Below are 55,112 nucleotides of genomic sequence, written 5' to 3'. Positions count from 1 at the left end.
CCTCATGCAGCGCAGCGGCTTCCCCGAGTTGAAAGCCGTGAAAGACGGCAATGTGATGGCCGTCTACCACCAGTTTTATCAAAGCCCGTACCATTTCGTCGCGGTCCAAGCCCTCGCGAAATGGCTGCACCCCGAGCTTTTCGCCGATCTGAATCCGCAAGCGACCTTCGCGGAAATGCATGAGCGTTTCCTGCCGATCGATGTCAGCGGCGTGTTCTGGACCGAGCTGAACTAGGACGCCTCCGGCAGCGCGCGGGTTATTCAGCGCGCTGTTTCACCTGAAAGGAAATCGAATGACCGACGCGACCGTCCTCAGCGCAGGCATGCGCTATCGCCAGCGCATGGTAAGGCGCGCCTTGTTCGTGGCTATGGCCGTCGTCCTCGTCCTGATCGCCATTTGCATCGATCTGGGCGTCGGCCCGGGACGCTACGGCCCGGGAGAGGTCATTCGCGCCCTGCTCTTTCCAGATACGGTCGAACCCAAGCTTGCCATCATCGTGCGCGATGTACGCCTGCCTGTTGCGGTCATGGCGGTCTTGATAGGCGCGATGCTGGGCATTGCTGGCGCGCAGATGCAAACCATCCTGCATAACCCGCTCGCCGATCCGTTCACGCTCGGCCTTTCCTCGGCCGCGAGCTTCGGCGCTGCCTTGGCGATCTCGCTGGGCGTCGGGTTGATGCCGGTGGCAGGTTCGTTTTTCATTGCGGCCAATGCCTTCCTGTTTGCCCTGACAACATCGATCATCCTGTTCTTTTTCACCCGCATGCGCGGCGTGACCATCGAGACCTTCGTCCTTGTCGGCATCGCATTGTTCTTCACTTTCAACGCGGCGCTGGCCTTCATCCAGTACCAGTCCTCCGAGGCTCAGTTGCAGCAAATCGTATTCTGGATGATGGGTAGCCTCGCCCGCGCAAGCTGGACGAAGATCGCAATCTGCGCCGCCCTTCTTGCGTTGGTCGTGCCGCTGGCGCGGTTCCGCGGGCCGATGATGACCGCCCTGTCGCTCGGTGACGACCGCGCGGCAAGCATGGGTGTGCCCGTCGCGCGGCTGAGATTGGAAATGCTGGTGTCTATCTCGCTTCTAGCGGCGACGGCCACGGCCTTTGTCGGAACCATCGGCTTTGTCGGTCTGGTCGGCCCGCATATCGCGCGGCTTCTGGTCGGCGAGGATCAGAAGCATTTCCTGCCGGTTTCTGCCGCTGCCGGAGCCATTATCCTCTCGGTTGCCTCAACGCTGAGCAAGGCCATCACCCCTGGCGTGATCTATCCTATCGGCATCATCACGGCGCTGGTCGGGGTGCCCTTCTTTCTCAGCCTCGTGCTGTCGATCCGCAAGGAAAGCTGGCGATGACTATGGAAATCCGCGATCTGCAATTCGGCTATGGCCGTCGAAGCCTGTTTGATCGCCTTACGATCCCATCGCTCAGGCCCGGTGAGCTAGTCGCGCTCGTCGGCCCGAACGGTGTCGGGAAATCGAGTCTGTTTCGGCTGATTGCAGGACTGCTGCGGCCTCAGGCGGGTGATATCCTGCTTGGCGGTGAAAGCGCGCTGCAGCTGCCACATCAAAGCCGGGCCAAAAGGATATTCCTGCTGACCCAGCAAAGCGGCTTCCGGGCCGCCCTCCCCGTCTTCGAGGCCGTGCTGCTGTCCTTGCGGGGCTGGCAGGGCGGACGAGCGACGCATGCCGATGTGGCGCGGGTTGAGAACATGTTGGACGCGCTTGGCATCTCTTCGCTTTCCGATGCCCCCGCCAATGAGTTGAGCGGCGGGCAACAGCAATTGGTCGCGATGGCACAGGCGCTGGTCCGCGACCCTCAAGTGTTGCTACTGGATGAACCGACGAGCGCACTGGATCTGCGGCGACAGATCGAGGTCATGCAATTGGTCCGCGATACCGCGCGCAACCGGAACATCGTGGTCGTCGCGGCCTTGCATGACCTCGGTCTCGCTGCCCGCTTCGCCGACAGGTTTCTGCTGCTCGAGAACGGCATAGTTGCCGCAGACGGAACACCTGAGGCAGTGCTCCGCGATGCCGCGACTGGCCGTGTCTACGGCGTGGAAATCGACATCGCGCGTACCAACCGCGGAACCCTCATCGTGGACGCGCATCTCGTTTGAAAAGCCCAGTCCCCGGGCATCCCCAGCAAGTTCAAAACGGCGCTCAAACGTTAGGAATGCGGTGTGCAAAAGCTCCACGTATAGAACTCAAGCGCGACAGCATAGCTGTCGATGATCGAAAGCAGGATCTCAACCACGGCATCGCATGTGGGTGGCCGATCCCGAATTGATAGAGCGCTTCGCCGCCCTCGGCACCGAACCCGTTGCAGCCGAGCTTGCTACGCCCGCAGCGATGGACAAGCATATCCACGCTGAGATTGAACTTTGGAGCGGGCTACTCAAGACCGATTGAGTTGGCGTAGACCGGCGCGGTACGTGTTTGGGCCGCGAAAGCGCGCCCCATTTCGCGTCCTGTGCTACTCGTATCTTTCTACTGTCAGCGCAGGACGACAAGCACCGCACCCATGGCGATCATGGCAACGCCCGCCCATGCCGTGATCGACAGTCGTTCCCCAAGGAAGGCCGCGGCAATGATCGCAACCAGCACGACGCTGAGCTTGTCCACGGGCGCGACCTGAGCCGCATTCCCCAGCTTCAACGCCCGGAAATAGCAGATCCACGATGCCCCGGTGGCCAGACCCGACAGGATCAGGAACAGCCATGTCCTGCTGGAAATGCGGGATGGGTCCATCCAATGCCCTGTCGCGAAGACCACGGCCCCGGCCGCGAACAGGATCACGATCGTGCGTATGAACGTCGCGAAGTCGGAATTCACATTCTCGATGCCAATTTTGGCAAAGATCGCGGTCAGGGCGGCAAAGCTTGCTGAAAGCAGCGCCCATATTTGCCAGCTATCGAACAGCCTCATCTTGTCTCCAGTCTGTACGCGGTCAGATCTTCGCGCCTTTGAACCTGACCTCGGCCATGAACCCGTCAGGTTTTCCGGGCGCGGGCGAGGTCAGGCGCAGTTCGGCATCGGCATTGCGGGCAATGGTCTCGACAATGGCAAGGCCAAGCCCCGAGCCCAGATTCTGGCTGCCGGCACGCTCAAAGCGGCGGGTCAGCTTGTCCAGCGCCTCGGACGCGACGGGCGGCCCGGAATTTTCTACAACCAGCGCCGCCTGCGACAGGCGCACGGCCACGGGGGGCGCGCCATGGAGCAAGGCGTTTTCGATCAGGTTGCGGGCAAGGACGGCAAAGGCGTCGATATCCATGGCAATCGGTGTGGGGCCATCGGGCAGGTCAAGTTGCACCCGCCCGTCGAAATCCGAGGCGACCAGACGCAGCACCGGAACCATGTCATGCAGGCCGGGGTCGCGGCCCGACATGCCCTCGGCGCGGGCCAGATCAAGCAGCTTTTCCGACAGCCGCGACAGGCGGCGCAGCGAGGTGGCGATGCCTTCGGCGCGGCTGCGGGTCTCGGGGTCTGTGGTTTCGGCGATCAGGCGCTGAGTCTGGGCCAAAGTCGCGGCAATGGGGGTGCGCAGTTCATGCGCGGCATTCGAGGAAAAGTCCCGCTCGGCGGTCAGGGCCATCTCTAACTGCGCCATCAACTGATCGACCGCCTTCTGGATCGGCTCCAACTCGGCGGGCAGGTCTTGCAGCCCCAGTGGGCGCAGGTCGCCAGCATCGCGTCCGGCCACTTCGCGCGACAGGTCATCAAGCGGGGCAAGACGGCGGCGGGTGAACCAGCTGACGCCCAGAAAAGCCAACGGCAGCAGCAGGATCGAGGGCAGCAGCATCCCGGCCAGCGTCTCGCGCGCGGCGGCAGCGCGTTCCTCAAGCGGGGCCGCGATCTGCAACAGCCCGCCGCCCCCGGTTTTCAGCGTCAGAACCCGCATGTCGCCCGCAACCGAAAAACCCTCGTCCCGGTTCGTGGCAAAAAGCGCGTCATCGGCATTGCGCGACTGGAACAGGACCCGGCCATCCGGTGCGGTCATCTGGGCCACCAGATCGCCGCGCCGGGGCGTACCTTTCTTGATGCCCTCGATCGCCAGCAGCCGGTCGGCGGTGCGGCCAAGGGCGGCGTCATAGACCTCGTCGATCTCATGGCGCAGGATGATCCAGCCGACCAGCAGCGCGATCAGCCAGGTAAGGACAATGCCCGCGCCGAAACCAAGGGCAAGATCGCGGCGCAGGCTGCGGGGGCGGGACATGGGGACTCCATCGCTGCGTCCGTTCATTGAGGCCGGATTCCCCGCCACGTCCAGCCGCAATTTCTAGTCGCGACCCAGCAGCAGCGGTTCGCTGGTCGGGCTTTCCGTCAGCACCGGGCGGGGCCTGCCGCTGCGCCGGATCAACCATGCCGCGCCCAGCAGATCGACCGCGCCAACCAGCGCGCGTTGCAGGTTCGAATAGTTCGACCGGCCAGAAAGGCGCGCGCGGTGACTGACGGGGGCGACCAGCACCTCCCAGCCGTCGCGGCGCATCATCGCCGGGGTGAAGCGGTGGATGTGGTCGAAAAACGGCATCGCTCGCCACGCCTCGCGCCGGAACAGCTTCAGCCCGCAGCCGGAATCCGCGACCCCGTCCTGCAGCACGGCATTGCGCAAGCCATTGGCCAGACGCGAGGCGAAGCGCTTGCTGGCCGTGTCGCGGCGGCCCAGACGCTGGCCCTGCACCAGCCCGACCTTTGCGGCGGGCGCGATGGCAAGGGCCGCGATCAGCATCGGAATCTGGTCGGGCGGGTTCTGCCCGTCGCCATCCAGCGTCGCGACCCAATCATAGCGCGCCGCATTCACGCCGCTGCGGATCGCCGCCGATTGTCCGCTGCACAGCGCATGGCGGATCAGGCGCAGGCGCGGCTCATGCGCGGCCAGTTCCAGCACCCGTGCGGCAGTGGCGTCCTGCGATCCGTCATCGACGATGATGACCTCGATCTCGCGCTCGGGCAGCGCGGCGAAGCATTCGGCGATCAGCCCGGCGATCGCGCCCTCTTCATTGTGGCAGGGAATGACGACGGAAAGAGAGGTGACGCTCATTTGCATGCCTCATTGTTTTGTTGGTCTTGGTCGGGGGAAAGCCACAGCCCGTAACTCTGGCTGCGGAAGGTGAAGATGTCCGAGGGCGCGGGCTCTTGCGGCGCGCGTTCGGTGGGCATGACAAGGATGCGGGCAGGGCATTCGGCCAGCCATGCAAGCCCGGCTTCGGGCGCGTCGAACAGCTTTACCGAGTTGCGAAGGCGTCCGGCAAAGTTGAACTCGCCCGCGTATTTGTCGCCGAAGAGACCGACGCCCGCCGCGTCATGCAAAGCAAGGCGACGGCCCAGATTGCCCGCGTCATAGTTCTCGGTCATGCGGCCCAGAAACAGGGCGGAGAGCGACAGGATGATCGCGCTGCTGGCAAGAGCGGCCACGATTCCTCCGCGCCAGACCAGCAGGGCTGCGGTCAGGGCAAGCGCGGTCGCCAGAAGGGCGGGCGCAAGCGGCTGGGCCGCCATGGCCCATTCCTTGGGGCCAAAGCCAAGGATGATCGCGCCAAGCACCAGGGCCAAGGCCACGGGGACAAGCGCCGCCGCCCGCAGCGGCAGGCGTGGCAAGGCCAGCGCCGGGGCAAAGGCGATGGCCACGGCGGGCAGCATCGGCAGCAGGTAATGCGTCTGCTTGCCGCTGATCAGGCTGAAGATCGCGAAGGTTGCGCCGATCCAGACCGGCAGCGGGCCGGGCAGCCGCGCCGCGCGCCATGCCGCCGGGGACCAACCCCAGGGCCAGATCAGCAGCGGCGCCAAGGCAAGGAAAAACCAGATCGGTTTCTGATGGGCAAAGGAATCGACCATGCGCCCGGCACTTTGCGTCCACAGGACGGCGGTGCGGTATTCGGATCCGCCCGCAATCAGCGCCGGACCCAGCCAAAGCAGGACGATGCAAAGCCCCGCCAGCAGGCCAAGGGCCACACCCTTGGGCATTTGCCGCCAGCCGATCCCGGCCCAAAGCGGCGTGGCCAGCGCCACGGGCAGCAGATGGATCAGGATGACCGGCCCCTTGGCCAAAGCGCCAAGCGCCAGCGCCGCGCCCCATCCCAGCCATGCCGCCCGCCCGCGCGTGGCGACCCCAGTCAGCGCGGTGACGCCCAACACGGTGGCCAATGTCTGCATCGCGTCGAACATGGTCAGCCCGGCAAAGAAGCTGAAGCCCAGCATTCCGGCCAGAACCAGCGCGGCATGGCTGCCGATCTCGGGCCTGTCGGGGACCAGCTTGCGTGCCAGTCGTGCGGTCGCCCAGACCGAGGCCACGCCAAAGACGGGTGCAACCAGCCGCGCCGCGATCTCGGACGGGCCGGTGACCAGCCAAACAAGGTTGATCAGCCAGAACAGCAAGGGCGGCTTGTGGCTATAGGGCAGCCCGTTCAGATGCGGGACCAGCCAGTCGCCGGACAGCCGCATCTCCCATGCGACGGTCAGGTAGCGGGTCTCGTCGATGGGCATGGCCGGGCGCAGCAGGACACCCAGCACCGACAGTCCCGTAAACAGGAGCATCGCCAGCGCAAGCGGCGGGATCACCAGCGTGTCGCGCCGGATCTGCGAGATCTGGTCGCTCATGCGGCGGCCTTCGCCACGGTCTCGGCCCGGATCAGCCGCAGATTGCGCAGATAGACGACCAGACCCGAGGCCTGTCCGATGACAAAGACCGGATCGCGCCGCGCCAGCGCATAGCAGAGCAGCGTGACCCCGCCCGCAAGGCTAAGCCACCAAAAGGCCAGGGGGACGACGCTTCGGCCCTGTCTTTCGCTGGCGATCCACTGGATCATAAATCGGGCGCTGAACAGCATCTGGCCCAAAAGGCCGATGCCAAGCCAAAGATTGGATGTGGTCATGTTCCCGTCCATGCAGTTCCGCTCCGGTTGCCGCTGGCGCGGCCCGGGTCATCGTTTCTGCGGCGGGATTAGAGGGCGAAGCTGAAACGAAGCTGAACGCCGGACAGGTTATTTCGGGATGCGGTATCCTAGGCCACGCTGGGTCTGGATGCTGTCGCGGCCCAGCTTTCGGCGCAGGCGGCTGACATAGACTTCGACGGTGTTGCTCTCGACGCCTTCCTCGAAGCTGTAAAGCCGGTCCTCGATCTCGGGGCGCGAGACATAGCGGCCGGCATTGCGCAGCAGCGTCTCAAGCACGATCCATTCGCGGCGTCCCAGATCGACCGGCCCTTCAGGTCCCGAGACCTGCCGTGCGGCCAGATCGACGCGGAACTCGCCAAGCGCAATCAGCGGATTGGGGTTGCCGTTATAGCGTCGCGCGACGGCCCCGATCCGGGCCGAAAGCTCGGACAGATCAAAGGGTTTGACCAGATAGTCATCGGCCCCGGCATTCAACCCTTCGATCCGGTCCGAGATGCGGTCCATTGCCGTCAGGATGATCACCGGCGTCGTTGCACCACGTCCGCGCATGGCGCGCAGAAACGGAATACCCCGCCCATCGGGCAGCATCAGGTCCAGCAGGATCAGGTCGTAATCGACGGTCTCGGTGCAGGCTTGGGCATCGGCCAGCTCGCGCACCCAATCGGCCAGATGGCCGTCGGCGACGATCTGTTCGCGGACGGCGGGACCCAGCCCCACGTCATCCTCAATCAGCAAGATCCGCATGATCGCCCCTTTCGTGACCGCCGTTCAGCTTGCCTTCAGCTTCGCGCGTCAAGGACGCGGCATGACAGAATCATCCGCCCCCTCCCGCCCTTTTCGCCCCTTTCTTTTCGTTGCGGCAATCCTTGTCCTGCAAGCCATCACCCTTGCCGTAGTCTGGGCGATGCATCTGCAGGCCAATGGCAATTTCCACGAGGTCATCAAGGGAGAGCTTTACCGCTCGGCCCAGCCTGATGGCGCGCAACTGGCGGATTGGGCGCAAAAGCACGGCTTTCGCAGCGTGCTGAACCTGCGCGGGGCCTCGGATCAGGGATGGTATGTCGAAGAGATCGCGACCTCACAGCGGCTGGGGCTGGAGCATGCCGATTTCGGCATGAGTGCCGGCAAGCCGCTGTCGCAGGAGCGTGCCGATCAGCTGATCGCCCTGATGCACCGCCTGCCGAAGCCGCTTTTGATCCATTGCAAGCAGGGTGCGGACCGGACCGGGCTGGCCTCGGCGCTGTATCTCGCGGCGAAAGGCGCAGACGAGGGTGCGGCCGAGGGGCAGATCTCATTCCGCTATGGCCATGTCGGCCTGCCGCTGACCGCCGCTTGGCCGATGGATCAAAGCTGGGAAGCGCTGGAGCCCTCGCTGGGGTTTGAAGGCTGAACCGGCGGGCCGTCGTCTAATCCGACCAATTTGGTCTGACGAATCTTGACTTTTATGCTAAAGATTCATCTAAGCCGCGCAGACCCCCTTGCCAGATACAGGTTGTATTCATGCTCGCGCGCCTTTTCGCCCTGACCACGACGCTTTGTGCAGTCCAACTCTCGGCCGCTCTTGCCGACCCGCTTACCTTGACCGACATCGCTGGCCGCGAGGTCACCGTCGAGGCCCCGGCCAAGCGCATCATTTTGGGCGAAGGCCGCCAGATCTACCTGCTGGGCGCGTTGGAACACGAAAATCCCTTCGCCCGCGTCGTCGGCTGGCGCGAGGATCTGCTGCAGGCCGATCCCGACACCTATGCTGCTTACGCCGCGAAATTCCCGCAATTGAAGGACTTGCCGACCTTTGGCGGCTTCAAGGACGGCACTTTCGATGTCGAGCAGGCCGCCGCGCTTAAGCCCGACGTCATCCTGATGAACCTCGAATCCAAGGCCGCGACCGAGGATGCGGGCTATGATAAGAAACTGGGCGAGTTGGGCATTCCGATCGTCTATGTCGATTTCCGCGAAGACCCTGTCGCTCATAGCGTCAAATCTATGGAAATCATGGGCCAGCTGGTAGGCAAAGAAGACGAGGCACAGGAATATGTCGAGTTCGTCGATCAGCAGATGAAGCGCGTGACCGATGTCATCGCCAAATCCGAGATCAAGCGCCCTCTGGTCTTTGTCGACCGCGCTGGCGGCTATTCGGATGATTGCTGCATGACCTTCGGTAACGGCAATTTCGGCGAATATGTCGAGATGGCGGGTGGCTCCAACATTGCCAAGGACATCCTGCCAACCACCTTCGGCACGCTGAACCCCGAACAGATCATCGCCTCAAACCCAGATCAAGTCATCGTCACCGGCGGCCAATGGGAGGCCTATGTCCCCGGCGGGGCTTGGGTCGGCGTCGGTCCCGGCTCTGACATGAAACTTGCACATGAAAAGCTGGACGCTTTGACCAAGCGCACAGCGATGACCGGCACCAAGGCGGTCGAGACCGGTAACTTCCACGCCATCTGGCACCAGTTCTACGACAACCCCTATTACTTCGTGGCAGTCCAACAGCTGGCGAAATGGTTGCAGCCGGAACTTTTCGCCGATCTCGACCCCGAGGCTACGCTGAAAGAACTGCACACGCGGTTCCTGCCGGTGGATTACCAGCCGGGCTATTGGGTCTCGCTCAATGACAAGTAAAGCCGATCCTGAGGATCAGGTTGTGACGGGGCGCGATTTCTATCGCGCCCTCGTCATTCGCAAACAGCTCATCCTTGCAGCGCTGGCGGCGGCGCTGTTTCTGAGCCTATGCACCGATCTGGCGCTTGGCCCGGCGCGCTATTCTTTGGGCGAGGTGGTCGACGCGCTGCTGCGTCCCGGTTCCGTCGACGAACGAATCCGCGTTATCCTATGGGAAATCCGCATGCCTGTCGCTTTGATGGCGATGACGGTGGGGGCCAGCCTGTCGATTGCGGGCATGCAGATGCAGACCATCCTGAACAACCCCCTCGCAAGCCCCTTCACCTTGGGCATTTCGGCGGGCGCCGGCTTCGGGGCGGCCTTGGCGCTGGCCTTTGGCGTCGCGATTTTCCCCTTTGCCATCGAATATGTCATTCCGCTCAATGCTTTCGTGATGGCGATGCTGACCTCGCTTGCGATCTATGGCCTCAGCCTGCGGCGCGGTGTCAGCAGCGAGACCATCGTGCTGCTCGGCATCGCGCTGGTCTTTATCTTCAATGCGCTGATGTCGCTGATCCAGTTCTTTGCCAGCCAGCAGGCGGTGGCGGCGGTGGTCTTCTGGACCATGGGCAGCCTGACGAAAGCGACTTGGCCCAAACTCTGGATCTCGCTAACGGTGCTGGCTTTGTCGTTGCCCCTGCTGGCGCGGCGCGGCTGGGCGCTGACCGCGATCCGACTGGGCGACGCCAAGGCCGAAAGCATGGGCGTCAAACTGCGCAGCTTGCGGCTTGAGGTGCTCGTCATCGTCAGCTTGCTCGCCGCGATCTCGGTATCCTTCGTTGGCACCATCGGCTTTGTCGGTCTGGTTGGCCCGCATATCGCGCGCATGCTTTTGGGCGAGGATCAGCGCTTCCTGCTGCCCGGCGCGGCGCTTTCTGGCGCGCTGATCCTGTCGGTTGGCTCGGTTCTGTCCAAGATAATCATTCCCGGCACGGTGATCCCGATCGGGATCATCACCTCGATCGTGGGGATTCCCTTCTTCCTGTATCTGATCCTAAGCCGCCGGGGGACGTCATGGTAAGCCTACAACTGACCGGTCTGAGCGCGTCCTATCGCGGGAAAAAGGTGCTCTCCGGCATCTCGACCCCTGCGGCGCTGCGGGGCGGCCAACTGGTCGCGCTATTGGGCCCGAACGGGGCCGGGAAAACAACCCTGTTCCGCCGCATCTTCGGCCTGCTGTCGGGTCCGGGCCAGATCATGATCGAGGACGCGACCGCCGCCCGCCCCATCGCCTATATGCCGCAGGACAATGGCGCACAGCCGGTGCTTTCGGTCTATGAATCGATCCTATTGGCCCGCATGCAGGGTCGTCGGTTGAGGGTTCTGCCAGAGGATCATGCCGAGGTCGAGCGCGTCTTGAGCCTGCTTGGCGTGGCGCATCTGCGCAGCCGGAATGTCGGTGACCTCAGCGGCGGTCAGCGCCAGATGGTGAACGCGGCGCAGGCCTTGGCGCAGCAACCGCAGATCCTGCTGATGGATGAGCCGACCTCGGCGCTGGATCTCAGCCGCCAGATCGACCTTTTGTCGCTGCTGCGCCGCCTGACGCGGGATGAGGGGTTGTTGATCGTCGTGGCGCTGCACGACCTTGGCCATGCCCTGCGCTTTGCCGATGCGGCGATGGTGATCGACCAAGGCCACCTTGCCGCTTGCGGCCCGACCGCCGAGGTCATCACCCCCGCCCTGCTGCATCAGGTCTTCGATGTCGAGGCACGGGTCGAGCCCTGTTCCAAGGGCGCGCCGCAACTGATCGTCGAGGGCCGGGCCACGCCCCAGTTGGCGACCGCATAGACGATCCCGCAGATGCCCCACCAATGACCGGGGCATCCGGCTTTTCGCCTCTGTCGCAGGATCGCAATCGCCTTGCGCATCTCGGGTTTGTCCCAAGCTGCCACCCGGGCCTTGAAGCCCGGATTGGCGATGTTCAGGTCGAGGGGATCTCGGCGCGTGCGAGACAAACCGCCATGGCGCATTTGCCCGCACGCAGCTTGGCCACTCCCCTCGCCGCATTGCCTCTGGCCTTTACGCCTCGCGGCTGCTGCCCGTCGCCGCGGTCAGTGCCGCGTCCAGATCGGCAATCAGGTCTTCGACATTCTCGATCCCGATCGACAGGCGAACGACATCAGGACCCGCACCTGCCGCGATTTTCTGCGCATCGCTCAACTGGCTATGCGTCGTCGAGGCCGAATGGATGACAAGCGAGCGCGCATCACCCAGATTGGCGACATGGCTGAACATTTTGAGCCCCTCCACGAAACGGATTGCGGCCTCGTAACCGCCTTTGATGGCAAAGCTGAACAGGGCTCCGGTGCCCTTGGGATAGACCCGCTGCGCGGTCGCATTCCAGGGCGAAGCTGCAAGCCCGGCATAGTTGACCGCATTGACGCGGGGATCCGCCTCCAGCCATTCGGCAACAGCCTGTGCATTGGCGACATGGCGCTCCATCCGCAGGCCCAGCGTTTCGATGCCCAGAAGCGTGTAATGCGCGGCCTGGGGGTTCATCGTCATTCCAAGGTCGCGCAGACCAATCGCAATACCGTGGAAGGTGAATGCGAGTTCGCCGAAGGCCTTATGGAATTCAAGCCCGTAATAGGCCGGTTCGGGCTGGGACAGGCTGCGCGGGCTTTGTCAGGTTGCGGGGTCCTGAGTGCTACGATCGGCGTTGATGATGTGACCGCCCCCCGACGGCATCTCTGTGCCAAGGTGGGTCTGCAACGATCCACAAAGGAGAGCGGTCATGTCGGAGATTACCACTGTCGCCCTCGCGGCTCGAGGTGAACTCCACCGCCCGAATGTCGCCGGTGGCCGTGTCCATGGCCAGATGGACCTTGCGATACTGGCGTCTGCGATGGGTGCCGTGCTTGTGGGCCAGCAATTCGCCATCGCCGAGAAACTTGATCCCCGTGCTGTCGACCAAGAGGTTCAGAGGCCCTGGGCCACGGCGGTTCGTGATCTGGATCGTGATTTTCCACTGCCTGCGGCTCAGGGTCGAGAAATCGGGCACCTGCCAATCAAGCCCGGCCATCTCCAGAATGCTGGCCACCATTCCTGTGTGAGTAAGGTCAGGATCAGTCGTTCAACGAATCCTTCACTCGTTCCCACGCCTTGCGCAGATGCTTGCTAATCACAGCTGATAAGCGATCAGCGTCGCGATTTTCTAGGGCAGCTATCATTTCCTCGTGCTCGGCAACGGCCTTGGCCCATTTTTCAGGTCCCTCATGGCCGATGAAACGAATTCGTTTTAGCCGCGTCTGGAGCAGTGAGTGAACATCGGACAGGGCAGCATTATCAGCCAGCGCCACGATCGCCGAGTGGATGTCTTGGTTCAACTTGTAATATCCCAGCCGATCGCCGCTGCGATAACAGCCGAGCATTTCGTCATGCATGGCTCGGACCTTTGAAATGCCATGTGTCGTGGCCAGTTCACAGGCGCTGCGAGCGGCGGTTTCCTCAAGCATGCGTACGACATCCAGCATATCGCGCACTTCTTTGGCCGCGAACTTCTTGACCACTGCCCCCCGGCTCGGGATCAGGTCGACCAAACCCTCGCCTGCAAGATTCTTGAGGGCTTCGCGCAAGGGCGTGCGAGAGACCCCCAGCATGCTCCCTATCTGGCCCTCGTTAACGCGCGACCCGGGGGGCAAGTCTCCTTCGATGATCATGTCACGCAGTCGATTAAGGATCGCATCATGCAACGAATGACGCTCGATCTTGATCGCGGCAGTATCCCGCTCCGGTGTCTCTGACATTGGGTGATGCAACGAAACCTCCGGATTTTTCGCATGGAACCAATCATATGCAGACGCGCGTCAATTGTCCATTCTGAATGCTGTATACAGAATAATTGCCTCACCTCTCCGAATGATCTACGACTGAAGGCACTAAGGACGAGATTCGAGGAGAATCACACATTGGGATGGAAGTCCGGCATCCCCTACCCAAGCCTGTTCACGGCAAAACTGACGGATTTCTGAATGATTCCTGACCCCTCCCTAGGGGTGTGAGCAACTCCAACAACCTCCTCGTCCGGCTCAAACGAACTACAAAATGAGATGGACCGTCCAAAATATTGCATACAGAATACTGAATAGAGTCTGGGAGATTCGAACATGCGTACGGCACTTGCGATCGGAGATGCAGGCGGCGTTGGTCCTGAACTGGCAGCAATGCTTCTGGCGCATGAAGATATGCGCAACCGCGATGTGATCGTCGTAGGCGACGCACAGGTTTTGAAAATGGGCATGAAGCATGCGGGTGTCGATTTCGACCTGACGATCATCCCCGCCGATCAGATTGGCGGCACCCTGCCCGCCGACAAGGTCATGGTCGATCTGGCAAACTGTCCGGTCGAGGCGCTGGCTCTGGGCAATTCCAGCGCGAAAGCGGGTGCAGCATCGCTGCAGAACTTTGCCGCGGTCCTGCGTTTGGCCCAAGCCGGGCTTGCCGATGCGGTGATGTTCACGCCATTCAACAAACATTCGATGCGGCTGGCCCGCCCTGAATATGTGGACGAGATTGGCTTTATCGACACGGTTCTGGAAAGCGGGCGCAGCGGGCGCGAATTCAACGTTCTTGAGGAAGTCTGGAATGCCCGCGTCACCTCGCATATTCCGCTACGCAAGGTGGCTGATGCCCTGAGCATCGAGCGCATTCTGGCCAGCATCAAACTGACCGCCGAAGTGATGGAGGGCGCGGGAAAGAAAGCGCCCCGGATCGGTGTCGCCGCGCTGAACCCCCATGCGGGCGACGGTCGCAATTTCGGCGACGAGGACGAGGATATCATTCTGCCCGCCGTCGATCTGGCCGTGGCCGAAGGGCTGAATGTGAAAGGCCCGATCCCCTCGGATACGGTCTTTGTCCGTGCCACGCGCGGAGAATTCGATGCGGTTCTGACCATGTATCACGATCAGGGCCAGATCGCGATGAAGCTGATGGGGTTTGATCGGGGTGTGACCCTGATTGCCGGTTACGGTTTTCCGATCGTTACCCCGGCCCATGGCACGGCTTTTGATATCGCAGGACAGGGCAAAGCCGATCTGGGCGCGACCCTGCAAGCCGCAAAACTTGGCCATGATCTGGCCAAGCTGAATCTTGCACGCGAAGCATACATCCCGCTGCAGGCAAGCTGGGCCACCGAGGCGGTCCGCGAAAGGGGGATGGCGGCTGAATAGGGCCGCTATTCGGGGGAAAGATCAACCAACTGGAGGAGAGAAAGTTGAAGAAATTTGCGATAAGCGCGGTCGCTGTTGCGGCCCTTCTGGTGGCGATGCCTGTGGCCGCGGGCGAATGGAAGCCCGAACGGCCCGTCGAATTTGTCGTCGCGTCGGGGGCCGGTGGTGGGACCGACAACTTTGCCCGGACGATTCAGGCGATCCTGACCAAAGCCGACAGCATGGGTCGCCCCATGGTCGTGCTGAACAAAGGGGCCGGTTCGGGCGCCGAGGCCTTCCTTTACGCCAAGCAGAATGCCGGAGATCCCCATAAGGTGCCATTATCGGGAATGATTATGGAACCCGAAATCGACAGGTTTTGTGTCGCGGGGAGAAGATCGCGAGAATGCCGCCCATCTCCGCAGGAAAACGACAAGAGTGGCCGAGAAACCCGCTCGCGCGGGTACATAAGATAGCGAGAAACTGGCAGAAGATAGCGAGATTGTGCGCGGACCTACCCGGCAAGACCGCTCCGCATCAACGCTCCAAGGGCTTGTCGTTGCGCCCGCCCGGTGAGGCGAAGCGCGCTTTGGCCAGCGGGACTGGCCAGCAGCGTTTCCGCCGTTTGCCGGTACCAGCTTCGGTCGCGTCCGAAAGATCGCTGTGGCATAGGGCTGGCCGCCACCACGCAACGATGATCTTCAGCCGCGTCCCTTTGGCAATAGCGTCGGAACCAGTCATAGACCCGAGCCCGGCTCACGCCAAGAAACCGGGCTTCTGCCAAGTCCCAGTCCGCCCTGGAGACCTGAACCAACTCACGTGTGCGCCCAGGAACTTGGGCCTCGTGCGCGTAGCTCTTCATGTTGCACCTCCACTTTTTCTCGATACCTAATGTCTTTTTTTGACACCGCCTCGAGATAAGGTGCGGTTTCTCGCTATTTTATGTCACGCTAACCATTTGTTTTTGCATGCGGTCCAGTATCGTTATCATTGCACATCGACACGCATCCATCCCTGGAACCTCATGCAAGATCAGTTTGGGCAAAATCGTCGCCCTTATAGATGAGAGGGACATCAAGGAACTTGGCACAGCCATAGGAAAAGGCGTCGCCCATGTTCAGTTGCGCGGGATGTCCTGCCACTTTGCCGTATGTCGCGAGAGCCTGGCTGGCGGCAACACCTATCTGCGAACTGATGGGGATCTCCACTGCGCCCAGCGTCTCGATCAAGTCGTCGATAAGTTCGGCGGCAATACGAAAATCGTCTTCTTGAGCCGGGCCCCTGCCCCGTGCCTGAACTCTGGTGCGCACCAACGCAAGTGTCGCTTCAACGCGCACGAGCGGTGAGATGTGAAGTTCAGCCTGAGTCTCGTCGATCACTTTCAGCAGCGCAGGTGCTTCAGGTTCACTTTTCAGGATCGCCACAATGGCACTGGCATCGACAAACATCACTCCTCGCCCCAGAGTTCATCCATGAACGCCTTGTCATCGCGGCCATCAGCCGCAACCCCGGAGACCGCAGCCCGGCGTTGAATCCGCGCGACTCGGGTTGCAAGGCTCTCTCGGGCAGAAAGGGCAGCAATTTGGGCGGCAAACACTTCTCGTACCGCCGCAGTTTTGTCGTTTTTACCCGTTAAGGCGAGATAGCGCGCGACCAACGCATCGATATCGGGTGCCCTAGTGTAAAGTGGCATGGTATATCCTCTCTATGTAGAATTATATATACTTCATGCGGGCAAATCGCAAGGCGAAGTTTCTCGAACCAAGACATCTACTGACGCCCCGAGGTCCCTCGTTCCGCACAGATGCTCACCGTTGCAAGTAAAATCAATCACTTATATAGATCAGTCATGCGTGGAGACCACGGCTGCCCGCCATGGCGCAATTTTGCGTGCTGTGCAAAATATTATTCATAACTTTCAACTTCCTACCCCAACGACGCCCATCAAGCTTTCCCTCGCCCCAGATCAACGACGCCGCAGGGGAAAGAAAATGCTTGCTCGGTCGAGACTTGCGTGCCAATGATTATTTCGTCGCAAGAATGCGGTATTTGCGCAATCTAGCGACAAAACTGACAGGGTCCACCAAGAGACCGAGGGCATCGTGGTCGAGCATAGCACAAACATACTTCCCGGGTCGGTCGCTGGTGCCATCAGCGGCAATGCTGCGCGCCTCTCCGAGGCGCTCAGCAGCCATATGCGAGCCAGCTTTCATCCGGATACCAGAAAAACACTGCGAAAATTTCATCCGGCAGAGGTTTCTGAACTGACCGGGATCAGTTTGTCGAACCTCCGGACACGTCATCAGGAAAGCGATTTTCCCGAGGTCGAGACGGATAGCCGCGGTCGTCGACTCTACACCGCCCAAGACATTGATGCGATTCGCGAAGTCATGGCAAAAACCGGCCGTAACGGTGAGACTTACCTTCCGGGACGCCGGCCGGGCGACCCGTTGCAGGTTGTATCCATCGTCAATTTCAAAGGTGGCTCCAGCAAAACGACGAGCGCCATCCATCTCGCGCAGCGATATGCGCTTCGCGGCTATCGCGTCCTGGCGATCGATATGGATCCTCAAGCGAGCCTGACCACCATGTTCGGCTTCAGCCCCGAGATCGAGTTTACCGCGGGCGGTACGATCTACGACGCCTTGAGGTATCAGGACCCGGTTCCGCTGAGCCAGATCATCCGGAAGACCTATTTTCACAAGCTCGACCTGGCACCCGCCGGTCTATTGCTTTCGGAATATGAGACCGAGACGGCCTATGCCCTGCAGCACAAGATCGATCCCCCCTTCACGCAGCGTCTTTCCATCGCGTTGGACGAGGTTGAGGATCTTTACGATCTGGTGATAATTGACTGTCCGCCGCAGCTCGGCTTTACGACGATGACGGCTCTGTTGGCATCTACGGGCTTGCTGATCACCGTCGTTCCCAGCATGCTTGACGTTGCCTCGATGGCACAATTCCTTGAAATGGCTGGGGAAACAATCCGCACCCTTGAGGAAGTAACGGGTCCGTCCGATTGGAACTTCCTCAAGTTTCTTATCGCCAGATACGAGCCGACCGACGTGCCCCAGTCGCAGATGGCCGGCTTCCTCAGGTCGATCCTGCTCGATCAGGTTTTGACAACTCCGATGCTGAAATCGACTGCGATCTCGGACGCGGGCATGACACAGCAAACGATCTATGAACTTGAACCCACCCAGGTTGTGAAGAAGACCCTCGACCGCATTCTCGAAAGCGTCAATGGCGTCGCGGATGAGTTCGAGGCCGTCATCCAGCAGGCTTGGGGACGGAGGACAGACTGATGGCGCGCCGCAACATTTTCCAGCCCCCTGCCCCGCCAACGGAAGCGCCGAGCACCGAAGGCACAGAGCCGCGTCGCTCATTCCCAAATACCGGCGCCATGTCGGGTGTGAAGACCACGCTGCGCGACCTTTCGAGCAACGCGGTGCGAGATATCGACCCCGATCTGATCGATATTGACGGCCCGAAGGATCGGCTTGAGTTTGATGATGCCGATGTGGCCGAACTTGCCGAGAGCATCCGCCAGAATGGGCAGCAGGTGCCCATCATGGTGCGATCCACGCCCGGCACTGCCGGCCGCTACAAGATCGTTTATGGCCGGCGTCGCCTTCGCGCCCTGAAAATGCTCGGGATGCCGGCAAAGGCTCTGGTTCGCGCCTTGAACGACCGCGAGGCAATCGTTGCCCAAGGTCAGGAAAACAACCAAAGGCTTGACCCCAGCTTCGTCGAGAAGGCGTTGTTTTGTGCGGAACTAAGCGAGGCGGGGTATGGCAATGATGTCATTCTCGATGCGCTGGCGATCGACAAGGCAATGTTGTCGCGAATGAACAAGGTAGCGCGCTCGGTTCCGCGCGCACTTGTCGAATTTATAGGCCCCGCTCATGGCGTCGGACGCCGCAGATGGGAAGACTTGGCCGTTGCTGTCGAAGGCAGGACCGATGATGTCGTCGCCCTGCTTGATCGGATCACCCCCTCCACCAGCCAAAAACTTTCCGATGATCGGTTCTCAATGGTCGTGAACGAGTTGTCTGGTTCCGGTCAAAGCAAGGAACGGATCACGCCCCCTGCCCTTTCAGTGCAAGGTCCAGACGGCAAAATCATCGGAGAGGTGCAGTCCAGCGCAAGGGCTGTGACCATCCGCATCAATGCCGCCAGCGAACCTGAATTCGCGGAATGGGTAAAAAAGAAAGCGCAGCAAGCACTCGTCGACCTGTACGACGCCTGGTTAGAAAATAAGCGCGGCCACTAAACGGTTTTCGAGCAGTTAACAACAGGAGCACAAAAGCAGCCCAAAAAGAAAGAGCCCCCCAAGGTCACCCTCGGAGAGCCCGATCTGTCTTCGCACCTCAGATCTACCAGTTTCTCCCCGCCAGTCAAGGCAACCGATTCGGTTGATGGATACTTATTGGTCTTTTTAGACCCATAAGCGGTGATCTTACGGCATATCTTCCCACGGCTGTCGTGAAACGACATGAAACATGTATCTGCCAGCCTCCCACGCGGAGCGCAGGCCGAAGCTGTATTGTCCACGGACAACCAAAGCTTCGATCGCGCGTCCGCAATGGATGTCATTCGTCGGTCGGCTTCGGCTGTCGGCCTCAAAGCGCCAGTCATCGCCACTCTGGACGCCCTGCTCTCTTGCCTGCCACCAAAGCGAAATCACCACTTCGTCTTCGCATCGAACCAGACATTGGCATTCCGGCGAAACGGAATTTCCGAGCGCACATTGCGTCGGCATTTTTCCACGCTTGAGGCCCTTGGCCTAATTACGCGCCACGACAGCCCCAACGGCAAGCGATATTCGAAACACAGCGCGAGCGCGGGCACCATCCTGCGCTTTGGTTTCGACCTCGCACCACTCTTCGCAACCTTGCCGCGTCTGGCCGAACTCGCCAGCCAACAGGACATAAAAAACGAACATCTGGCATTCCTACGCACCAAGCTTCGCGCAATCGCCGCGCAGGTTCTTCGCATCGAACCGGAAAGCAAGATGGCCGCAGCGATTCCGTCAATCCTGCGCAGAAAGCACACGGCTTGCGAACTCAGCGCACTGATCAGCGAACTCGAAGAACGCGCACCCGACGGCATTGCCCATGTCCAGGAACAGCCCTGCACCGAAATTATGGCCGGCAATGACAGTCAAAATGTCCGCCACCATCAGAAGTCTAAAAAAGAAAATATAAAGATAGAGAGTTCTGCCATAGAGCAGGACAACAATACTTACCATGAACCCATCAGCATCCCCATTCTGCTGTCCAAATGTCCCGCTGCAGCAGAATTGGCTTTGGAAGAAATCAATGACATTGACGATGTGGTCGCCCATGCGGACAGGCTGGTGCCAATGATGCGTATCGATCCGACCTCCTACGGCGTAGCCATTCGGTCGAATGGTAAGGTTCGGACGGCTTTGACAATCTGGCTCATGGCGTCGATCGCCCCAAGAATTCGACGGTTTGCCCCCTATTTCCGATCACTGACTAGCGGCCAACATCGATCAGGATTCCAGCCCTGGCCCGCAATCCTGCGACTTGATGCTTTGCCTGCCTGAGCCGTTGTCCGCGGACAACTTGAATGGATTTGCGGATGAACCTTCGCCATGTTGGGCCAGGTTGTCCGCGGACAACAGGTCAACACCAGCAAGGAATTCTATGTGTGGCCGGTTCATAGACGCCAATCTGCGTGGATCTGACAGCGAGTTGTCGCATATCAAGATTGATCCCTTTGAGCGACGTTTCAATATCAAGCCGACCGAGGACGTGCTGATACTCGCCAAGCAGAGCCTTGAGCCCATGATCGCGCGCTGGTGGCTGATCCCGTCTTGGCATAAGGGCGGTCTCAAGGACTTCAAACTGACCACCTTCAACGCCCGTATCGAGGACGCCCGCGAAAAACCGACCTTCCGCGCCGCCTGGCACCATGGCCGCTGCCTGATCCCAGCCGGGGGCTATTATGAATGGACAGGCGAGCGGAGCCAGAAGCAACCGCATTTCATCAGCAGCGCCGGGAACGAGGAGACGCTCTGGTTTGCGGGTCTGGCCTCGCGCTGGCAGGAGCTGTTGACCTGCACCATCCTGACCCGCTCTGCGAACGAAACGGTCAACGACGTGCATACCCGAATGCCAGTGATCCTGAATGCCGAAGAGCGTGATGCCTGGCTCGGTGGCAGCGATGATCTTACTATGGGGGCAGGGGCCTTGCTCAGACATCACCCGGTGCGCCCCTTTGGCATATCTGATCATGGGCCTGACCTGATCGAACCGGAAGATTGACTCTGCTCCCGCATGAGAACAAAAAAGGAACATGCTCTCATGCGAAAACGACTCGGCCATCATGCAAACCCGCATCAGCCCCGCCATTTCTGCCCTGAGGCAGCGGATCTCTGCACTGGAAGGCGTGGGGCAGGGCGGTCGGGCTGTCCTTCCCTTCGCGGTGTCGGAACTGGACCGGCACCTGCCGAAGGGCGGCCTTGCGCTTGGCTGCCTACATGAGGTCGCGGGGGGCGGTAATGGTGCGATCGACGCCGCCGCAGCCAGTTGTTTCGCAGCTGGGATCGCGGCGCGACTGCCGGGGCAGGTGCTCTGGTGCGTGACGCGGGCTGATCTCTTTGCGCCGGGGCTAGAGCAAGCGGGCCTGTCGCCGGATCGCGTCATCCATGTCGAGGCGGGCGATGACAAGGCGGTTCTGGCCTGCATGGAGGAGGGGTTGCGACACGGGGGCCTTGCCGCAGTCGTGGCGGATGTTGCGAAACTGTCGATGACAGCCTCGCGGCGGTTACATCTGGCAGCGAAGGGATCGGGGACCATTGGCCTTGCGCTGCGTCGCTGGCGCAGCCAGGCCGATGCCGGGGACTTCGGGCAACCGACGGCGGCGATGACGCGCTGGCGCGTCTCGGCCCTGCCGTCGCAGCCCTTGCCGGTGCCCGGTATAGGTCGGCCGCGTTGGCTGGTGGAATTGATCCGTGCCCGGGCCGGAGAGGCATTCGATATCGAGTTGGAGGCATGCGATGACACGGGTCATCTCGGTCTTCCTGCCGATGTGGCCAGTGGATCGGCTGCAGCGGCAGGCGGGCGATTGCGCGCCCTCCGTTGATGCGCCGCTGATCCTTGCCGGTCGGGATGGTCGCCGCCGCGTGGTGATTGCCGCCGGTCCTACTGCCCATGCGCTGGGGCTTCGCGCGGGCATGAGCATCAGCAAGGCTCAAGCCCTGGTGCCGGGCCTGCGGATCGAGCCCGCCGATCCACAAGCTGATCTGGAAAGCCTCGAACGTCTGGCGCTTTGGGTCATGCAGCGTTTCAGCCCTATCGTCGCTGTCGATCCACCCGATGGCATCGTGATCGAGACAACCGGGACCGATCACCTGCATGGCGGGGAGCCCGCGATGTTAGAAGCGCTGATCGGACGGCTGTCACTCTCGGGCATTACCGCTCGCGCAGCCATGGCTGATAGCTGGGGCGCGGCCCATGCATTGGCCCGTTTTGCCGCAGACCCGGTCCGGCGGACGGAACCCGGTGCAACCGAGATGGCATTGGCCCCGCTGCCGATCGAGGCCCTGCGCCTGCCCCCCGCCACCACCGAGGCGCTTCGTCTGCTGGGCTTCACCCGCATCGGCGAACTTGCCCACCAGCCGCGCGCTCCGCTGACCCGCCGCTTTGGTCCGGAGCTTTGCCGCCGTCTGGATCAGGCGCTTGGCATCCTTGCAAAACCCATCGCCCCCCTGCGTCCCGAGGGTCTGATCGAGATTCGCCGCAATTTTGCCGATTCAATCGCCGCGCGCGAGACCATCGCGCGCTATATCGGCAAGCTGGTCCCCCGTCTTTGCCTTGAACTTGAGGCAAAGGGGGTGGGGGCAAGGCGGCTCGACCTCATCTGCATCCGCAGCGACAATCAAATCGAAGCGGTGCGTGTCGGTCTTGCCGCGCCGCAGCGCGATCCGAAGCACCTGACCCGCCTTTTCTGCGACCGGATCGAGACCATCGCGCCGGGCTATGGCATCGAGACCATGACCCTGACCGCGACCCTGACCGAACCGCTGGCCCAGAAACAGGCCGACAGCCTGCTGGAACCCGCGCAGCCTGACCTCTCCGGCCTGATTGACAGGCTGGTGAACAGGGTAGGGCAGGGGGGCGTCTATCGCATCGCCCCAGTGGCCAGCGACGTGCCCGAGCGCTCGACCCGACGCATCCCGGCCTTGGCGGAACCGACCGGCGCGGGCTGGCCTGGGCATTGGCCTCGCCCTGCGCGCCTACTGCCTCGGCCCGAGCCGATCGAGACCATGGCGCTGCTGCCCGACCATCCGCCGAACTGGATCAAATGGCGCGGCATCCGCCACCGTGTCCTGCGCGCCGACGGGCCGGAGCGGATCTTCGGCGAATGGTGGAAGCGCGACGCTGAATTGAGCGCCGTCCGCGATTATTTCCGCATCGAGAACGAGGCGGGCGAGCGTTTCTGGATCTTCCGCGCGGGCGATGGCGAGGATGCCACTACCGGCTCGCATCGCTGGTTCCTGCACGGGTTCTTCGGATGAGCGTGCCCGGTTACGCCGAATTGCAGGTGACCTCGCAGTTCTCTTTCCTGCGCGGGGCCTCCTCGGCCGAGGAACTCTTTGCGACGGCAGCTACAATGGGCATCAAGACGCTGGCGGTAACCGATCGCAACACGCTTGCGGGCATTGTCCGCGCGCATGAGGCGGCTAAGGCGGCGGGTATCCGGCTTGTCGTCGGCTGTCGCCTCGATCTGACCTGCGGCATGGCGGCTCTGGTCTATCCGATGGACCGCGCTGCCTATGCCCGCATTTGCCGCCTGCTGACCTTTGGCAAAAGCAGGGCAGGGAAGGGTAGTTGCCACCTCGACTGGGCCGATCTCGCCCTGCATGCCGAGGGGCTGATCGCCGTGCTGATCCCGGATCAGGCCGACGAGACCTGCGGCCTCCACCTGCGCCGGCTGCGCGAGACCTTTGGCGACCGGGCCTATCTGGCATTGACCTTGCGGCGGCGCCCGAATGATCAGTTGCGGCTGCATCATCTGGCACGTCTCGCTGCGCGTATGGGGGTGGCGACGGTGGTGACGAATGATGTGCTTTACCACGAACCGACGCGGCGGATGCTGCAGGATGTCGTCACCGCCATCCGCCACAACTTGACCATCGACGAGTTGGGCTTTCGCCGCGAGCGCCACGCCGACCGCTATCTGAAGTCGCCCGAGGAGATGCACCGGCTGTTCTCGCGCTACCCCGAGGCCTTGGCCCGCACCGCTGAAATCACCGCGCGCTGTCGCTTTTCGCTGGACGAGCTGCGCTACCAATATCCCGAGGAACGCGACGACCCGGCTCTGACCCCACAGCAGACGCTGGCGCAGCTGACATGGCAAGGGGCCGCCAAACGTATCCAGAAGGCATCCCCGAGGACGTCAGGGCCAGCCTGAACCACGAACTCCGTCTGATCGACCGCCTCGACTACGCGCCCTATTTCCTAACCGTGAACAGCATCGTCCGCTTCGCCCGCTCGCGCGGCATCCTGTGTCAGGGCAGGGGATCGGCGGCCAATTCCGCGGTCTGCTATGTGCTGGGCATCACCTCGATCGACCCGGCCCGCAACGACCTGCTGTTCGAGCGCTTCGTCTCCGAGGAACGCCGCGAGCCGCCCGATATCGATGTCGATTTCGAGCATGAGCGCCGCGAGGAGGTCATCCAATGGGTCTATGACACCTATGGCCGCGACCGGGCCGCGCTTTGCGCGACGGTGATCCGCTACCGCTCGAAAGGCGCGCTGCGCGATGTCGGCAAGGCGATGGGCCTGCCCGAGGATCTGATCCGGGCGCTGTCCTCGCAGCTCTGGGCATGGTCCGGTGAGGGCGTCAGCGATGCGCAACTGGCCGAGTTGAACCTTAACCCCTCGGATCGCCGCTTGCGCCTGACCCTGCAATTGGCCGCGCAGCTTCGTGGCGCGCCAAGGCATCTGAGCCAGCATCCCGGCGGCTTTGTCCTGACCCATGAGCGGCTTGACGATCTTATCCCGATCGAGCCCGCCGCAATGGCGGATCGCCAGACCATCGAATGGGACAAGGACGATATCGATGCGCTTCGCTTCATGAAGGTCGATGTTCTGGCGCTTGGCATGCTCACCTGCATGCGCAAGGGGCTGGATCTCCTATCCCAGAACAAGGGCATCGATCTCGACCTTGCCGGCATCCCGGCCGAAGAGCCGCGCACTTATGCCATGATCCGCAAGGCCGACACGCTGGGAACCTTCCAGATAGAGAGCCGGGCGCAGATGTCGATGCTGCCGCACCTGAAGCCCCGGATCTATTACGACCTCGTGGTGCAGGTCGCCATCGTCCGGCCCGGCCCCATTCAAGGCGATATGGTCCATCCCTATCTGCGCCGCCGCGCAGGACTTGAGCCGGTGGTCTATCCCACGCCGGAACTGGAAAAGGTCTTGGGCAAGACCCTCGGCGTGCCCCTGTTTCAGGAGCAGGCCATGCGCGTCGCCATCGAATGCGCGGGCTTCACCCCGGGCGAGGCCGACATGCTGCGCAAATCCATGGCAACCTTCAAATTCACCGGGGGCGTCTCGAAATTCCGCGACAAGCTGGTCTCGGGCATGGTGGCGCGCGGCTATGAGCAGGATTTCGCGGAACGCACCTTCCGCCAGCTTGAGGGCTTCGGCTCCTACGGTTTCCCCCGCGCTGATCGCCTATGCCTCGGCCTGGCTCAAATGCTGGCATCCCGACGCCTTCTGCGCGGCGCTTCTAAACGCCCAGCCGATGGGGTTTTACGCCCCTGCCCAGATCGTCCGCGATGCCCGCGAGCATGGCGTCGAGATCCGTCCGATCTGCGTCAACGCCTCGCGTTGGGACTGCACTCTGGAGCCCACGGGTGAGGCCTTCGCCGTGCGTCTGGGCCTGCGCATGGTCAAGGGCCTCGCCAATGCCCATGCTGCAGCGATCGTCACCGCCCGCGCGGGCCAGCCCTTCGCCTCGGTCGACGATCTTTCGCAGCGCAGCAATGTCCCCGTGGCCGCTCTGACGCGTATCGCCGAGGCTGACGGCTTCCACCCCGGTTTCGGCCTTGCCCGCCGCGAGGCGCTCTGGGCGATCAAGGGCCTGTCTGATCTCGACCTGCCGCTCTTCGCTGCCGCCCGCGAAAGCACCGAACCTGCCGTCACCCTGCGCCCCATGGCCGCGGGCCGCGAGGTGGTCGAGGATTACCGCCATGCCGGGCTGTCGCTGCGCCGCCATCCGCTCGCCTTCCTGCGCGACGACCTGTCCCGCCGCCGCATCACAACCTGCGCCGAGGTCATGGCCGGACGCGACCGGGCATGGGTTCAGACGGCGGGCCTCGTTCTGGTCCGCCAACGCCCCGGCTCGGCCAAGGGGGTGATGTTCATCACGCTCGAGGATGAGACCGGCATTGCCAATCTCGTGGTCTGGCCCAAGACATTCGAGGCCCATCGCCGCATCATCCTTGGCGCCAGCATGATCGCGGTCCATGGCCGCATCCAACGCGAGGGCGAGGTAGTGCATCTTGTCGCCCATCGCATCACGGACCTCTCGGCCGCGCTTGCCAGCATAGGTGAGCGCAACGTGGCCTTCCCCCTGCCGCATGGTCGGGGCGACGAGTTTCACCATGGTAGCCCTGCACCTGATCCGCGCAGCGCGAAGGACATCTATGTTCGCGACCGGCATCCCGATAGTATCAGGGTCAGAAGCCGTGATTTCAGATGACGAAGGAGCAAGGAAATGCCCCATGACCATGACGTGCCGCGCTGGAAACATGACGGCATCCGGGTGATCAAGGGCGACCAGCTTGATCCGAACACTGCCCAGACGTCCGGCATGTTCCGGCAGGCCGCGATCAACCATGCCCGTGTCGGCGCGCAAAAGATCTGGGCCGGAACCGTCGCGATCGAGCCTGATGCCAAGACCGGCGTCCATCACCACGGCCCCTTGGAAAGCGTGATCTATGTCCTGCGCGGCAAGGCGCGGTTGCGCTGGGGCGAGCGGCTAGAATTCGTGGCCGAGGCTGGTCCCGGCGATTTCATCTATGTTCCGCCCTATGTGCCGCATCAGGAAATCAATGCCGACCCAAGCAGGTTCTGGAATGCGTCCTCGTGCGATCGGACTATGAGGCGGTCGTGGTCAATATCACCGATGTCGATCCCATCGAGCCGCCCGAAGCCGTCTATTGGGTCGATTCCATCCATTCCGCGCCAAAGACCTGAAAAATGCCTCCGCGCGGTGGAACAAATACCTGCGGCAGCACGGTTGGAAGCGGCCTGAAAAGAGGTGTCATATGGCTAAAGAAAATCTGCGTGTTCTGCTGATTGGCGCGACGGGCGTCGTCGGCAGGCATGTTCTTGACATCGCCTTGGCGGACACGCGCTTCGCCAAAGTCATCGCCCTGACGCGTCGGCCCTTGCCAGCGCATCCCAAACTGATCAATCCGGTTGTCGATCTGAATGACCTGCCTGCCGGGGCCGAGTGGTTTTCCGTCGATGGCGTGATCTCGACGCTCGGCACGACGCAGAGGATTGCTGGCTCGCCCGAGGCTTTTCGGGCCGTCGATTACGGTTTGAACCTCGCCATAGCGAAAAAGGCACATGACAGTGGTGCGACAAGGTTTGCGCTGACTTCATCGCTTGGCGCAGATCCATCGTCGCGATCCTATTATCTGCGGACCAAGGGCGAAATCGAGCGCGACCTTGAGCGGATTGGCTACGAATCCTTGACGATCCTGCGCCCCGGATTGTTGGGCGGAACGCGGTCGGAGCGCCGCTTGAGCGAGGATCTGGGCAAAACCGCCCTCGGCTTGCTTGGGCCGATCTTGCCTGCACGCTGGCGCATCAGCCGACCGGAGCGCGTGGCCGAGGAACTGGTCGGCGCGATCGCCAAGGGCGCATCCGGTGGCCACATCATCGACTCGGGGCGTCTGGCCTGATCGCTCGGCTCATGGTGCCGCGCGTGGAAAGCCTCGTCTCCGGGCTTGCCGAACGCTGTCATTGTCGGCGTTCAGCCCCACACATCCCGCATGATGGCGCGGATATCGACGCGGCCCGGGGCAGGGGAGGCGGCCTCGCCAACATTAGGTGGTGCCCATCGCGTAACGTCGAAATGCTCCAGCATGTCGCTGGTGATGAAGCGGGTGCGGGCGGCGAAGAGATGCCGGTCGCCGCGCTTGGTCTGTCGCGTGACATAGAAGCGCAGGGGCACGCCAAGGGTCAGTTGGTCCTTGGCCCGGGTCATCGCGACATAGAGAAGCCCTCGTTCCTCCTCGAGATCGGCGCTCTGCCCGGTCCCGAGATCCGAAGGGATGCAGCCATCGACCACGTTCAGCACGAAGACCGCCTTCCATTCCTGCCCTTTGGCCGAATGGATGGTGGAAAGGATCAGATAATCCTCGTCTTTCAGTGGCATGCCGGCCTTAGCGTCGGTGGCCTCGGGTGGGTCGAGCGTGACATCGGTCAGGAATTTCTCGCGGCTCGGATAGGTCGATGCGATCTGCTCGAGTTGTAGCAAATCGGCGCGGCGGAACTCGGCATCCTCATGGATGCGGTCAAGATGCGGCTCGTACCAGGCGCGGGCACGGGCGCGGCCAAGGGCCTCGGGCCAGGCGCCGGGCTGCAGCACCGCGACGAGATCCTCCCATCCCGTCACCTTGGAGGGGACCTGCATCTGCGCCAGTGCCGCCAGGGGATCGGGCGTGGCGGCAATGCGGTCCAAAACCTTTGCTGCCGTTCCCGGCCCCAGCCCCGGCAGCAATTGCAGCAGCCGGAAACCAGCCACCCTATCGCGCGGATTTTGGGCAAAGCGCAGCAGCGCCAGCAGATCCTTGACATGCGCGGCATCGAGAAACTTCAGCCCGCCGAATTTGACGAAGGGAATGTTGCGGCGGGTGAGTTCGATCTCGAGTTGGCCGGAGTGGCTGGAGGTCCGAAACAGCACCGCCTGTTGTGTCAGTGACATACCGGCCTCGCGATTGACCAGAACTTGATCGGCGACAAAGCGGGCCTGATCGGCCTCATTCGGCAGGTTCACCAGCCGCGGTTTTTCCTCCGACATGCGATCGGACCACAGGTCCTTGGTGAAACGCTCGGGCGCGCGCGCGATCACCGCATTGGCGGCCGCAAGGATCGGCTGGGTCGAGCGGTAATTGCGCTCGAGCGTGACGACCTGCGCGGGCGGGGAGAAGGCGGCCGGAAAGTCGAGGATGTTGCGCACGCTCGCCGCGCGGAAGGCATAGATCGACTGCGCATCGTCGCCCACCACGGTCAGCCCGCGCCCCTCGGGCTTCAGCGCCAGAAGGATACGCGCCTGCAGCCGGTTGGTGTCCTGGTATTCGTCGATCAGGACATGATCCCACATCGCGCCGAGATGGGCGGCGAAGCCCGGATCCTCCATCACCTGCGCCCAGGCCAGCAGCAGGTCGTCGTAATCCAGCACATTCTGCGCCTGCTTGGCCGCCATATAGCTGCCGAACAGACGCTTCAGCTCGGCCTCCCACATCGCGCACCAGGGGAAGTGGTCGACCAGCACCTCACTGAGTGGCGCGCCGGAATTCACCACGCGGGAATAGATCGCAAGGCAGGTGCCCTTGACCGGAAACCGGGTCTGCGCCCTGGAGAACCCCAACTCGTGGCGGCAGAGGTTCATCAGGTCGGCGGAATCCTCGCGGTCATGGATGGTGAAATCCGGGTTCAAACCGATCTGCGGCGCGAGATCGCACAGGAGGCGGGCGCCGATGCCGTGAAAGGTGCCGGCCCAGGCCAGGGCCTCGGCGCCGTAGCCGGTGCCCATGACGCTTTCGGTGATCCGCGACGCCCGCCGGGTCAGCTCCGAAGCGGCCCGGCGCGAAAAGGTCATCAGGAGAATGCGGCGCGGATCGGCGCCCTGTTTCAACAGATGCGCGACGCGATGGGCGAGGGTATTGGTCTTGCCCGATCCTGCCCCGGCGATGATCAGCAGCGGTTCTATGCCATGCTCGACGGCTTGGCGCTGTGCCGCATTGAGGTTTTGCAGATAGCCCATGTCGCCCCTCGGTTCTTGCAGATGAATTAGCGCAATTGGAACGGAAAGGGAACGTGTTTGGTGGAGCGGTTCCGCGCAGTTCGGCGGGAAGTCGAAAGACGAGGGCAGGGGAGGTAATGGTCCTATTCGGACTTTCTGGTCCCGCCGCAGGGATAAGTTCAGACGCGCGGGGATTCGGGCAAGCCGAACGCCCGCATGCCAGCCTGGGCCGCGCTGAAGCGCGCCCGATTTGGGAACCGCCGGTTCCCCCGCGCAAGTCTCGCGAGCGGCGTCAGAGGCGGTGTCCCCAACCACGGGCTCGGCCAGAGGCCGAGCTGCGTGGCCGGGAGATCCCCCTCCCCCTCTTCCTTGTCGCCGGGCTGGCGCGGGCCCCCCTCCTGCCCTCGCCGGGAGGCAGTCCGGCAAGAGAGGCGCCGCTTCGCGGACCTCACGTGCCAGACCGCCCCGATTATTCGGCAACAGACCGGAACGGGGCGTCACCACGAAAGAGGCCAGATATGGCTCACTATCAATGCAAGAGCTGCGGCGAGATCGAAATCTCGGAGCTGTGTGCGCCCGAGGTTTGCACCCAATGCGGGGAGAGCGGCACGATCGATCTCGACGCCCAGACCGCGGAAATCGCCAAGGCCAATGACGCGTTTCGCGCCGCGATCATTCAGGGCGGTCATCCCGAACTGCTCGGGCAGGTGGTCTGGACCCAAGGCGTCGCCGCCGAAGGCCTCGGCTTCATGGCCCGCGCCCAGATCGAAGTCGCGGGTTTCTCGAGCTTCACCGAAGAAAACGACCCTTATGGCGATCATTCCTTCGGGGCGGTGACCATCAGCGGCAAGAAAATCTGGTGGAAGATCGACATCTATGACGCCGATTACCGTTTCGGTGCCGCGGATCCTTTGGACGCGACCCAGACCCGCCGTGTCCTGACGCTGCTTTTCCCCAGCGAATATTGATCCCCGTCCCGGCCCTGCGCGTCAGGGCCGGGATCCCAAGGCGCAACCTGCGCCGGAAGGGAGGTGAGACAAATCCACGATGAGATGATGCAGCGCCGCCGGATGGAGGCCTGGGCGCTTCTCAGGAAGGGCGATCCTTTTGGCCTCGGCCGCCGCTTCCTGATCCAGCACGGGGCGATCTGAGCCCCAACGCCTCAGCCCATGAGGGCTGGGGCGAGCCTAGCAGAAACTTTCTCAACATCACAAGGAATGTCCCGATGAATGAACAGAGCCGTATCGTCGCCGACGCAACCCACTTCCCGCTCTCACAGCTGATGCTTTCCACCATGAATCCGCGCCAGCATGTGGAGGAGGCCGAAGTCGCGGAACTGGCCGAGAGCATCTGGACCGCAGGACTGATCCAGAACCTTGCCGGGATCGAGACGACCACCGGCGAGATAGAGATCGTCGCCGGTGGACGGCGCTTGCGGGCGCTGCAATTCCTCGAGGCGCGACATGATGATCTTGAGCAAACCCGTCCCGAACTCGCCAACCCGCCGGTGCGGATTGCGCCCGATGTACCCACCGCGCAGGCTTGGGCTTTGGCCGAAAATGCAGCGCGACGTGATCTCCACCCTGCGGACGAGATCCGGGCCTATGGCAAGATGGCGCAAAGCGGCGCGCCAGTTTCCGCCATCGCCCGCGCCTTTGCCGTCAGCGAAAAACATGTCCAGCGCCGCCTTGCGCTGGCGGGGTTGCCGGAAGCGGTGATCGCCGCTCTGGCCGCGAATGAGATCAGCCTTGGCATGGCGGCGGCCTTCACCATCAGCGCGGATGAAGCGCGCAGCCTCGAGGTGCTGGACCTTTGCAAGAGCCGGGATTGGTCCGAGCATCAGATCAGGAAGGCGTTGAAGCCCGAGGCGGTGAAGCTGAGCGACCGACGGGCCAGTTTTGTCGGGCTTGAGGCCTATCAAGCTGCCGGAGGGCGCGTCAGCCGCGATCTCTTTGCCGAAGATGACCCAGATCGCATTTACCGAGAGGCTGTCGTTCGCGCCCCGTGCAGCAAAGGTCGGCAGTGAGCCCAAAGCGCTCATGCCGATGCTGCACCCTCGCTGCGGATGCATTCGCCCGCTGTCCGCGCTAATCCTCACACGCGTGGCATGGCCTCTGTTGCTCGAAGGGCGCGCCTTGAGATGCGCTCCATCCGACAGTCAAGAATAGCAGACCAAGTCAGCCAACGCAGGCTCACGGCAGGGGCTTTTGCTGCGAAGTCCGCTCTGCCGGAATGATGGAGGACACGGCAGGCAGCGGTTGCGATACGTCATCCTCGAGGTCGAGAAAGAGGCTCAGGCCGCCTGCCGCAGACGTATCGGTCGCGCTCAGCAGCGCGCGGTACTTTGGGCTGCCCTCGGGGACGTTGGCCTGCACCTGCAACTGCGATGTCGCCGCGCCGAGCGCCTCGCGCAGGCGCGCATCGCTCTCGAGCAGTTCGGCCAGCGCTGCATGGGCCAGCGCCAGAACGCGGTTCGCGGCCCATGACGGAGCGAAGATCGCCTGCGTGTCGGGCAGGATCGGGGTCTTGTCGAGCGAGAGGAACCGCGCGCCTTCGGGCCCATGCGACAGCTCGGTCTCGTAGCGGATGATGGCACCCTGAACGCCTGTCGGGCGCATCGCCTGATAGGCCACCAGCATGTTCAACCGTGACTGTCCCCGCGGGGCGGGTTCGAATGTCGCGTGCAGGATGTGGTGCGCACTGCGCTCGCCCGGCACCGTGGCAAACCATGTGGCAAGGCTGTCGCGGTCGTCGGCGAACAGATGGCGACCTTGGTGACCGCTTAGGCTGACCTGCGGATCGAAGATTTCGAGATGCGGCGCGAGGGCGCTGCCCGGTGCTTCGAAGAAGGCGAACCAGCGGTAGGCAAGATGCAGGGCGTCATGCTGCGAGCGCAGCTGATCGGAGGAGAGTGTCATACCGGACCCTTAGAAATGGAGGTCGCCCCGGCCAGCGACGGGCCGGGGCATGTGTTTCTGGGGCGTCACGCCCCGAGGATCAGGCGGGGATTGCCTGCGGGGTGACCTCCAGCGCCTGCGCGAGGCTGGTCAGGGCGGTCTGACGCGCGGCTTCACCGGGCATCATCAGGTTCACCATGACCTCGTCGGTGCCATAGGCCCGGCCCAGCTCCTGCAGCTGCGATGCGACGCTGTCCGCCGTGCCGTAGATCAGGCGGCCTTCGTTGCGCTGACGCACCATCCGTTCCTGAACACTCCAGTCGTGTGTGCGCGTGGTCGCAAGCGACGGAAGCCGGTCGAAGGGCCGCGCGCTTTCGGCATGCGACAGCCACAGGTGGAAGGTGTCGGCGAAGGCCTCCGCCTCGGCCTCGGTTTCGCCCACGGCGGCAAAGACCGCGACGACGACGGAGGGCTTGTCGCCGAAGACGGTGGGCTGGAACGCCGCGCGGTAGGCGGCAGCCGCTTCAGTGCCCTGCGGGCCTGGGTTGATGAAATGCGCAAAGGTAAAGCCAAGCCCGGCCTGCGCCGCGACCCCTGCCGTAGAGCCGGAGGCCCCCAGCACGAAGGTCTGCGGGATGCGGGCGGTGCGCGGCAGGGCGCGCAGCCCGGCATGACGGCTTTGGGTGGGATGCTGCCCGCTCAGGAAGCCCAGCAGGTCGCCCAGCTTCTGGCCATAGGGAAGTTGGCTGGTCTTCTCTTCGTTGAGCGCGGCGTTGACCCGTTGATCCGCGCCCGGAGCACGCCCCAGCCCAAGGTCGATCCGGTCCGGGAACATGCCTTCCAGAAGCTGGAAATTCCCGGCAATCTTGTAGCTGCTGTGATTGGGCAGCAGCACACCGCCCGAGCCGAGGCGGATCGTCTCGGTGCCGGCGGCGGTGCGTGCCATCATCAGTTCGGGCGCGCTGCTGACCATGGCGGGCATGCCGTGGTGCTCAGAAAACCAGTAGCGATGAAGTCCGGTGGCATCGGCGGTTTGTGCAAGGCGCAGCGAGGCGGCGAGTGCGTCCTGCGCCTCAAGGCCTTCATCGACGGGGACGTAGTCAAGGATGCTCAGTCGCATGGGATATCCTTTTGACAAGAGTGGGTTGCCCGCGCGGCGCGGGCGGTGGCGGGACAGGTTGATCAACCGGGCCGATCAGGCGGTGCTGTGGCCGATGTCGAAGTCGGGAATGGTGTCGATGTCGAACCAGCCGGGGCGATAATCCGTCCAGCAGAAACGCCACTGGCCGTCCTCTTCGCGCCGCGCGCGCAGCTGGTAATGCGCGCCGTAGAGCGGCTTGCCCTGCGGGGTCATCGTTTGTTCGGGCACGATCCGGCCGACGATGGCATTGGCGTGTCGCCCATCGGGATCGGCCTCGACCCGGACGAGGTCGGCGAAGTGCTGCATCCACGGCCAGTGGCGCCGGAAGCTGCGCAACTGTCCGATCACCGCATCGCGCCCTGCGTACTGGCCCATCGGGGCAAATCCACCCGCGATATCCGCCGTGTAGCTGCCGATGAGCAGGGTGATGTCGCCCTGGTCGATGGCAAAGGAATAGCGGCTGTAAAGCTCTGAGATCGCCGCGAAGAGATCGCTCGGGGGCGTGCCGATGGGTTGCAGGGCCCAAGGCGAATGCAATTCGCTCACAAGAACTGGCGGCGGGTCGCCCACCTGCCAGCCCGCATCGCTGGGTGGCAAAAGCCAGTGCGAGGCAAGCCGTTCGGTGCCGCGCATCCAGCTGCTGGAGACCCTGACATGGCTCACCTGCCAGCAGTCGTCGGCGCGTGTCGCGCGCAGAACCACGGTCGCGCCGAAGAGCAGCGCCTGCGCGGCATCGCTTTGGTTCTGCAACAGCCCATAGACATAGAAGCTGGCCACACCCTCATCGCCACGGGTGGCGGCGTAGCGGTTGCTGGTGCGGATGGTACAGGCGCCTTGCCGACCATCCGCGGCAAGCGCGTTCTGGATGTCCTGCGCACCGCCGAGCTGCCCGTGCAGGTTGCTGTCGAGCCGGGCCTCGGGGGCCAGCCAAGAGGGCGCGCCCGAGCTTTCGCCGGACCATTGGGCCGCAAGCCTGTCGATCAGCGCCAGAAGCGCTGCGCGGTCCTGTTCGGGACCTTGATGTTCATGGGTCATTTGTCACCTTTTGCGGGAAAGACGGGCAAGCGCAGGCAGGATGTGCGCGCCCATTTCGTCGATGATGCGTTCGGCAGGGCGCCGCGACGGGCGCAGGTTGAACGCCACATGTTTCACGCCCTGCGCGGCCTGCTGCTGCAACCGCGCCAGCAACGCCTTGCGCCCGATGCGAAGCACATTGTGGTCGCGCCGCGCCGGAGCATCGGGGTTTCGGTCGAGGTCGAGGAAGGTCGAATAGCCATAGGGCGGCGGGCGCCGCTTGCCGGAGGCTGCCTTCAGATCGTTCAGGATCTTCGCGACCGATTTCGGATCATCCACCGTCCAGATCCAGGCATCGGCGTTCTTCGCGATCCAAGGCACCGTCTGCCCGGCGCGTCCGACCGCGATCATCGGCAGTCGGCCCTCTTTCGGTTTGGGCAGCAGGTCGAGATCCCCCGACAGCGTCCCGAAACCTTGGGTTTTGCCGCGCGGGAAGGCCTCGCCGTGAAGTTTGCGGATCAGCCTAAACGCCTCGCGGAACCGGTCGGCGCGCCTGTCGAAACGGACGCCGAAGGCCGGGTACTCCGTCGGACGGTCGCCCGACGACAGGCCGAGGATGAACCGGCCCTGCGTCAGCATGTCGATGGTGGCGGACTGTTTCGCCACTGCGATCGGCTCGCGCAGCGGCAGCACGATGCCTGCGGTGCCTATGGTGATCCTCCGCGTCTGCGCGGCAAGAAACCCGGCGTAGACCAGCGGGTCCATGATCTGCGCCGCATCGCCGAACTTCGGATCGAAGAAGGGCACGTCGCGCAGCCAGATGCTGGCAAACCCCGCCTCTTCGGCGCGCCGCGCGGCGGCGGCGTGGCCTTCCAGCGTCGGCACGGGGCTTTCGGCATAGGCTTCGAGCGGCGTAATCAGGCCGACCGTCATACCTTGCGCGCCGAAAACGGCATCGAGGGGATCGGGCCCTTGATCCTCCTGCAAAGGATCGAAGCGGGGGTGTCGGGGCACGGGATCGGTCCTTGCTGGTCTTGGCGTGGGCGGGTCGTTGCAGCGGTCTTGCCTGAGACGGCCGCCCAACGGTGTTGCGTTGAGCCCGAACATATTCCCGCCTCAGAAATCCATAACCCCGAGGTTTTTCCGATCAGTCGATCCTATGGTTCCGCAATTGTAGGGCGCAGACCCCGCCAGATGCAGGCCCCGTCAGGTCAGCCACCGGTTGAACGAAGGCTTTTGCGGCACCGGCGGGGCGTCTTCACGCAAGGCGCAGCGCTGTTAGAGCCAGTAGCCGGCCTCTTCATTGGCCGCGTCGGCAACCAGCGCGTCGATGAGCGCACGCTGGCCGGGCTTGAGGTAGCGCGAGCGTGGCCAGACCGCGTGGATCGGCATTTCGGCGCCGGAGGCATCGTCCAGCACCGTGACCAGCTCCCCTGACGCCAGTGCGTCACTCACCAGCCACGTCGGCAGCTGCGACAGGCCCGCCCCAGCAAGCGTCGCCTCCAGCATGGCATCGCCGTCGCTGAATTCGTGCCGGGCGCGGATGGTTTGCGTGATGACGGACCCGTCCGGCTGGCGCAGAAGCCACGAGGGCGGCACACCGTCCCGACGACTGCCGATGATGCAGTCATGCTCGGTCAGGGCCGCCGGGGTGGCCGGGGTGCCATGCTTGGTGAGATAGGCGGGGCTGGCGCAGATGACCAGTCGCTGACGGCCCAGCCTGCGGGCGACCAGATCGGCATCGTCGCTCAGCGCGCCGATCCGCACGACAAGGTCCACCCCTTCGTCGATCAGGTTCACCCGCCGTTCGGTAAAGCTGACGGCAAGGTCGAGCGCCGGGTGCTCGTCCGCCAGCCGGGTCAGCACCGGCATCACGTGACGCCGCCCGAAGGCCGCCGGCAGATGGATGCTCAGCCGCCCCGACACCTGCCCGCTGCCCTCGGTCACCGAATGCTCCAGCCCCTGAACATCGCTCAGGATCGCCACCCAGCCATCGAAGTATCGCTGCCCCTCCGGCGTCAGCGACAGCCGGCGGGTGGTCCGGTGTAGCAGCTTCGTGCCAAGCCGCGCCTCGAGACGGCTGACGCTTTTGCCCACGGCAGAGCCGGTCAGCCCAAGCCGCGCACCGGCCGCGGTGAAGGAGCCGTTGCGTATGGTTTCGACGAACTCGCGCGCGCCGGAGAAGGGATCATCGTGCTCAGGCATTGCGGAACCTTGGGACGGAATGACTGGAACGGCGACCATATTATATTCCACGACAGGATCAATAGATTGGCGGTCAGAAAGGAAGGCCCCCAAGCCCCTGAGCAGCCGCTGGCCATGAAATCAGGGCGCAGCAGTCTTCCTGCCAACTGCTTATACTCCTTCGAGGACTCACCCATGTCGCACCTCTTCTCGCCATACGACCTCGCGGGGCTGCCCCTGCCGAACCGCACCGTCATGGCCCCGATGACCCGGTCCCGCGCCGCGACCGGCGCCCCTGACTCGCAGACCGCGCTCTACTACGCTCAACGCGCCAGCGCCGGGCTGCTGATCACCGAGGGCGCGCCGATCAGTCAGGAAGGCAACGGCTATCTCTATACCCCCGGCATCTACACCGACGATCACGAGGCCGCATGGGCCAAGGTCACCAAGGCGGTGCATGATCGCGGCGGGCGCATCTTTGTCCAGCTGTGGCATGTGGGCCGCGTCTCGCACACGTCCCTGCAACCGGGTGGTGCCGCGCCGGTTTCGGCCAGCGCACAGCGCGGCGAGGGCGCGTTCTCCTTCGCCATCGGGCCGGATGGCCAGCCGGGGCAGCAGCCTGCCTCGACGCCCCGCGCGCTGGAAACCGAGGAAGTCGCCCGCGTCACCGCAGACTTCGTCGCGGCGGCGCAGCGCGCCATCCGTGCGGGCTTTGACGGGGTCGAGATCCACGGCGCCAACAGCTACCTCTTCGAGCAGTTCCTGAACGCCAATTCCAACCAGCGCACAGACCGCTACGGAGGCAGCATCGAAAACCGGATGCGCTTCCTGCTGGAAACGATTGATGCCGTCGCAGCCGAGATCGGCATGAACCGCGTGGGCGTGCGTATTTCGCCCTTTGGTCGCCTGTCGGGCATGCAAGGCTACGAGGGCGAGGCCGACACTTGGCTGGCCCTGGCCGAGGCGCTGGAGGCACGCCAGCCCGCCTATGTCCACCTCAGCGACCAGCTGACCATCGGTGGCGAGGCGATGCCCGCAGGCTTCCCATCGCAGTTCTGCAAGACCTTCACCGGCACGCTGATCGCTGCGGGCGGCTTCACCCAAGAGACCGGGGAACAGGCGCTGAAGGACGGCGCGCTGGACCTCATCGCCTTCGGCAAGCCCTTCATCGCCAACCCCGACCTTGTCGAGCGGATGCAGAACGGCTGGCCGATCAACACGCCCTCGCGGGAGGCATTCTATGGCGGCAATGGCGCTGCCGGTTACACCGATTTCCCCACTTGGGACGAAGAGAAGGACAAGACCGATGACTGACACCCGAGAGAGCCGCATCACCGCGATGCTCGACCGCGAAGACATTCGCGCCCTGCGCCTGCACTACAGCGCGCTGCTGGACGGCAACGCGGCTGACCGCATGGGCGAGGTGTTCACCGAAGACGCCGAAGTGATCGTGACCGTCGGTGCCATGAAGGGCCTCGACGAGATCAAGACCAGCCTGCGCGATGCCTACCAGAGCTTCGACACTCGCAAGGCCGAGCATTTCCCGTTCGTCCACGCCATTGCCAACCACGAGATCACCCTGACCGGCCCGGACACGGCCACCGGCAGCTGCTACCTGCTCGATTTCGTGACCGACCGTCCGGGTGCGCAGCATCCCTTCCTGCTGTTGGGGCGGTACGTGGACGACTATGTGCGCGTGGATGGCGAATGGCGCATCAGCCGGTCCGAGCTGGACGTGCTCTGGCCGAACGACGACGCGGCAGAGGCCTGAAGCCACCGCCGGTTTCCGCCTGTTTCCCCCGGCCGCCCTTGGCGCAAGGCGCGGTCGGCGCGGGTATAAGCCCCGGGGGTGCCAGACCCTCTGTCCCCCTTCGTCGCGGGGGCCGGACTTGCACCGGCCCCCGCACATTCGCTGCTCAATTCAAGAGAGAAAGACAATGCGTGCCATAGGTTACACCAAGGCGGGTCCGATCACGGCGGACGACGCCCTTGTCGACATCGACCTGCCCGAGCCGACCCCCGGCGAGCGGGACCTGCTGGTCGAGGTGAAGGCTGTGTCGGTCAATCCGGTCGACACCAAGGTCAGAGCCAGCGCCGCGCCCGAGACCGGGCAGCACAAGGTGCTGGGATGGGACGCGGCCGGCATCGTGCGCGCGGTCGGCGCCGGCGTGACCGGCTACGCGCCCGGGGATGCCGTCTACTACGCGGGCTCCATCGCGCGGACCGGTACCAACGCCCAGTTGCATTGCGTGGATGAACGTATCGTGGGACACAAGCCCCGGACGCTGGACTGGGCCGAGGCGGCTGCTTTGCCCCTGACCACGATCACCGCCTGGGAGGCGCTCTTTGACCGGCTGGAGGTCACGCGCCCGGTGCCCGGCGGGGCACCTGCTGTGCTGATCGTCGGCGGCGCGGGCGGCGTAGGCTCGATCGCGATCCAGTTGCTGCGCGCCTGCACCGAGCTGACCGTCATCGCCACGGCGTCGCGCTCCGAAACGGCGCAATGGGCCCGCGACATGGGGGCGCATCACGTCATCGACCACAGCCGTCCGATGGCGCCGCAGATCGCCGCGCTGGATCTAGGCGCGCCGTCCTTCGTCTTTTCCACCACCCATAGTGATCAGCACATCCCAGACGTGGCCGAGCTGATCGCGCCCCAGGGCCGCTTTGCCCTGATCGACGAACACACGCCGCTGGACGTGCGGCCTTTCCAGGGCAAGGCCGTCTCGATCCACTGGGAACTGATGTTCGCCCGCCCCCTGCACCAGACCCCGGACATGGGCGAGCAGAAGGTACTGCTGGACGAAGTTGCACGGCTGATCGACGCGGGCGCGGTGCGCACGACACTGACCGAGCGGCTGTCCCCAATGGATGCCAGGACACTGTCCAAGGCGCATGCTCAGGTCGAGAGCGGGACGATGCGTGGCAAGGTCGTCGTGGAGGGTTGGCCCGACTGAAGCCGACGGCGGAGGGCCGGGCAGCGCCCGACCTCCGCCTTGATCGCGGGCGCTGGATATTCTGCCGTAAGGTAAGCACGGGCGCTTTCCCCGTATGGCCTGAGGAACGGGTGCCGTCCGCTTCGGGCGGCGTCGGCTCTAACAAGACGCTCGACGCGAGTTCTGGTGGCGCAGGCTACGGCGCTCCATTAGCCGGTGCATCGGGGCCGCGTGACATGATGCCACGACGGGTCGAATGTCTGGCCGTAAGAGTTGCCGCAGGCCAAGCTCTGTCCAGAAAGAGGTGACGTCTTCTGCTCCATTTGAACACCATTGCCGCTCCAGTATGGCTCGCTGACGTGGAAGACCTATGACGTGGAGGGCTGATACCGGTCATAGAATGAGAATGTTTTAGGGGGCCAGGTCCACTTCATGCGCATTGCTGACGCTCAACCTGTGGTGGGCTGCGGTCGCAGCGAACGGCAGGAAGGTCCGCTTTGCTGACCTCTACGCCGTGCGCGGCGAAGGTCGGTAGTGAGCCCATCGCTGACATTCGATCAGCGCGCAGCGAAACTTGCATGATTTCGATTGCGTCATGGAAACCAAGAGGCAGACCATCGGCGGAGGATCAGAACGCACCAATGCGTTCGATCACCCAGAAGGCGGCGGTGCAGCCGATGGCGTAGCTGGCGAAGCGGGTGTCCCACCGGCCCTTTGCCAGTGCCATCGGCAGAAGACGTTTCGCAAATAGGCCGATGATCAAGACGGCGGCGATGAACAGGAGCTGTCCCAACTCAACCCCGAGGTTGAAGGCGAATAGGGCCAGAGGCACGTCGCTTTGCGGCAGGCCGATTTCCAGCAGCGCACCGGCAAAGCCCAGCCCGTGAATCAGGCCAAAGCCGAATGAGATCACTGCCGGAAAGCGCGTCGCGACCGGATCGCGTTGCTCGGGGGGCAAGGCCAACTCATACGCGAGAAAGACGATGGACAGAGCTATCACCACCTCGACCGGGGCGGAAGGCAGGGTAAACCAGCCCAGCGTCGCCGAGGCCAGCGTAATGCTATGCGCTAGCGTGAAGGCCGTCACCGCCCAGAATAGCCGCCTCCGGTCATTGACCAGCAGCAGCAGCGTCAGCACGAACAGCAAGTGATCGACGCCCTCAAGGATATGCGTCACTCCCAGCGCGACATAGCTGGTGAGGACCTTCATCGGACCGGCATTCTCGGGGACTGTGAAAGCCGGATTGTTGGCGGTCAGGCGTTCGGTCACGGCCTGTCCGGGCTTGGCCTCATAGCGAACCAGCGTATCGGTGCGGGTGTTTTCCAAGCCTTTGATGCGGATCTCGCCCCCGGCAATCCCGCCGGGACAGGTGGCGATATAGACCATGCTCCAGCCGCGACCGTCGAAATGCGGTTCGGGCGGCTCGCCGGTTTCGCAATTCGCGGGCAAAGCGGGCCGGATAGGCATCGGATTGCCGCCCACATCAGGCATCCGCCAAGTGACGCGCCAACGCACTTCGTCCATTGCCGAGAGTTCCAGATAGCCGGGGTCGAGGGCATGGGCGATGGCCGCAAAGGGCTGCAAGATCGCCAGAAGGACCAGCAGCAGGACCTTCATTTCACCTCGTCCTCGAAACTCGGCAGGTTAAGCTTGTAGCGGGAAAGCAGGTTCTGGATATAGGTCTCGCGCAGCTTGCGAGCCTCATCGGCGCGCCATTCGGTCAGGACGCGGTCGCGGACCTCGGCAAGCGGCGGCAGGGTGCCGTCGCGGTGCATTTTGAGCCGGACGAGATGAAAGCCAAAGCCGCTTTGCACCGGGCCGGACCATTGTTCCAGCGGCAGAGCGGTCACCGTCTCGCCGAAGTCCTTGCCAAAGATGCGCTCGACGGTGGGGATCGGCATGGCATCGACCTGCGGCGGCAGCAGCGCGGAATTGCTGAGGCTGGCGGGATCGGTCCCCTTTTGCAGATCTGCCCTGACCGCCTGAACCCGTTCCGGCCCGGCCCCGTCGGGCAGCAGAACCTGCGTGAAGCTGAGCACCCCGTCCTCGCTGTAGCGCCGGGCATTGGCCTGATAATAGCTGGTCAGAGTCGCATCGTCGGGGGTCAGGGCGGCGGCGGGGGCCTCGGCCAGAAACTCGACCTTGTTGCGCAGCCGGTTGCGGATCATCGTGTCGCCCTTGTCCAGCCCAAGCGCGATGGCCTCGCGGACCGAGGCCTCTTCGACGGCCCAGTCGCGGATCATGTTATGCAGCTCATCGGGGTTCGGGGCGCGGTGTCGGGTGGACATGAAATCCACCATCAGCCGCTGGGCCTCGGTCGCGGAAAGCTGCAATTCATCGTCGCGTGGACCGCGCGACGAGGGCGGATTGAGCAGGTTGAAATAGGCAAAGACCAAGCCGCCCAGCACGAAGAAATGCAGCAAAGGCGAGGCAAGGACAGCCCGAAGCTTGGGACTCGGCATCGTCAGACTTTCGTTCCGTCCCGCATGTCCATGGGATCAACAGACATGAAAAAGCCCCCCGGCTATCGCGTCAGATCGGCGGTCGGGGGGCGGCGTTTTCAGCAAAGGCGGTTCATTCCTTACTTGGCCGGGCCATACCAGATCGGCGAGCTATAGGCCCGCTCGGTCACGGTCATCGGCACGTCATCGGCGAATTTCGCGTCCTTGAAATAGGCCGCGTCATAGGCCGTCCAGCGCGGCGTCGGAATTTCGATCACCCGCGCATAATAGAAGGACTTGAGCGCGGGATCGAATTCGGGATCGGTCCAGACGCTGATGAGTTCCGGCGAACCGATCGTATTGGTGAAGCTGGCCTTGGCCACGTCCACGGTGCTGCCGATCGAGGGCAGCTTGCCATTGGCGTCGGGCTTGCGGTCGCCCGACCAAACGGCGTCGAAGATTTTTTCTTGCATCTCGCCGTTGGCATCCAGCCAGCCCTTGACGATCTGGATGCGGTCCAGATTGCCCGAATAGGGGTCTTTCATGGCCCCGACAAGGAAGGTAGGCGCGGTCTTGCCTTCGGGCGGCGGCATCAGATCGCTGCCCATCGGCACGCCCTTGCCATAGCCGATATTGGCCGGGGTTCGGCTGACCGCATCTTCAGGCAGGAAGTCCCAGCCGCCGAAAAAGCGCAGGGTGATGCGGGTGCCGGTCGTGCCATAGACCTCTTTGCGCATCATCGTGTCCCAGATCGAGGCGCGGGTATTTTCCGGCGCCCAGACCCCCGTTAGACCCGAGGCCCCCAGCTTCCAATCCTTGACCGTGCGCCCCTCGAAATCGAAGGCATTGCCGGTCGAGCGTTCCGGCCCCGGCTCGCTGGCGGCGAATTTGCCCCAGAAGTTGTTCTCCTCGGTCGAGGAAATGCCGGTATGCGCATCGGTTGAGCCGACAAGGCCGAATTTGAAGGGGTTGGTGCCGAATTCGCTTTCCAGCTTCAGCCCGCGCTTGAGCGCCTCGCGGGCATATTCGTAGTTGATCATGCCCGGCTCTTTGGGCACGACGTTCAGGTTGCCCGCGTCCCAGATCTCGAAATCGGCGAATTCATCGCTGGGGGCCAGCGAGGGATGCTGTTCCGACGTGCCCTTGCCCTGACTAATTTCGTAAAGCACTTCCCAGCGGGCGCGGGTTTCGGCCCATTTGGCGTCGATGGGCTTGCCGTCGGGGGTTTCGGTCGCAAACATCAGCCCGTTCGACAGGTTGCCGTTATGCGGCACGGCCAGAACCTTGCCACCGGTCTTGTCCTCATAGGATTGCAACCAGTTCCAGAACTCGTTCGGAAGCTCGGTCTCGAAAGTGGTCAAGGGGGCCATCATATCGGCTTTGTCCTTGCCGTCGCGATAGACCACATTGCGGTGCAGGTTGTTGCCGCCGCCGTAATTCGAGGTCCATTCATAGCCGATCAGCGCGGTGAACTTGCCCGGATCGTTATGGCTTTCGACGATCTCGGTCATCTTCTGCCACATGTCCAACTGGGCCTTGGGGTCGGTCATGGCCTTGGGGATCTTGCCCTCGCTCTGAAAGGCGATCATCTCCATCATCACGGCGCTGGCATCCGCGCCGCCTTTTTGCATCCCGTCATGCCAGCGTTTCAGGACCGGGTCCTGCATCATCGCGGCATCGCCCTCATAGACGCTGGCGACCATGCCCAAGGCGTCGGAATGGTCCGCGACCATCAGAAAATCATAGGGTCGCGACAGGCGCACCGGCTGGCCGGTGCTGGATTTGACCGTCTCGCCTTTGGCGTAATGCAGCGCCTCGTCCGGGCCGACCCGCGTGCCGCTGGCGAAGGCGTCGCCCGACCAGCTCGTATGCAGGTGAATTTCGCCCCAAAGCGGCTCGGTCGCGAATTTGCGGCCCGCATAGGGCGAGTAACCGGGCTGGTTGAAAAAGCGCTCGACCATCTCGGGGTTGATCGTGCCGGCATCGGTATTGACCTGCGCCGCCAAAGGGGTGGCGAGGAATGTCGTGGAAAGCGCCAGAAGGGCAAAGCGACGAGTCATGAAGTGACCTTTCGGATGGGAAGGCGTGAAGTCATGCGCGTGAGTCGTAGTAAGGCCCGATGCCTAGTCGGACGCAAGCAACAAAAAACGGGGCATGACTCCATATTGCCTGCCGCGCCGCGGCGTGGCCCACCTGCATCTTGTGGAGAACATTCCGGGTCGAGCCGCCTAGCCCCGTGCGAATCCGCTGATATTGTGGGCCCCGCAGAAGGTGGCGCGGGCAGCAGGCCCATTGCGTCATTGCCCGTCTGATTTTCTTATTCGGAGCGCTTCACAACATGACGCTGTTACGCACCATCCCCTTCGCGCTGCTCGCCGCATTGCTGGCGGGATCCCCCGCTCTCGCCCATACCGGAGAGGCCGCTGGCGGCGGCTTCATCACCGGCTTCATGCATCCGATCCTTGGCTGGGACCATGTCGCGGCCATGGTCGCGGTCGGACTTTGGGGCGCATTCCTGGGCGCGCCGGCGATCTGGCTGCTGCCCGTCACATTCCCGCTGGTCATGGCGCTTGGCGGCGCGATGGGGGCATCGGGCGTGCCGCTGCCGGGGATCGAGACCGGCATCGCCGCCTCGGCACTGGTGATCGGGCTGGCGGTCCTGCTGGCGGCGCGGCCGCCCTTGACAGTTGCCGCGATCATCGTGGCCTTTTTCGCGATCTTCCACGGCCATGCGCATGGGGCCGAGATGCCTGAGGCCGCGAACCCTCTGGCCTATGCGGCGGGCTTTGTCATCGGCACCGGGCTTCTGCATCTGGTCGGGATATCGCTGGGGCTTCTGACCTACAGCAAGCCGGGCCAGCTTGCCGTGCGCGGCATGGGAGGGCTGATCGCCCTGGCGGGCCTCGGCTTCTTGACCGGCGCGATATGAGAAAATCCGCCGCGCTTCTTGGGGCACTACTGATCCCCGGCAGCGCGCGAGCGCATGACGCCTTCGGAGATCTCGGGGCTTTTTACCAAAGTCTGCTGCATCCCTTGGCCGATCCTGCGCAGGGCCTGCTTTTAGCGGGTCTTGCCATCGTTCTGGCCTGCCAGCCTCGTGAAAATGTGCAATGGGCCTATTTGGCCCTGATCATCGCCACCTTGGCCGCAAGTTGGCTCAGTATGACCATCGCTTTCCCCGAACTCAAACTGCGCTGGGTGGGATTGGGCGTCGCGGCGCTGGGTGTGCTGGCGCTGTCCAGCGGGCGCGTCTGGCTGCCAGTTTTGCTTTGCGTCACCGTGGCAATCGCCGTAATCGCAAGCTTTGCTCCCGGATTTGCAAGTGATCCAAGGACGACAGTCCGCGCGATCTGGGGCAGTATTCTGGGGATATTGCTGGTGGTCCTGTTGGTCTGGGGGTTGTTGGACAGCCTGCAAGCACGGCTGGGACGCCCGCCGGGGCTGGTCGCCGCATCATGGATCGTCGCGATTGGCATCATGGCTGCTGCCCTGCCGGAAGGTGTGGCCTGAGCGGGCAGGCCGTGCTTTCGACCATGATGAGAGCCAGAGGAAACGAGAAAGGTTCGACCTGAGCTGAAACGGAAGGGGGTTATGCTGCATGCGCAAAGGGCAGCTTCGTCCGCTTTGTGAAACTTCGTCTGTCCCGCGTCCAAGGTCCGGTCTGGGTCGGGAATGCTCGGCGGTTAGGTCGGGATTGCTTGCCACAGCGCTCTGTCACAACCCAGAAAACCCTAGCTTCGAGTCGCTTTCGCTCGACGTTCGACAGACAGTCAAAGGATCGGAGCCGGGGGGGTGGTGCGGCCCGCAGCGCGCAGCGCGAGGACACGGCCCCTGGCGGAGACGACGCCGCAGGCGGCGCTTGTCTTTTGACTTTCCGCGGCAGGTCTGTTGGGCGGACAAAGAAATGGATCATGTCAGGCTGGGGGTGAGCGGGCGTAGCCCGTCGATCCCCCGGCCTGTCCCCTGAACTCATGCGAGACGCGCGCCCCGCGCGGCTCTCTCAATTCTCAAAGGCCAGAGCTTTCCAGCCCGATCCCGGCCCAGGGGACGGGACGGGCCCTGCATGTCGACGAGCTGGACGCGCCATCACACAGCGAAGGATAGCGAGGCGACTTGTGGGAAGGTCTGGCCGCACTCAACCGCCCGTCCGGTTGCCCACAGGCCCTTGCTCGATACTTGGGGTCTCGCGCGGGCCTGCTTCGGCCCCGCACCTGCACTCCCGAGGTCGTTCCTGAACGGGGCTGGACAACCGGACTAGCGTCCTCCTTTGTGGTGAGAGCGGGGGGCTTGGTGCCCGCCTTCCGCCCATGGGCTTGGCCTCGCCAATCTGATCTGGCGAAAACCATGTTTTCGGCGGAACAGAGGGGGGAGGGCGAAGCCCGACCCACGGGCCTGACACGGACAGTGTGGGGTGTCAGGCAAAAGCGACTTTCCTGTCAGGTCGCTGTCCTGCTCGATGATCCCGAGATCCTCGATACGGTCTTTGCCGCGGTGCTGGCCGAGCTTGCCGCGCGCCATCGGGGCGCGGGCTGGAAATGGGTCGAAACCAGCTTCGAAAGCTATATCGGTTACTACCAGATCGAAGAGGGCAAGTTCGCGCGGCTCTACAAGCAGGAGGGCGTGCTTTCAGAAGATGATGCGGCGCGCTTTGATGAACTCACCGCACTGGACGAGGCCGAGGCGCTGGATGCGGCAGGCCGCGAGGAACTAGCCGCGCTGCAAGCCATCCTCGAGGGCAGCTATAGAGCGGCGCAGAAGGCGCATTCAGGCCTGATCCTCTATGTCGATCCGCGCGGCGCGGCGCAGATTTGTGCCGGGTTGGTACGCAAGGAGGACAAAGCGGCAGCCATTGCCGCCGGGCTTTTGACCGCGCCGCAGCATGGCACTGAGGACACCCCGAAATCGCCGATCTCGCAGAAGCTGCGCGAGAATCTCGACCGCGTCGTGCAAGGCGCAAGGCAACATGCGGTGCTGCGCGACCCAGAACTTCTCCTCGACCTGCTGGCCTTCCAACTCAGCCACGCGCTGCATTGGCAAAAGCCTTTCGGGATTTCTCTGGGCGAGGTGCCGAATTGGCCGACGACCGGGGCCGAGGGCTATGCACTCGATCCGCGGCTCTCGGAGCACCCCGCCCGCGAGATCCAGGGCAGGGATCTCGCCAAAAGCTTTCGCCCCTTCCGCCAGAAGGGCAGAGCACATATCCGGGGCGAACTCACGCGTTTTCTCGCCGCGCAATATCAGGGCGGGGATGCCAAGCTCGCCGCGCTGATCGAAAAAGAGACCCAGCCCCGGACCCGCGAGATCTGGACCCCCAATGCCGCGAATTTCTTCTCGCGGGTCTCAGGCCCCTACCTATCGAAAATCTGGCGCGAAATGCTGGATCTTGCGGAAGATGCGCCGAGCGCCGTGGCTTTCGACAAACTCAAGAAGGCGGAGAAGGTGGCGCAACTCGAGAGCCTCTTTTCTGAGGCCGCCGCGCGCGAGGCGCTTGGTGTCACCGAGGAACAGGCCAGCCGCATCGCCAATTGGCTGCCTGAAGGCATGTCCTGAGAAGGCGGCGGGGCCGAGCGCCCCGCCATGTCTTTCTTGGCACGGCGGCGCGTCTGCGCCCCCGCAATCAAGGAGGCTGGAAACTGGCTTCGTGGTGAAGCGCGCCTTGGCCCCGCATCTTGCGGGGCCTTTTTTGCTCGCGCGGCTCACGCATACCCCAGCACCCAAAATGTAAGGGAACGATTTCAGGCCCTTGGCGAGAAATGCCTGCTGCTGCTATTCTGGCCTTCCGTGGAGGCGAGGATCCAGATGCGCGATCTTGAAGATCAGATCGATGTCTTTCCGCGCGAGATGGTGCTGCGTCGGATCGACCCTGACCGCAATATGCGGCGCTTCTATCGCCTCTCGGTCGAGCCTGATCTTTTCGGTGGTGCCAGCCTGGTGCGGGAATGGGGTCGCATCGGCAGGCCGGGTCAGCATCTGAGCGAGCCGCATGCGGATGAGGGTCAGGCGATCAATGCCCTGCTGCGGCTGGCCGCCGCCAAGCGCAGGCGCGGCTATCAGGCCTGAATAGTGTGCGGTTAATGCTGGCGCGAATGCAGGCGCAGGGTAAACCGCGTGCGGCCCATCCGATCAGGAACGCTTAACCGCCCCGGCAGGTCTGGCTCAGGCTTCGACTTTCAGTTTCGCCAAAGCGTCAACGATCTGGGCCGGATCATGCGGCAGATCCGCGTCAAAGAGCTTGCTGGCAAGCTGGCGCAGCAGCACGATCTCGGAAGCCATGACCGACGCCACCTTGCCCTGCAGATCGGCGAGATCGGGGCCATGCAGCGCGGCGTCGAGCTCGCTCAGAGACTGTGCGGCGCTGGTGATGCTGGTGAGGATTTCGGCACGGGTTTGATTGTCGAGCGGCAACGCTTGATGTCCTTTCCATAGCTGTGAGGACCGGGATAGTTGTGTTAGCGCAGGGAGGCCACACCCGAGCGAGTCCTCGGCGGATTCCTGCGCTGGATCTTGTCCGGGCGTGGCGAAGAATTGCCTGATGCGCCGAATTCACCGGGCTTATGCACTGCGCGAGGGGCTGAAACGCGGGGCCTGTTAGCCATCTTCTATCAAATGCCCGCCGCTTCGGCGGCGGAAGCGATCGGATGAAGTTTCAATGATTTAATGAGGTCCGCGCCAGAGGCGCGGCCCGAGCCGGGAAATTGTCGGTGCGGCGGATCGACCGGGCAGGGCCCGGCTCACCGCCCCACCGCGGTCCTTTCCAATCCAGATTTGTCCGCCTCGCATCCCCGGCGCGGCCGGATCAATGGGCAAGCGCCGCGCGGGGCGCGCGTCGTCGCCGGCCCGGGCCGTGTCCTCGCGCTTGCGCGCTGCGGGCCGCACCACCCCGATCCCGCGACCCATGACCGTCCGCGCCGGGGCCACGGGCAGGGCTTTGCCCTTCCCGCTCTGCCCTCCGGAAAACACGGGGGTTTTCCAGAGAACAGACGGAAAGGCTCCGCCCAAAGCGGACGAGGGGGCGAGAGGCCCAACGCCGCGACAGCATTGGAGGGCCGAACATGGCATTCGATCTTTATCAGCAGGTGACCGACAGCATTATTGCCAGCCTTGAGGCGGGCAGCCCGGCATGGCGCAAGCCCTGGACCGGCGAAGGCAGGGCGGCACAAATGCCCCTGCGCGCCAATGGCGAGGCCTATCGCGGCATCAATGTGCTGATGCTCTGGCTTGCTGCATCGGCGCAGGGCTATGGCAGCGCTTATTGGTTCACCTATAAGCAGGCCGAGGCCGCAGGCGGGCAGGTCCGTAAGGGCGAGAAAAGCGCCAGCGTGGTCAAGTATGGCACCCTCGCGCGGGAAGACGAGGAGAGCGGGGCCGAGAAGCGCGTCCCCTATCTGAAGAGCTACCGCGTCTTCAATGCCGATCAGATCGAGGGCTTGCCCGAGGAATTCAATGCCGCGGCTCCGGAGCCTGTCCGCGATCTGGGGACAAAGCCCGATCCGCGCCTTGAGGCTTTCTTCGCCGCGACCGGGGCCGAGATCCGTATCACCCCCGAGCCGCAGGCCTATTACGATCCGCAGGCGGATTACATCCATATGCCGCCGATCTCGAGCTTTCATGACGCGGCCGGATTCTACGGGACGCTTGCCCATGAAGCCTGCCATTGGTCCGGCCACGGCTCGCGCCTTGACCGGCTCAGCCGTTTCGCCGAGCGCAAGGCCTATGCATTCGAGGAGCTGATTGCCGAGATTGGCAATTGCATGCTCTGCGCCCAGCTTGGCCTCACCCCGGATTTTGGCCAATCGGCCGCCTATGTCGAAAGCTGGTTGCGCGCCCTGCAGGACGACAAGAGGATGATCTTCAAGGCCGCGACCGAGGCCCAGAAGGCGGCAGATTTCCTGCTCGCTTGTGCCGGTACGGCAAAGCCGGTCGACCAAGGCGAGGCCGCCTAGCGGCCCGCGATTTCCTAGCCAACACTGCGCCCGCCGCGTCCAGCGGCGGGCCCCAGCAGGGAAGCGGAAAATCCGGCTGAGCCGGATTTGCACCTGCGACACCCGCGCCGGGTTCGAGACGAGCCGGTCGCGGTCAATAACCCGCTGGGGTAGACTTCGGGGACATCGCGTGTTCGCGCCCGATCAAAAGCGTCATTCGCTTAGGCTGCCACTTGCCGTTACAGCAGCTGATCGTGTTGGCGCACCGCGCGGCAGGCCGCCGTCCGGCCGTCCTGGCATGACGCACGCAGTTCCGACGGGGTTTTGCCTTTGACCGATCCACCGGATGAGCAGGCGCTTATCGCCATGATGACGAGGACGACGCTGAATTTGGTCATGAGTTTCCTTTGTGTATGCGGGCGTGAGGGTGCCCGGTCGCTGACCGGAGCGACCAGCGCCTTCCGTGATGAGGGCGGTTGACGTCGTCTCGACGCAGATATTGCAGGGTGCCCCTTGCTCGGAGGCGCGGTCAATATCCCGCCCGGGTAAGGAATTTTTCGAGATGCGCGATCACCTTGGCCCGGACCCAGCGCGACAGCGCCGGGGTCAACCCGGCCAGACCCTCTGGATCGATCTCGGTACAAAGCCGGGCATGGGCATCCTGCGAAATGGTGATCGAGCTGTCGAAACGATGCGCCGATTGCTTGGCGCGCTCGGCCGGGATCTTGCGATAATCGATCCCGGCCTCGAGTGCCGCGACAAGCTCGGGGCGCAACTCGATCATGGCGCGGCGGAGCACGGTGCCGGTCGGGCAGCGCGCCTTCTCGGCCCATGCTCCCGCGCGCGCGACCAACTCGTCGGGCAGGCGATAGAGCACCCGGATTGTTACCATGTCCTCGCCCGAGGCCCGCAACCCGCGTTGCGGGGCAGGGGTGGTGCCGGTGCGCGGTGCCGCAGCGCGCTTTCGCTTGGCTGATGCTGTTGCTGCGGCCGCTCCTTTCGGTTGCGGGTCATTGCTGGATCCACTTGGCGTCTCGGTCTCGGGCAATACGACTGTGTTTTCGGCTTGGCGTGTTGGCGGCAAAGGTACTGCCAGTGGCGTGGGCGGCGAGTTCTCAGCTGCAGCTTCAAACTCCAGCCGCCGGCTGAAGCCGGGATCTGGTGCCGAGATCCGACCCGGCAATTTGAGCTTGGCCATTACGCCTCCTCCCGGATGGTGCGGTCGAGTTCGGCCAGGACCTCGTCCATTTCCTGCAGGGCCGTTCCGAGATGATTGGCGACGCCGGGGTTCTTGGTGGTCCTGCGGATTTCGCCCAGAAGCCCCTGACCGTCGAGACGGGTATACATCGCCCGGTTCATCACCACCTCGCCCAGCACCGGCATATTGCGGATCACCTTCTCATAGATCTCGTGCTCGGCAGCCGAGCGGGAGAGCGGCACGCGATTGAGGAGCACGCGGAAGGGTGGTAGCTCGCCCGGATCCTCGACGCGGGATTTGAGCCGGACATACCAAAGCCCGGTCTCGAGGCTTTCCTCGTAATTATTCGCCGAGAGCATGCAGGGCGCGATCAGGAGATGCGAGATCAGCGCGAGATGATCCTGCGCCTCAGAGCCGCCACCAAAAGTGTCGACCAGGATCAGGTGCTCCTGATCAGGCTGGGCGAAGATCGCGCTGATCTCCTCGATCACCAAGGCCGCCGAGAGCGTCGGGACGACTCGGACTAGATCATTCCAATGGCCCTGCGCCTTGGCGCGCTCCATCCATTTCCAGCTGCTGCGGCTCTCATCGGTGTCGAAGATCGTCACGCTCTCGCCGCGTTCGGCGGCGGCCGAGGCCAGCCCCATGATCAGCGTGGTCTTGCCGCAGCCGCCCTTGCGGTTCATCGCGGTGATGACACGAATGCCATTCTGCATCGGGTTTCCTCCGGTTCCGCCGCGCGGGATCAAATGCACCTCCCGCAAGACAACACCCGCATAGCGCGATACACAACACACGAAACAAGATGCGTGAAGCAATCAGCGGAAAGCGGCACACGCGGTACGGAACCCCTCTCGCGGCATGCGGTAAATGCGTTCCGCGAACTCTCACCACGCCCCGTGATAGTTTCGAGGTCTTCTGCACTGGCGATCTCCTGACGCGGCACGATGAGGCCGCGTCGATGGGGGCCGCCACGGTTCCTGTGTCAGACATCTGCACGCTGCGCCATCCGCTCAATCGCCAGTTCCTGGGCAAATTGTTTGCTCCCTCTCGACAGTTGCGTCGTTTTGGGCCGTGAAGCCGCACTGCCGCGTCATCTAGCTCACAGGAGGCGGGTGGCGGCTGGGACCCCGCTTGCCCGTCCGCTGTACCGGCTCACGGCATTGGCTGCCCGAGGGGGCAGCCTCCGGGCGCGCCGCGCCCGAAACGGCCGGGCCTCTGGCCCGAAGCCTGGGACATGGAAGCAAACGGACCCTTTGCGCCGCACCGATGGCCTCCCGGTCGGCGCGCCCTTCGCAAGCTCCGGTTGCGTTGACACATGGAGTCTCATCTGGCAGCAAAGGGCTATGGCAGGAAATGCGGAATGTGTACAAAACCGCGCCCTGCCGGATCGGAGGGGCAGTGACGACCATCACGCAGGGCTCGTATCTGAGGCAGGAGGGCGCTCCTGCCCCCGCCACACGGGCGGACGTCGCCAAGCGCAAGCGTGCCAAAACCCAGCGCATCAGGGAGTCTGGCGCGACCACGACCTCGGGCAAGGCGGTGACGGTGCGACTCTCGCCGGAAGAGCTCGAGGCGCTCGCCCAGCTGCAGACCCGCATGGGGGCGGGATCGCGCTCCGATGCTTTGCGTTCGGTCCTGCGCGCCAGTGTCGGTCTACTGGAATTCCCGCCCGAGGAAGCCGCGAAGCTTGGCGAGATCAAATCCGAGCTGCACAAGATCGGCGTCAACGTGAACCAGATCGCCTTGGCCGCCAATCGCGGTCGCGTCGATCTCGCTCGCGCCGAATGGCAGGTGCTGAATGAGTTGCGCCTCACGCTGCCGAAGCTTCGGACCTGGCTCAGTGCCGTGGTCGAGGAACAGCGCCGCCGCGGCGTGCGGCTCTTCCGGAATTATTCGGAGCGGGCGGATGGCTAGCGCGACGGAAGGGGTCCTCGAGGACTTGCGCCTGCGCTATTTGCGCGGCGGCAGCGGATCCGCGCGGCAGCGTTTCACCAGCCGGGCCAATAATCTCTGGCGCCTCGCCCAGGGTTCGAATGCCGCCGTGCTGAAGAAGATCCATAATGGCGGCACGCATAGCCGCAAGCAGCTCGGCAATCAGTTCGACTATCTCTTCTCCAAGGCCAGTGCGATCTTCGGCAATATGGTCGAGCATGATCCGGAGCGCCGCACCTTGAGCCGCGAGGAGCGCAAGACCATTGCCGGGGATTGGGAAGATGCCTGGACGGGTGATCCGAAGAATGGCCATACCACGCATCTGCTTTTGTCCTTTCCGGCCGATGTCGCACCGCATCGTGCGCTACAGGTTGCCGAGATCTGGGCGGCGGAAATGTTCCAAAGCGGCATGCATGTCGCGGATGAATGGGCCTATATCGCGGCTTTGCATACCGACCGCAGTCACCCTCATGTCCATATCGTCATCAACAATCGCGGGCTGGAGCACGACAGCTGGTTCTACATGGCCAAGGGCCATGCCTTTGACGTGATCACGATGAAGGAGCGCGTTGTCGAGATCGCCGCCGAGCAGGAGCTTTACCTCGACAGCGCCTCGCGCATCGAGCGCGGCAAGCTCACCTATGGCCCGTCGCGGGTCGAGCTCGAGCGGGCATTGCGCGAGGGCCGCGAGGTCCGGGAAATGCCGCTGCAAGGGCCAGCCGTGCGCGATGCTTTGGCGCAGATCCGCGAGAATGTCGCCACCTTGCAGCTCTTTTCCTCGATGGCGCGGCAGAGCCGCGAGGCGGAATTGGCCAGCAAGATCGAGGCCGTCGCGCAGATCCTCGCGCGCGGCGGAATCATTCAATCGACGGAGGAGTTCATGCAGGCACAGGATGTTCAGACCCGCGGCGATCTCGGCCGCTATTACGATGCCTGGCTCGACCGGGTCGAGACCGGCATCCGGCAATTGCCGCAAAGCGAGCAGGGCGAGATGCGGCGCGAATTCTACGCGGCGGCATCCCATGTTGCGCGCGAGCTGGGTGATGACCGTGGCGCGGCGCTGATGCAGCGCCCGGCGCGCGAGGCCCTGCATCGCAGCCAGATCGGCGAGACTGCGATGACCCGTGATGGCGTCAGCCGCGAGATCGGCAGGGACGGCATTGCCGAGATCCGCGAGAGGATTGCCGAGGCGGCAAAATCCGCGGGGCTTGATCCGGCCCAAATCCAGGACCGCATGGGGCAAGGCGCACCCAATGCCTGGCAAGAGCGCGATTGGGTGCGGCGGGATATTCAGGCGGTGGCGGAGAGCCGGGGCCTCAATCTCGCCGGCGAGAGGGATCGGGGCGAGGCCGCAGGCTTGGTCGAAAGCTTTTATGCCAAGGCCGCCGAACTGCTGGATCGCAGCTTCGAGCCGCGCCGCGACAATGATCGCCTGTCACGCACCCTGCAGCAAATGTCCCACGCCTTGAAACAGGACGGGCAGGTGGCCTTCCAGAGTGTTGATCATGCCGGGCGCTTCGCCAAGGATCTGACCCAGCACTATGGCGACGACCTGATGGCGCGGCTGGCCAAGGGCGACGATCGTGCTTTGGCTGTCCGTCGTCGAATGATTTGGAACAGGCGGCCTGATTTTGGACGAGAGGGTCCTGGCGCACCGGTTTGAGATTATGCCGCCTGACGCTGATGGTTCAAGCGGCGGTTCTGGATGGTCTCTTT

General features: G+C 63.3%; 55 protein-coding genes and 2 pseudogenes (1 of these 57 running past the window's edge). 33 read left to right on the top strand and 24 right to left on the bottom strand.

Features of this window, described 5'->3' with window-relative positions; genetic code table 11:
- The 4 genes from ESZ60_RS14480 to ESZ60_RS20810 form a co-directional block, all read left to right on the top strand.
- On the top strand, positions 1-235 hold the 3' end of the coding sequence (locus ESZ60_RS14480; RefSeq protein ID WP_167620166.1) for an ABC transporter substrate-binding protein. The gene continues 890 nt to the left of window position 1, outside the view; the window shows 235 of its 1,125 coding nt (coding positions 891-1,125); its start codon lies off the left edge, out of view; it ends in the stop codon at positions 233-235.
- A gap of 58 nt (positions 236-293) precedes the next feature.
- Positions 294-1,352 (top strand): FecCD family ABC transporter permease, encoded by a 1,059-nt coding sequence (locus ESZ60_RS14475; protein WP_134681441.1) that lies wholly within the window; start codon positions 294-296, stop codon positions 1,350-1,352.
- Positions 1,349-2,119, top strand: a complete 771-nt coding sequence (locus ESZ60_RS14470) for an ABC transporter ATP-binding protein (protein WP_134681440.1) — start codon at positions 1,349-1,351, stop codon at positions 2,117-2,119. Before ESZ60_RS14475 ends, ESZ60_RS14470 begins: the two co-directional genes overlap by 4 nt.
- Positions 2,120-2,264: 145 nt before the next feature.
- Entirely contained in the window at positions 2,265-2,411 is a 147-nt protein-coding gene (locus tag ESZ60_RS20810) for a hypothetical protein (RefSeq protein ID WP_167620165.1), read from the top strand.
- Between the two features lie 84 nt (positions 2,412-2,495).
- Here the strand turns inward: ESZ60_RS20810 and ESZ60_RS14465 are convergent, their stop codons facing one another.
- The 6 genes from ESZ60_RS14465 to ESZ60_RS14440 all read right to left on the bottom strand — a co-directional run bounded on the left by ESZ60_RS14465 (position 2,496) and on the right by ESZ60_RS14440 (position 7,636).
- The gene (locus ESZ60_RS14465; RefSeq protein WP_134681439.1) at positions 2,496-2,927 is read right to left on the bottom strand and encodes an EamA family transporter; all 432 of its coding nucleotides are present in this window, start codon (positions 2,925-2,927) and stop codon (positions 2,496-2,498) included.
- A gap of 22 nt (positions 2,928-2,949) precedes the next feature.
- Positions 2,950-4,215: a histidine kinase dimerization/phospho-acceptor domain-containing protein gene (locus ESZ60_RS14460; RefSeq protein ID WP_134681438.1), complete on the bottom strand. Its 1,266-nt coding sequence runs from the start codon at positions 4,213-4,215 to the stop codon at positions 2,950-2,952.
- A gap of 63 nt (positions 4,216-4,278) precedes the next feature.
- A complete protein-coding gene (locus ESZ60_RS14455) occupies positions 4,279-5,040 on the bottom strand; it encodes a glycosyltransferase family 2 protein (protein ID WP_134681437.1) in 762 nt (253 codons plus the stop codon).
- The gene (locus tag ESZ60_RS14450; RefSeq protein WP_134681436.1) at positions 5,037-6,596 is read right to left on the bottom strand and encodes an ArnT family glycosyltransferase; all 1,560 of its coding nucleotides are present in this window, start codon (positions 6,594-6,596) and stop codon (positions 5,037-5,039) included. Before ESZ60_RS14450 ends, ESZ60_RS14455 begins: the two co-directional genes overlap by 4 nt.
- Positions 6,593-6,871, bottom strand: coding sequence for a lipid-A-disaccharide synthase N-terminal domain-containing protein (locus tag ESZ60_RS14445; protein WP_134681435.1), 279 nt, complete (start codon positions 6,869-6,871; stop codon positions 6,593-6,595). Before ESZ60_RS14445 ends, ESZ60_RS14450 begins: the two co-directional genes overlap by 4 nt.
- A 108-nt stretch (positions 6,872-6,979) precedes the next feature.
- Positions 6,980-7,636 (bottom strand): response regulator, encoded by a 657-nt coding sequence (locus tag ESZ60_RS14440; protein WP_134681434.1) that lies wholly within the window; start codon positions 7,634-7,636, stop codon positions 6,980-6,982.
- 61 nt (positions 7,637-7,697) lie between these two features.
- Here ESZ60_RS14440 and ESZ60_RS14435 point away from each other — a divergent pair, with 61 nt between their 5' ends.
- From ESZ60_RS14435 to ESZ60_RS14420, 4 genes are all read left to right on the top strand, one after another.
- Positions 7,698-8,282, top strand: a complete 585-nt coding sequence (locus tag ESZ60_RS14435) for a tyrosine-protein phosphatase (RefSeq protein WP_209021305.1) — start codon at positions 7,698-7,700, stop codon at positions 8,280-8,282.
- 110 nt (positions 8,283-8,392) lie between these two features.
- Positions 8,393-9,517, top strand: a complete 1,125-nt coding sequence (locus ESZ60_RS14430) for an ABC transporter substrate-binding protein (protein WP_134681433.1) — start codon at positions 8,393-8,395, stop codon at positions 9,515-9,517.
- Between the two features lie 22 nt (positions 9,518-9,539).
- Positions 9,540-10,577 carry a FecCD family ABC transporter permease gene (locus tag ESZ60_RS14425; RefSeq protein WP_245155708.1) on the top strand — a complete coding sequence of 346 codons (1,038 nt, stop codon included), beginning with the start codon at positions 9,540-9,542 and terminating at the stop codon, positions 10,575-10,577.
- Positions 10,571-11,344 carry an ABC transporter ATP-binding protein gene (locus tag ESZ60_RS14420; protein WP_134681431.1) on the top strand — a complete coding sequence of 258 codons (774 nt, stop codon included), beginning with the start codon at positions 10,571-10,573 and terminating at the stop codon, positions 11,342-11,344. Before ESZ60_RS14425 ends, ESZ60_RS14420 begins: the two co-directional genes overlap by 7 nt.
- Positions 11,345-11,575: 231 nt before the next feature.
- Here ESZ60_RS14420 and ESZ60_RS14415 read toward each other — a convergent pair.
- The 3 genes and pseudogenes from ESZ60_RS14415 to ESZ60_RS14405 form a co-directional block, all read right to left on the bottom strand.
- Positions 11,576-12,169 (bottom strand): annotated as a pseudogene (locus ESZ60_RS14415) (PLP-dependent transferase); the annotation flags it as partial.
- A gap of 136 nt (positions 12,170-12,305) precedes the next feature.
- A pseudogene (locus ESZ60_RS14410) lies at positions 12,306-12,605 on the bottom strand (transposase); the annotation flags it as partial.
- 16 nt (positions 12,606-12,621) lie between these two features.
- Positions 12,622-13,302 carry a GntR family transcriptional regulator gene (locus ESZ60_RS14405; RefSeq protein WP_134681430.1) on the bottom strand — a complete coding sequence of 227 codons (681 nt, stop codon included), beginning with the start codon at positions 13,300-13,302 and terminating at the stop codon, positions 12,622-12,624.
- Between the two features lie 360 nt (positions 13,303-13,662).
- On the opposite strand from ESZ60_RS14405, the gene ESZ60_RS14400 reads away from it, so the two are divergent.
- Both ESZ60_RS14400 and ESZ60_RS21080 read left to right on the top strand, forming a co-directional pair.
- A complete protein-coding gene (locus ESZ60_RS14400) occupies positions 13,663-14,724 on the top strand; it encodes a 4-hydroxythreonine-4-phosphate dehydrogenase PdxA (protein ID WP_134681429.1) in 1,062 nt (353 codons plus the stop codon).
- A 44-nt stretch (positions 14,725-14,768) separates the two neighbouring features.
- Positions 14,769-15,179, top strand: a complete 411-nt coding sequence (locus ESZ60_RS21080) for a hypothetical protein (RefSeq protein ID WP_209021304.1) — start codon at positions 14,769-14,771, stop codon at positions 15,177-15,179.
- A 546-nt stretch (positions 15,180-15,725) separates the two neighbouring features.
- Here the strand turns inward: ESZ60_RS21080 and ESZ60_RS14390 are convergent.
- Together ESZ60_RS14390 and ESZ60_RS14385 are read right to left on the bottom strand one after the other, a co-directional pair.
- Positions 15,726-16,151 (bottom strand): type II toxin-antitoxin system VapC family toxin, encoded by a 426-nt coding sequence (locus ESZ60_RS14390; protein WP_134681428.1) that lies wholly within the window; start codon positions 16,149-16,151, stop codon positions 15,726-15,728.
- The gene (locus ESZ60_RS14385; protein WP_134681427.1) at positions 16,151-16,396 is read right to left on the bottom strand and encodes a type II toxin-antitoxin system VapB family antitoxin; all 246 of its coding nucleotides are present in this window, start codon (positions 16,394-16,396) and stop codon (positions 16,151-16,153) included. Before ESZ60_RS14385 ends, ESZ60_RS14390 begins: the two co-directional genes overlap by 1 nt.
- 409 nt (positions 16,397-16,805) lie before the next feature.
- Between ESZ60_RS14385 and repA the strand changes: the two genes are divergently transcribed.
- The 11 genes from repA (at position 16,806) to ESZ60_RS14340 (ending at position 27,661) form a co-directional block, all read left to right on the top strand.
- Positions 16,806-18,008 carry a plasmid partitioning protein RepA gene (gene repA, locus ESZ60_RS14380; RefSeq protein WP_134681426.1) on the top strand — a complete coding sequence of 401 codons (1,203 nt, stop codon included), beginning with the start codon at positions 16,806-16,808 and terminating at the stop codon, positions 18,006-18,008.
- Positions 18,008-18,976 carry a plasmid partitioning protein RepB gene (gene repB / locus ESZ60_RS14375; RefSeq protein WP_134681425.1) on the top strand — a complete coding sequence of 323 codons (969 nt, stop codon included), beginning with the start codon at positions 18,008-18,010 and terminating at the stop codon, positions 18,974-18,976. Before repA ends, repB begins: the two co-directional genes overlap by 1 nt.
- Before the next feature lie 222 nt (positions 18,977-19,198).
- Positions 19,199-20,275: a plasmid replication protein RepC gene (repC, locus tag ESZ60_RS14370; RefSeq protein ID WP_134681424.1), complete on the top strand. Its 1,077-nt coding sequence runs from the start codon at positions 19,199-19,201 to the stop codon at positions 20,273-20,275.
- Between the two features lie 100 nt (positions 20,276-20,375).
- Positions 20,376-20,996 (top strand): SOS response-associated peptidase, encoded by a 621-nt coding sequence (locus tag ESZ60_RS14365; RefSeq protein ID WP_134681476.1) that lies wholly within the window; start codon positions 20,376-20,378, stop codon positions 20,994-20,996.
- Between the two features lie 61 nt (positions 20,997-21,057).
- The gene (locus ESZ60_RS14360; protein WP_134681423.1) at positions 21,058-21,816 is read left to right on the top strand and encodes an ImuA family protein; all 759 of its coding nucleotides are present in this window, start codon (positions 21,058-21,060) and stop codon (positions 21,814-21,816) included.
- Positions 21,731-23,251, top strand: coding sequence for a Y-family DNA polymerase (locus ESZ60_RS14355; protein ID WP_134681422.1), 1,521 nt, complete (start codon positions 21,731-21,733; stop codon positions 23,249-23,251). The genes ESZ60_RS14360 and ESZ60_RS14355 overlap by 86 nt, the downstream gene beginning before the upstream one ends.
- Positions 23,248-24,147, top strand: a complete 900-nt coding sequence (locus tag ESZ60_RS21795) for a PHP domain-containing protein (RefSeq protein ID WP_342365240.1) — start codon at positions 23,248-23,250, stop codon at positions 24,145-24,147. Before ESZ60_RS14355 ends, ESZ60_RS21795 begins: the two co-directional genes overlap by 4 nt.
- Positions 24,087-25,604, top strand: a complete 1,518-nt coding sequence (locus ESZ60_RS21790; RefSeq protein WP_342365239.1) for an error-prone DNA polymerase family protein — start codon at positions 24,087-24,089, stop codon at positions 25,602-25,604. The genes ESZ60_RS21795 and ESZ60_RS21790 overlap by 61 nt, the downstream gene beginning before the upstream one ends.
- Complete coding sequence (locus tag ESZ60_RS21785) at positions 25,489-26,448, top strand: helix-hairpin-helix domain-containing protein (RefSeq protein ID WP_342365238.1); 960 nt, start codon at positions 25,489-25,491, stop codon at positions 26,446-26,448. Before ESZ60_RS21790 ends, ESZ60_RS21785 begins: the two co-directional genes overlap by 116 nt.
- Before the next feature lie 15 nt (positions 26,449-26,463).
- Complete coding sequence (locus ESZ60_RS14345; RefSeq protein WP_245155707.1) at positions 26,464-27,003, top strand: cupin domain-containing protein; 540 nt, start codon at positions 26,464-26,466, stop codon at positions 27,001-27,003.
- Positions 27,004-27,016: 13 nt separating this feature from the next.
- Positions 27,017-27,661 carry an NAD(P)H-binding protein gene (locus ESZ60_RS14340; RefSeq protein WP_209021303.1) on the top strand — a complete coding sequence of 215 codons (645 nt, stop codon included), beginning with the start codon at positions 27,017-27,019 and terminating at the stop codon, positions 27,659-27,661.
- 71 nt (positions 27,662-27,732) lie between these two features.
- On the opposite strand, the gene ESZ60_RS14335 is transcribed toward ESZ60_RS14340, so the two are convergent.
- The gene (locus ESZ60_RS14335) at positions 27,733-29,748 is read right to left on the bottom strand and encodes an ATP-dependent helicase (protein WP_134681421.1); all 2,016 of its coding nucleotides are present in this window, start codon (positions 29,746-29,748) and stop codon (positions 27,733-27,735) included.
- Between the two features lie 497 nt (positions 29,749-30,245).
- Between ESZ60_RS14335 and ESZ60_RS20805 the strand changes: the two genes are divergently transcribed.
- Both ESZ60_RS20805 and ESZ60_RS14325 read left to right on the top strand, forming a co-directional pair.
- Positions 30,246-30,695, top strand: a complete 450-nt coding sequence (locus tag ESZ60_RS20805) for a DUF3768 domain-containing protein (protein WP_167620164.1) — start codon at positions 30,246-30,248, stop codon at positions 30,693-30,695.
- A gap of 257 nt (positions 30,696-30,952) precedes the next feature.
- On the top strand, positions 30,953-31,753 hold the full coding sequence (locus ESZ60_RS14325; protein WP_134681419.1) for a ParB/RepB/Spo0J family partition protein: 801 nt from the start codon (positions 30,953-30,955) through the stop codon (positions 31,751-31,753).
- Positions 31,754-31,919: 166 nt separating this feature from the next.
- Here ESZ60_RS14325 and ESZ60_RS14320 read toward each other — a convergent pair whose 3' ends face one another.
- The 5 genes from ESZ60_RS14320 to ESZ60_RS14300 all read right to left on the bottom strand — a co-directional run bounded on the left by ESZ60_RS14320 (position 31,920) and on the right by ESZ60_RS14300 (position 36,984).
- The gene (locus tag ESZ60_RS14320; RefSeq protein ID WP_134681418.1) at positions 31,920-32,645 is read right to left on the bottom strand and encodes a hypothetical protein; all 726 of its coding nucleotides are present in this window, start codon (positions 32,643-32,645) and stop codon (positions 31,920-31,922) included.
- 79 nt (positions 32,646-32,724) lie between these two features.
- On the bottom strand, positions 32,725-33,744 hold the full coding sequence (locus ESZ60_RS14315) for an MsnO8 family LLM class oxidoreductase (protein WP_134681417.1): 1,020 nt from the start codon (positions 33,742-33,744) through the stop codon (positions 32,725-32,727).
- Positions 33,745-33,819: 75 nt separating this feature from the next.
- Entirely contained in the window at positions 33,820-34,800 is a 981-nt protein-coding gene (locus ESZ60_RS14310) for a nuclear transport factor 2 family protein (RefSeq protein ID WP_134681416.1), read from the bottom strand.
- Positions 34,801-34,803: 3 nt separating this feature from the next.
- Complete coding sequence (locus ESZ60_RS14305; RefSeq protein WP_134681415.1) at positions 34,804-35,793, bottom strand: TIGR03571 family LLM class oxidoreductase; 990 nt, start codon at positions 35,791-35,793, stop codon at positions 34,804-34,806.
- Positions 35,794-36,057: 264 nt separating this feature from the next.
- On the bottom strand, positions 36,058-36,984 hold the full coding sequence (locus ESZ60_RS14300) for a LysR family transcriptional regulator (protein WP_134681414.1): 927 nt from the start codon (positions 36,982-36,984) through the stop codon (positions 36,058-36,060).
- A gap of 174 nt (positions 36,985-37,158) precedes the next feature.
- On the opposite strand from ESZ60_RS14300, the gene ESZ60_RS14295 reads away from it, so the two are divergent.
- The 3 genes from ESZ60_RS14295 to ESZ60_RS14285 all read left to right on the top strand — a co-directional run bounded on the left by ESZ60_RS14295 (position 37,159) and on the right by ESZ60_RS14285 (position 39,920).
- Complete coding sequence (locus ESZ60_RS14295; RefSeq protein WP_134681413.1) at positions 37,159-38,277, top strand: alkene reductase; 1,119 nt, start codon at positions 37,159-37,161, stop codon at positions 38,275-38,277.
- Positions 38,270-38,734: a nuclear transport factor 2 family protein gene (locus ESZ60_RS14290; protein ID WP_134681412.1), complete on the top strand. Its 465-nt coding sequence runs from the start codon at positions 38,270-38,272 to the stop codon at positions 38,732-38,734. Before ESZ60_RS14295 ends, ESZ60_RS14290 begins: the two co-directional genes overlap by 8 nt.
- A 166-nt stretch (positions 38,735-38,900) precedes the next feature.
- Entirely contained in the window at positions 38,901-39,920 is a 1,020-nt protein-coding gene (locus ESZ60_RS14285) for a zinc-binding alcohol dehydrogenase family protein (RefSeq protein ID WP_134681411.1), read from the top strand.
- 607 nt (positions 39,921-40,527) lie between these two features.
- Here ESZ60_RS14285 and ESZ60_RS14280 read toward each other — a convergent pair.
- The 3 genes from ESZ60_RS14280 to ESZ60_RS14270 all read right to left on the bottom strand — a co-directional run bounded on the left by ESZ60_RS14280 (position 40,528) and on the right by ESZ60_RS14270 (position 44,401).
- Positions 40,528-41,517, bottom strand: coding sequence for a HupE/UreJ family protein (locus ESZ60_RS14280; RefSeq protein ID WP_134681410.1), 990 nt, complete (start codon positions 41,515-41,517; stop codon positions 40,528-40,530).
- Positions 41,514-42,362: a peptidyl-prolyl cis-trans isomerase gene (locus ESZ60_RS14275; RefSeq protein WP_134681409.1), complete on the bottom strand. Its 849-nt coding sequence runs from the start codon at positions 42,360-42,362 to the stop codon at positions 41,514-41,516. The genes ESZ60_RS14280 and ESZ60_RS14275 overlap by 4 nt, the downstream gene beginning before the upstream one ends.
- Before the next feature lie 119 nt (positions 42,363-42,481).
- Complete coding sequence (locus ESZ60_RS14270; protein ID WP_134681408.1) at positions 42,482-44,401, bottom strand: DUF3604 domain-containing protein; 1,920 nt, start codon at positions 44,399-44,401, stop codon at positions 42,482-42,484.
- Between the two features lie 278 nt (positions 44,402-44,679).
- Here ESZ60_RS14270 and ESZ60_RS14265 point away from each other — a divergent pair, with 278 nt between their 5' ends.
- From ESZ60_RS14265 to ESZ60_RS14250, 4 genes are all read left to right on the top strand, one after another.
- On the top strand, positions 44,680-45,270 hold the full coding sequence (locus ESZ60_RS14265) for a HupE/UreJ family protein (RefSeq protein ID WP_134681407.1): 591 nt from the start codon (positions 44,680-44,682) through the stop codon (positions 45,268-45,270).
- Complete coding sequence (locus tag ESZ60_RS14260) at positions 45,267-45,851, top strand: hypothetical protein (RefSeq protein WP_134681406.1); 585 nt, start codon at positions 45,267-45,269, stop codon at positions 45,849-45,851. Before ESZ60_RS14265 ends, ESZ60_RS14260 begins: the two co-directional genes overlap by 4 nt.
- 894 nt (positions 45,852-46,745) lie before the next feature.
- Positions 46,746-47,891: a hypothetical protein gene (locus ESZ60_RS14255; RefSeq protein WP_134681405.1), complete on the top strand. Its 1,146-nt coding sequence runs from the start codon at positions 46,746-46,748 to the stop codon at positions 47,889-47,891.
- Between the two features lie 249 nt (positions 47,892-48,140).
- Positions 48,141-48,401, top strand: coding sequence for a WGR domain-containing protein (locus ESZ60_RS14250; protein ID WP_134681404.1), 261 nt, complete (start codon positions 48,141-48,143; stop codon positions 48,399-48,401).
- Between the two features lie 96 nt (positions 48,402-48,497).
- Here ESZ60_RS14250 and ESZ60_RS14245 read toward each other — a convergent pair whose 3' ends face one another.
- Entirely contained in the window at positions 48,498-48,746 is a 249-nt protein-coding gene (locus tag ESZ60_RS14245) for a hypothetical protein (protein WP_134681403.1), read from the bottom strand.
- Positions 48,747-49,393: 647 nt separating this feature from the next.
- On the opposite strand from ESZ60_RS14245, the gene ESZ60_RS14240 reads away from it, so the two are divergent.
- Positions 49,394-50,284: an ArdC family protein gene (locus ESZ60_RS14240; protein ID WP_134681402.1), complete on the top strand. Its 891-nt coding sequence runs from the start codon at positions 49,394-49,396 to the stop codon at positions 50,282-50,284.
- Between the two features lie 218 nt (positions 50,285-50,502).
- Here the strand turns inward: ESZ60_RS14240 and ESZ60_RS20800 are convergent, their stop codons facing one another.
- From ESZ60_RS20800 to ESZ60_RS14230, 3 genes are all read right to left on the bottom strand, one after another.
- On the bottom strand, positions 50,503-50,661 hold the full coding sequence (locus ESZ60_RS20800; RefSeq protein ID WP_167620163.1) for a hypothetical protein: 159 nt from the start codon (positions 50,659-50,661) through the stop codon (positions 50,503-50,505).
- Between the two features lie 131 nt (positions 50,662-50,792).
- Positions 50,793-51,461 carry a hypothetical protein gene (locus ESZ60_RS14235; protein WP_134681401.1) on the bottom strand — a complete coding sequence of 223 codons (669 nt, stop codon included), beginning with the start codon at positions 51,459-51,461 and terminating at the stop codon, positions 50,793-50,795.
- Positions 51,461-52,177 carry a nucleotide-binding protein gene (locus ESZ60_RS14230; RefSeq protein WP_134681400.1) on the bottom strand — a complete coding sequence of 239 codons (717 nt, stop codon included), beginning with the start codon at positions 52,175-52,177 and terminating at the stop codon, positions 51,461-51,463. The genes ESZ60_RS14235 and ESZ60_RS14230 overlap by 1 nt, the downstream gene beginning before the upstream one ends.
- Before the next feature lie 685 nt (positions 52,178-52,862).
- On the opposite strand from ESZ60_RS14230, the gene ESZ60_RS14225 reads away from it, so the two are divergent.
- Both ESZ60_RS14225 and ESZ60_RS14220 read left to right on the top strand, forming a co-directional pair.
- A complete protein-coding gene (locus tag ESZ60_RS14225; RefSeq protein ID WP_167620162.1) occupies positions 52,863-53,378 on the top strand; it encodes a plasmid mobilization relaxosome protein MobC in 516 nt (171 codons plus the stop codon).
- Positions 53,371-55,059: a relaxase/mobilization nuclease domain-containing protein gene (locus ESZ60_RS14220; protein ID WP_167620161.1), complete on the top strand. Its 1,689-nt coding sequence runs from the start codon at positions 53,371-53,373 to the stop codon at positions 55,057-55,059. The genes ESZ60_RS14225 and ESZ60_RS14220 overlap by 8 nt, the downstream gene beginning before the upstream one ends.
- The last annotated feature ends 53 nt before the right edge of the window (positions 55,060-55,112 follow it).

The organism is Paracoccus ravus, assembly GCF_004522175.1.
In the GTDB taxonomy this organism is placed as follows: Bacteria; Pseudomonadota; Alphaproteobacteria; order Rhodobacterales; family Rhodobacteraceae; genus Paracoccus; species Paracoccus ravus.
Note: the sequence above shows the minus strand (reverse complement) of the source record. Positions and strands in the feature narration are given on the sequence as shown.

Bases quoted from the DNA above. Each gene is read 5' to 3' on its own strand.
- ESZ60_RS14475 (WP_134681441.1), top strand. From the start codon at position 294: ATGACCGACGCGACCGTCCTCAGCGCAGGCATGCGCTATCGCCAGCGC.
- ESZ60_RS14470 (WP_134681440.1), top strand. From the start codon at position 1,349: ATGACTATGGAAATCCGCGATCTGCAATTCGGCTATGGCCGTCGAAGC.
- ESZ60_RS20810 (WP_167620165.1), top strand. From the start codon at position 2,265: ATGTGGGTGGCCGATCCCGAATTGATAGAGCGCTTCGCCGCCCTCGGC.
- ESZ60_RS14465 (WP_134681439.1), bottom strand. From the start codon at position 2,927: ATGAGGCTGTTCGATAGCTGGCAAATATGGGCGCTGCTTTCAGCAAGC.
- ESZ60_RS14460 (WP_134681438.1), bottom strand. From the start codon at position 4,215: ATGTCCCGCCCCCGCAGCCTGCGCCGCGATCTTGCCCTTGGTTTCGGC.
- ESZ60_RS14455 (WP_134681437.1), bottom strand. From the start codon at position 5,040: ATGAGCGTCACCTCTCTTTCCGTCGTCATTCCCTGCCACAATGAAGAG.
- ESZ60_RS14450 (WP_134681436.1), bottom strand. From the start codon at position 6,596: ATGAGCGACCAGATCTCGCAGATCCGGCGCGACACGCTGGTGATCCCG.
- ESZ60_RS14445 (WP_134681435.1), bottom strand. From the start codon at position 6,871: ATGACCACATCCAATCTTTGGCTTGGCATCGGCCTTTTGGGCCAGATG.
- ESZ60_RS14440 (WP_134681434.1), bottom strand. From the start codon at position 7,636: ATGCGGATCTTGCTGATTGAGGATGACGTGGGGCTGGGTCCCGCCGTC.
- ESZ60_RS14435 (WP_209021305.1), top strand. From the start codon at position 7,698: ATGACAGAATCATCCGCCCCCTCCCGCCCTTTTCGCCCCTTTCTTTTC.
- ESZ60_RS14430 (WP_134681433.1), top strand. From the start codon at position 8,393: ATGCTCGCGCGCCTTTTCGCCCTGACCACGACGCTTTGTGCAGTCCAA.
- ESZ60_RS14420 (WP_134681431.1), top strand. From the start codon at position 10,571: ATGGTAAGCCTACAACTGACCGGTCTGAGCGCGTCCTATCGCGGGAAA.
- ESZ60_RS14405 (WP_134681430.1), bottom strand. From the start codon at position 13,302: ATGTCAGAGACACCGGAGCGGGATACTGCCGCGATCAAGATCGAGCGT.
- ESZ60_RS14400 (WP_134681429.1), top strand. From the start codon at position 13,663: ATGCGTACGGCACTTGCGATCGGAGATGCAGGCGGCGTTGGTCCTGAA.
- ESZ60_RS14390 (WP_134681428.1), bottom strand. From the start codon at position 16,151: ATGTTTGTCGATGCCAGTGCCATTGTGGCGATCCTGAAAAGTGAACCT.
- ESZ60_RS14385 (WP_134681427.1), bottom strand. From the start codon at position 16,396: ATGCCACTTTACACTAGGGCACCCGATATCGATGCGTTGGTCGCGCGC.
- repB (WP_134681425.1), top strand. From the start codon at position 18,008: ATGGCGCGCCGCAACATTTTCCAGCCCCCTGCCCCGCCAACGGAAGCG.
- repC (WP_134681424.1), top strand. From the start codon at position 19,199: ATGAAACATGTATCTGCCAGCCTCCCACGCGGAGCGCAGGCCGAAGCT.
- ESZ60_RS14365 (WP_134681476.1), top strand. From the start codon at position 20,376: ATGTGTGGCCGGTTCATAGACGCCAATCTGCGTGGATCTGACAGCGAG.
- ESZ60_RS14360 (WP_134681423.1), top strand. From the start codon at position 21,058: ATGCAAACCCGCATCAGCCCCGCCATTTCTGCCCTGAGGCAGCGGATC.
- ESZ60_RS14355 (WP_134681422.1), top strand. From the start codon at position 21,731: ATGACACGGGTCATCTCGGTCTTCCTGCCGATGTGGCCAGTGGATCGG.
- ESZ60_RS21795 (WP_342365240.1), top strand. From the start codon at position 23,248: ATGAGCGTGCCCGGTTACGCCGAATTGCAGGTGACCTCGCAGTTCTCT.
- ESZ60_RS21790 (WP_342365239.1), top strand. From the start codon at position 24,087: ATGGCAAGGGGCCGCCAAACGTATCCAGAAGGCATCCCCGAGGACGTC.
- ESZ60_RS21785 (WP_342365238.1), top strand. From the start codon at position 25,489: ATGGGGTTTTACGCCCCTGCCCAGATCGTCCGCGATGCCCGCGAGCAT.
- ESZ60_RS14345 (WP_245155707.1), top strand. From the start codon at position 26,464: ATGCCCCATGACCATGACGTGCCGCGCTGGAAACATGACGGCATCCGG.
- ESZ60_RS14340 (WP_209021303.1), top strand. From the start codon at position 27,017: ATGGCTAAAGAAAATCTGCGTGTTCTGCTGATTGGCGCGACGGGCGTC.
- ESZ60_RS14335 (WP_134681421.1), bottom strand. From the start codon at position 29,748: ATGGGCTATCTGCAAAACCTCAATGCGGCACAGCGCCAAGCCGTCGAG.
- ESZ60_RS20805 (WP_167620164.1), top strand. From the start codon at position 30,246: ATGGCTCACTATCAATGCAAGAGCTGCGGCGAGATCGAAATCTCGGAG.
- ESZ60_RS14325 (WP_134681419.1), top strand. From the start codon at position 30,953: ATGAATGAACAGAGCCGTATCGTCGCCGACGCAACCCACTTCCCGCTC.
- ESZ60_RS14320 (WP_134681418.1), bottom strand. From the start codon at position 32,645: ATGACACTCTCCTCCGATCAGCTGCGCTCGCAGCATGACGCCCTGCAT.
- ESZ60_RS14315 (WP_134681417.1), bottom strand. From the start codon at position 33,744: ATGCGACTGAGCATCCTTGACTACGTCCCCGTCGATGAAGGCCTTGAG.
- ESZ60_RS14310 (WP_134681416.1), bottom strand. From the start codon at position 34,800: ATGACCCATGAACATCAAGGTCCCGAACAGGACCGCGCAGCGCTTCTG.
- ESZ60_RS14300 (WP_134681414.1), bottom strand. From the start codon at position 36,984: ATGCCTGAGCACGATGATCCCTTCTCCGGCGCGCGCGAGTTCGTCGAA.
- ESZ60_RS14295 (WP_134681413.1), top strand. From the start codon at position 37,159: ATGTCGCACCTCTTCTCGCCATACGACCTCGCGGGGCTGCCCCTGCCG.
- ESZ60_RS14290 (WP_134681412.1), top strand. From the start codon at position 38,270: ATGACTGACACCCGAGAGAGCCGCATCACCGCGATGCTCGACCGCGAA.
- ESZ60_RS14285 (WP_134681411.1), top strand. From the start codon at position 38,901: ATGCGTGCCATAGGTTACACCAAGGCGGGTCCGATCACGGCGGACGAC.
- ESZ60_RS14280 (WP_134681410.1), bottom strand. From the start codon at position 41,517: ATGAAGGTCCTGCTGCTGGTCCTTCTGGCGATCTTGCAGCCCTTTGCG.
- ESZ60_RS14275 (WP_134681409.1), bottom strand. From the start codon at position 42,362: ATGCCGAGTCCCAAGCTTCGGGCTGTCCTTGCCTCGCCTTTGCTGCAT.
- ESZ60_RS14270 (WP_134681408.1), bottom strand. From the start codon at position 44,401: ATGACTCGTCGCTTTGCCCTTCTGGCGCTTTCCACGACATTCCTCGCC.
- ESZ60_RS14265 (WP_134681407.1), top strand. From the start codon at position 44,680: ATGACGCTGTTACGCACCATCCCCTTCGCGCTGCTCGCCGCATTGCTG.
- ESZ60_RS14260 (WP_134681406.1), top strand. From the start codon at position 45,267: ATGAGAAAATCCGCCGCGCTTCTTGGGGCACTACTGATCCCCGGCAGC.
- ESZ60_RS14250 (WP_134681404.1), top strand. From the start codon at position 48,141: ATGCGCGATCTTGAAGATCAGATCGATGTCTTTCCGCGCGAGATGGTG.
- ESZ60_RS14240 (WP_134681402.1), top strand. From the start codon at position 49,394: ATGGCATTCGATCTTTATCAGCAGGTGACCGACAGCATTATTGCCAGC.
- ESZ60_RS20800 (WP_167620163.1), bottom strand. From the start codon at position 50,661: ATGACCAAATTCAGCGTCGTCCTCGTCATCATGGCGATAAGCGCCTGC.
- ESZ60_RS14235 (WP_134681401.1), bottom strand. From the start codon at position 51,461: ATGGCCAAGCTCAAATTGCCGGGTCGGATCTCGGCACCAGATCCCGGC.
- ESZ60_RS14230 (WP_134681400.1), bottom strand. From the start codon at position 52,177: ATGCAGAATGGCATTCGTGTCATCACCGCGATGAACCGCAAGGGCGGC.
- ESZ60_RS14220 (WP_167620161.1), top strand. From the start codon at position 53,371: ATGGCTAGCGCGACGGAAGGGGTCCTCGAGGACTTGCGCCTGCGCTAT.